The 57,671-nt window shown below is 54.6% G+C and carries 27 protein-coding genes (1 of these 27 only partly in view); 19 read left to right on the forward strand and 8 right to left on the reverse strand.

Features of this window, described 5'->3' with window-relative positions; genetic code table 11:
- On the forward strand, nt 1-9,225 hold the 3' end of the coding sequence (locus FHS27_RS00400) for a pentapeptide repeat-containing protein (protein ID WP_246418947.1). It extends 18,948 nt beyond the left edge of the window; only the last 9,225 of its 28,173 coding nucleotides appear in the window; its start codon lies off the left edge, out of view; the stop codon is at nt 9,223-9,225.
- A 239-nt stretch (nt 9,226-9,464) separates the two neighbouring features.
- Nucleotides 9,465-9,608 carry a hypothetical protein gene (locus FHS27_RS00405; RefSeq protein ID WP_184300236.1) on the forward strand — a complete coding sequence of 48 codons (144 nt, stop codon included), beginning with the start codon at nt 9,465-9,467 and terminating at the stop codon, nt 9,606-9,608.
- Between the two features lie 163 nt (nt 9,609-9,771).
- On the opposite strand, the gene FHS27_RS30705 is transcribed toward FHS27_RS00405, so the two are convergent.
- The 5 genes from FHS27_RS30705 to FHS27_RS00435 form a co-directional block, all read right to left on the reverse strand.
- Entirely contained in the window at nt 9,772-11,688 is a 1,917-nt protein-coding gene (locus FHS27_RS30705; RefSeq protein WP_221224784.1) for a family 43 glycosylhydrolase, read from the reverse strand.
- A 286-nt stretch (nt 11,689-11,974) separates the two neighbouring features.
- Nucleotides 11,975-13,699 carry a GH39 family glycosyl hydrolase gene (locus FHS27_RS00420; protein ID WP_221224785.1) on the reverse strand — a complete coding sequence of 575 codons (1,725 nt, stop codon included), beginning with the start codon at nt 13,697-13,699 and terminating at the stop codon, nt 11,975-11,977.
- A 20-nt stretch (nt 13,700-13,719) separates the two neighbouring features.
- The gene (locus tag FHS27_RS00425) at nt 13,720-14,799 is read right to left on the reverse strand and encodes an aldose epimerase family protein (protein WP_390852375.1); all 1,080 of its coding nucleotides are present in this window, start codon (nt 14,797-14,799) and stop codon (nt 13,720-13,722) included.
- Nucleotides 14,800-15,180: 381 nt separating this feature from the next.
- Entirely contained in the window at nt 15,181-17,619 is a 2,439-nt protein-coding gene (locus tag FHS27_RS00430) for a DUF4982 domain-containing protein (RefSeq protein WP_184300247.1), read from the reverse strand.
- 907 nt (nt 17,620-18,526) lie between these two features.
- Nucleotides 18,527-19,585, reverse strand: a complete 1,059-nt coding sequence (locus tag FHS27_RS00435; RefSeq protein ID WP_184300250.1) for a sulfatase-like hydrolase/transferase — start codon at nt 19,583-19,585, stop codon at nt 18,527-18,529.
- A gap of 330 nt (nt 19,586-19,915) precedes the next feature.
- Between FHS27_RS00435 and FHS27_RS00440 the strand changes: the two genes are divergently transcribed.
- From FHS27_RS00440 to FHS27_RS00450, 3 genes are read left to right on the forward strand one after another with little or no spacing between them, the layout of a single operon-like run.
- Nucleotides 19,916-21,199: an SGNH/GDSL hydrolase family protein gene (locus FHS27_RS00440; RefSeq protein WP_184300253.1), complete on the forward strand. Its 1,284-nt coding sequence runs from the start codon at nt 19,916-19,918 to the stop codon at nt 21,197-21,199.
- A gap of 13 nt (nt 21,200-21,212) precedes the next feature.
- Nucleotides 21,213-25,109 (forward strand): FlgD immunoglobulin-like domain containing protein, encoded by a 3,897-nt coding sequence (locus tag FHS27_RS00445; protein ID WP_246418948.1) that lies wholly within the window; start codon nt 21,213-21,215, stop codon nt 25,107-25,109.
- A 20-nt stretch (nt 25,110-25,129) separates the two neighbouring features.
- On the forward strand, nt 25,130-29,455 hold the full coding sequence (locus tag FHS27_RS00450) for an NHL repeat-containing protein (RefSeq protein ID WP_184300256.1): 4,326 nt from the start codon (nt 25,130-25,132) through the stop codon (nt 29,453-29,455).
- Between the two features lie 350 nt (nt 29,456-29,805).
- On the opposite strand, the gene FHS27_RS00455 is transcribed toward FHS27_RS00450, so the two are convergent.
- Nucleotides 29,806-30,000: a hypothetical protein gene (locus tag FHS27_RS00455; RefSeq protein WP_184300259.1), complete on the reverse strand. Its 195-nt coding sequence runs from the start codon at nt 29,998-30,000 to the stop codon at nt 29,806-29,808.
- A 419-nt stretch (nt 30,001-30,419) separates the two neighbouring features.
- Between FHS27_RS00455 and FHS27_RS30905 the strand changes: the two genes are divergently transcribed.
- The gene (locus FHS27_RS30905; RefSeq protein ID WP_246418949.1) at nt 30,420-30,590 is read left to right on the forward strand and encodes a hypothetical protein; all 171 of its coding nucleotides are present in this window, start codon (nt 30,420-30,422) and stop codon (nt 30,588-30,590) included.
- A gap of 143 nt (nt 30,591-30,733) precedes the next feature.
- Here the strand turns inward: FHS27_RS30905 and FHS27_RS00465 are convergent, their stop codons facing one another.
- On the reverse strand, nt 30,734-32,260 hold the full coding sequence (locus FHS27_RS00465) for a glycoside hydrolase family 88 protein (protein WP_184301123.1): 1,527 nt from the start codon (nt 32,258-32,260) through the stop codon (nt 30,734-30,736).
- A 337-nt stretch (nt 32,261-32,597) separates the two neighbouring features.
- On the opposite strand from FHS27_RS00465, the gene FHS27_RS00470 reads away from it, so the two are divergent.
- Entirely contained in the window at nt 32,598-35,630 is a 3,033-nt protein-coding gene (locus tag FHS27_RS00470; protein WP_246418950.1) for a CRTAC1 family protein, read from the forward strand.
- 169 nt (nt 35,631-35,799) lie between these two features.
- Here the strand turns inward: FHS27_RS00470 and FHS27_RS00475 are convergent, their stop codons facing one another.
- A complete protein-coding gene (locus FHS27_RS00475) occupies nt 35,800-35,988 on the reverse strand; it encodes a hypothetical protein (protein ID WP_184300265.1) in 189 nt (62 codons plus the stop codon).
- A gap of 338 nt (nt 35,989-36,326) precedes the next feature.
- Between FHS27_RS00475 and FHS27_RS00480 the strand changes: the two genes are divergently transcribed.
- From FHS27_RS00480 to FHS27_RS00535, 12 genes are all read left to right on the forward strand, one after another.
- Nucleotides 36,327-37,574: a DUF1559 domain-containing protein gene (locus tag FHS27_RS00480; protein ID WP_184300268.1), complete on the forward strand. Its 1,248-nt coding sequence runs from the start codon at nt 36,327-36,329 to the stop codon at nt 37,572-37,574.
- A gap of 64 nt (nt 37,575-37,638) precedes the next feature.
- Nucleotides 37,639-40,680, forward strand: coding sequence for an FG-GAP-like repeat-containing protein (locus FHS27_RS00485; RefSeq protein WP_315854447.1), 3,042 nt, complete (start codon nt 37,639-37,641; stop codon nt 40,678-40,680).
- Nucleotides 40,681-40,984: 304 nt separating this feature from the next.
- On the forward strand, nt 40,985-41,515 hold the full coding sequence (locus tag FHS27_RS00490) for a sigma-70 family RNA polymerase sigma factor (protein ID WP_063710222.1): 531 nt from the start codon (nt 40,985-40,987) through the stop codon (nt 41,513-41,515).
- On the forward strand, nt 41,512-43,284 hold the full coding sequence (locus FHS27_RS00495) for a LamG domain-containing protein (protein WP_184300271.1): 1,773 nt from the start codon (nt 41,512-41,514) through the stop codon (nt 43,282-43,284). The genes FHS27_RS00490 and FHS27_RS00495 overlap by 4 nt, the downstream gene beginning before the upstream one ends.
- Nucleotides 43,285-43,412: 128 nt before the next feature.
- Nucleotides 43,413-44,756 carry a DUF1501 domain-containing protein gene (locus tag FHS27_RS00500; RefSeq protein WP_184300274.1) on the forward strand — a complete coding sequence of 448 codons (1,344 nt, stop codon included), beginning with the start codon at nt 43,413-43,415 and terminating at the stop codon, nt 44,754-44,756.
- Nucleotides 44,757-44,837: 81 nt separating this feature from the next.
- Nucleotides 44,838-47,306 (forward strand): serine protease, encoded by a 2,469-nt coding sequence (locus FHS27_RS00505; protein ID WP_184300277.1) that lies wholly within the window; start codon nt 44,838-44,840, stop codon nt 47,304-47,306.
- A gap of 85 nt (nt 47,307-47,391) precedes the next feature.
- Complete coding sequence (locus tag FHS27_RS00510) at nt 47,392-49,683, forward strand: DUF1549 domain-containing protein (RefSeq protein ID WP_246418951.1); 2,292 nt, start codon at nt 47,392-47,394, stop codon at nt 49,681-49,683.
- Nucleotides 49,684-49,767: 84 nt separating this feature from the next.
- Entirely contained in the window at nt 49,768-51,219 is a 1,452-nt protein-coding gene (locus FHS27_RS00515) for a c-type cytochrome domain-containing protein (protein ID WP_246418952.1), read from the forward strand.
- 5 nt (nt 51,220-51,224) lie between these two features.
- Nucleotides 51,225-52,295 carry an amidohydrolase family protein gene (locus tag FHS27_RS00520; protein WP_184300280.1) on the forward strand — a complete coding sequence of 357 codons (1,071 nt, stop codon included), beginning with the start codon at nt 51,225-51,227 and terminating at the stop codon, nt 52,293-52,295.
- Nucleotides 52,296-52,583: 288 nt separating this feature from the next.
- Entirely contained in the window at nt 52,584-53,225 is a 642-nt protein-coding gene (locus tag FHS27_RS00525) for a sigma-70 family RNA polymerase sigma factor (RefSeq protein ID WP_009096082.1), read from the forward strand.
- A 5-nt stretch (nt 53,226-53,230) separates the two neighbouring features.
- Nucleotides 53,231-56,017, forward strand: coding sequence for a serine/threonine-protein kinase (locus FHS27_RS00530; RefSeq protein WP_246419002.1), 2,787 nt, complete (start codon nt 53,231-53,233; stop codon nt 56,015-56,017).
- Between the two features lie 74 nt (nt 56,018-56,091).
- Nucleotides 56,092-57,489 (forward strand): hypothetical protein, encoded by a 1,398-nt coding sequence (locus tag FHS27_RS00535; protein ID WP_184300282.1) that lies wholly within the window; start codon nt 56,092-56,094, stop codon nt 57,487-57,489.
- The last annotated feature ends 182 nt before the right edge of the window (nt 57,490-57,671 follow it).

Raw genomic sequence — 57,671 nt, forward strand, 5'->3', positions numbered from 1 at the left:
TTGATCAATGGCGGACTCGGGGACGATGAGTTGTTTGGTGGCGTTGGCGATGACAACATCAACGGCAACGGTGGAGACGACCTGATTGTCGGTGGTCTTGGTGACGACACGGTTGTTGCGGGGGCTGGCGATGATCGCCTATTTGGAGGCGTGGTTTCCTCGAATACGGTTGGTGCAAGCTTGCCGGCCGAGATCGCCGACGCGACCGCGACAATCAATTCGCAGGTGCCCGGCGATGCGGATTCCGAAACGTATCGATTTGAATTGGCGGCGCCTTTCCAGTCCGACTCGGTTGACACTCGACCTGGCGTCTTGCTTGACGACATCACATCACTTGATGACGACTCAACGGACATCCTCAATGCGCAATCGGCTTTGCTGGTAGGCCACGAGCCGGATAACGTCGTTAACGAAGTTCGATTGGTGGGTGACGTCAATGACGACAACCAAGATGACTTCCTGATTGTGACGGATACCGAGAGCTTGCTCGTGTTCGGTCCAGTCGACATCGAGGGTCTGGCGACGACACGCGATCTCGGCGACGTGATCATTGATCACACCGAAATGGGCAAACCGGCGACCGGGTTTGGGGATGTGACGGGCGATTTCATCGATGACCTGGTCCTTGTCCACTACGCTCAGGGCGTCACGACGATCCGTATCTTCCCAGGCGGGACTTCGGTTTGGAATGAACGAACCCTCGTGACGCGCGGTGATACGCTACAGATTCAACTCAACGACGCGCAAATCAATGGCAGTGGTGTCGCCGTCGGCGTGATCCAAAGCGACGCTGACGCGTACGCGGATCTTTTGATCACTTCAACCACCACCGATGGCACCAGCGTCTCTGATCTTCCTGCAGGTTTATCCGAAGAAAGAGCGTTCAACTCGGAATTTAATGCAGTGATTGATGGAACGCTTTACCTTCAGTCGGACGGCAAGATCCTGCGAACCAATCAGCAAGGTGATTTCGAAGTCTATCTTGATAATGCAACAACAAGATTAAAAGGGCTGGTTGGAGCGAGTGGGCCGTGGCTGATCTTTGATAGTTCCTCTGCATTCAATGTAGAAACAGAAATTCAAATCGAAGGTTCGGTGAATGTTTCAGATACTCCCAATCCGATCTCGCTGGGAGATGCCATCCTTTTCAACGGAAACTTCGGTCGGCCTTATCGGTGGGATACCGGTAGTGAAACTGCGGTGCAGTTGTTAACCGAAGGCGCGATCAAAGAGTCCATCATATTCGGTGACGAAGCAATTCTCGCATTCGATACGGATGCCAACGGGACGGTTCTTTATCGCTGGGACGGAATTGGAGAGCCGACACCATTGGAGGATCTAAGCGGCCCCGGCCCGATCAATCCTCGGGATTTTGCGATCCTCGACGGCCAGCTCTATTTTACGGCTGAAAACAGAACGGGGGCGAATCAAGGACGTGAGCTGTGGCGTTATGACGGACTGACCACAGAGCTCGCCGGTCCCGTCCGACCGGGGCCCGAAGGTGTCAATCCACAGCAAAAGATTGCCTTTGATGGTTCGCTGTATTTCCGGGGCGACTTGGGTGTGGAGGGTTCCGAGCTCTATCGGTTCACGCCTGGTTTGGGAATAGAGCTGGTTGCCGATTTGAATCCAGTCGATGGCCAGTCCGCCAGTCCCAGGGACTTCACCGTGGCCGGAGACTATCTCTACTTCAACGCTGCCATCCCTGTCGACGATTCGGGGCAGACTGGTCAACGTCTGATGCGATTTGACGGCTCAAGCGTGGTTCTCGCCTCAAGTCGCAGTATTGGATTCTCGGGAGCGTTGGTGGGTGTCGATGACTTCATCTTCCACTCCTTTGCCAGCGATGATTTGGGGTTGTCTGAAGGTCAAGCTGGTCGCATCAGCCTTAACCACACCGCTGGTTTCATTCTGCCGGGCGATCGAGTTGCAGATTTCCAACTTGATGCATTTCAGCGTGCCGACGGAACTATCGATGACACTGAATTGACTCGTATTACGTTCACCGAACCGTGGGCAAACCCCGACGATCAATCGTTGATCAAGGCGGTCGGTGACGTAAATGGTGATGGTTTGACTGACTTGACCGTGCAGGTCGCCCAAACTTTGCCTGCAGTCATTCAAAATGCAACGTTCTCCGGTACGATTGACTTTCCGATCGAAGAACGTGTTCTCGTTGAGATTGAATCCTCGGGGCAAACCGAAGCGTTTAATCTTGAGGCATCGAATTTGGACCAACTGCAAGTAGCAGTTCAAACCGCAATCGGACTATCGCCCATCGCTGGCGAAATCGAGCTTCGGCAACAGGCTGGCGAACTTGTCTTTGCTAATAGTTTTGCAGGCGACAGCCTCGATGCGGCCGGGCGGTTTGAAGTTCGACAGGCCGACACCGCAACCGCACCGATCCTGAGCAACCCACACTCGCTTCATTTTGATGGCAGTGACGTGGTCGAAGCAGAACCGATTGCTGAGATCAACGTAGAAAGCTCAGAAATATTTACGACAGTTGAAGCTTGGGTGCGAGCGGAGTTCGACGACGACTCGCCGAGAACGATTTTTGCGACCGGTTCGTCAGCGAACAGCGATGACTTGGCCCGTGGCTTCGAATTGCAAGCGGGCGGTAATTGGCAGGTTAAGATCGCCAAAAGCGGCAACGACTTTGAAGTGGTTCAAGGCCCCGATGTGATCCCAGGTCGTTGGACCCACATCGCCGTAACCATTTTTTGGGGATCTGGTCCCACCGCCCCGTCGGTGAAATTGTATATCGATGGCGAGGAAGTGCAAAGTTTTACGTACCCCTTCAACGTAAGTGCGTTTCGTCCCAAAGCCCCGGCCGACTCGATGAGCGGTGTGGTCACCTCTATCGGCAGCGGATCCATCACCGGCGCGGCACCCTGGTTGGGTGGGATTGATGAAGTTCGAGTTTGGTCACGTGGCGGGACAGCGCATTCAGGTAATGCTGTTGCTCGATCAGCGGAACAAATTCGGGAGAACTATCTAAAAAGTGTCGCCCATGACGATACCGGCTTAGTCGCCTACTGGAAGTTCGACGATGGCAACGGTAACGGCGCGGACGATTCAGCGGGTAACCACAATGCCGCGATCCTCGGAGCGGACTGGAACACAAGGCAATTTCGAGTTGTCGGTGGAACCGATGTCGAAGTCCAGCGTGGCCTCCTTTACGGCAATCACTTTGATGGCGGACGTGTCACTGTCGACTTAGGCAGTTCCGCTGGTAACATTGAAGACATCGTTTCCTTAGGCGATGTCAACGGTGATGGACGAGACGACGTGGGCATCATCGGGGACTTTGGTGTTAAAGTTCACTTCGGTAGCCAATCCGCCGTAGACTTTCTTGCGGATGCCGATTTGCAGTCGCAGAGCGATACGGTGGACTCGATCGCTTCAGGCGATTTCAATGGTGACGATCAAATGGATCTCGCTTTGGGTGATTCGACCACTTCGCAGTTGATGCTGTATTACTCCGTCAGCTCATCGTCCACCTTGCTTGATCCCGCTCAAGCCGATCGTACACATCGGATTGGCGATCTTCCTCCTGCATCGCTGATCCTCACCTCTGGTGTCAGTTTGGATGGTGATCACCGTGACGACTTGATCGTTCAGACGACGCCAGTTGATTCGGTCAATGGGACGGTCCGGCAGCAATCACTGATACTGCAAGGAAGCAATCGTGGTGGCGTGGTCGATTCCGAGCTTGTGCTCGAGAACCGAAGTGTCCCGGGAAGTGGTTCATTCGTGGTGGATCGTGGCACGGGTCGACCGGAGGTCTTTGGTGATGGCTCGGAGCCGTTTGTGCTTCCGGAAATCTCTCTGGAACAGTTCTTCCGATTCACAACGTTGGGCGACGGCAGCGAAGGTGATTTCATTGGTCTAATAGCCGATGACTCAACTTTACGGTTGCAATTGTTCGATTCGGTCCTGGCCCCGATCAGTCCCCGGGTTGGTTCAGTGGATCTTCGTGGAGTGGATGTTGGAACCTATTTTGTGCGTGTTGACGGGGCGATTCCCGCGTCCTTCCGTTTGGAGATGCAAGCTCCCATTGCGGGCCAAGTTTCCAGTGCCTCGACGTTGCAAGACCGTGACGTGCTCCGTGGCGGAGAGGGCAGCGATTTCATTGCCGGCAACACACAAATTGACCGAATCTATGGTGGTAGCGGCAGCGATCAAGTTGAGGCGGAGTCCATCGAGGTTCGCGACTTCAATTCTTTGGTCGACGTGTTCGCGAGCGTTCCAATCGAGCAGCAAATTGGTCAGAACATTCCCGGCGAAATCGATCCGGTCGTTGAGATCGCAGATGCTGGAATCCGCAGTGCGATCGCCGAGCAGCTTGGAATAGCAATCACCATCGGTTTCGACGGCAATCCTCGTCTGGCAGAAGTGTTGCGTGAGTCCCGCCTGTCTTCGATTTCAAGTCTGGATGCGAGTGGGCGATCGATTAGTGATATCACTGACCTGGCCAAGCTGGCCAATCTGGTCAGTCTCGACCTGTCAGACAATCCCGCGATCGGCAATTTCGATGCGCTCGCGTCAATTCCGCGATTGAAGCACCTTGATTTGGAACAAACGTTTGGGCCAGCAGGAAGATTGTCCTTCGATTGGCGAGAACTATCACATCTCGATTTGCTTCGCATGTCGTCTCTTCTTGCGACGCTGCCTCCGAACCTCGTGATCGATGAAGGATCGACGCTTACTTTTGAGATGACGGGTGCCAGTTTCCAGATTGTCGACCAGTCAGGAACGATTATCGACGAGTGTCTATCGTGTACATCCTTCGTGTTTTCACCATCGAATGATGGCGTGTTTTACTTGGAGCAAAAACGTAGCGATCAACAGGCTTTTATTGATCCTCCGGTTGCTCCGATCATCGTTCGTAATGTTGCTCCATCCATCGCGGGCTTGCCGTCTGAAATTCGACTCAATGAAGGTGAATCGCGATCCGTCGCTGAGCTGTTGACGGGCGTTACTTTCACTGATCCCGTCGATGTGGTGACTCGCCAAGTGACGGTGACGGATTCGGCCGGCCGTGTCACGGATCTCACCAGCGGTTCGCTGGAATTCAGTGATGACATTGTTGCTTTGGATGGATCCATCATTGATGGGGCAACGGATTTGACGACCGCATTCTGGTTGAAGACGACCAAGACCGGACAGCAGGCAATCATCAGCGGTGCTTTGACGGATGATCGGGACAACGAATACCTGGTGTTCTTTTCCAACGACCAGACGTTGCAATTCTTCAATGGCCCGTCGGTCAGTTTTACCGGGCTTGCATCGATCGCCGATGGCACTTGGCATCATGTTGCGCTGGTCGCCAATGCTGCTGCTGACACGGTCGAACTTTACATGGACGGGGTGTCACAGGGTACACAGAGCATTGCGTTGGATGGTTTTGAAGTTGCCGACGGTGGACTGTTCTTGGGGCAAGAGCAAGATGATCTGGCGGATGGATTCAATCCCGCTCAAGCGTTGGATGGGAACCTGAGCGAGTTGGGGATTTGGCGACGAGCGTTGACCGCGGATCAGGTTCGCGAAGTCTTCAATACAGGCGTTGCGTCGTTGCCAGCTGACCTGGCTGCACACTACCCACTCAGCGACGTCAGCGGCACGGTCGCCAAGGATCACAGTTTGTTCGGTCGAGACGGAGTGGTAGCCAAACGTTCCGGAGCGTTCCTGCCCGGCGACGGTGCGAAACCTGGCTGGACCCCGGACAGCCCGCTTGCGGAACCTCGTTTTGATGCAATCAATGAAGGACGCTACACGCTCGAAGTGACGGCTCACGACGGCGATGGAGGCGTCACCAAGGCTCGCTCGACGATCGTCGTTTCGAACTTAGCACCCACAGCCATGTTTGATGCGAGTGCTGACTTCTCTTCCGCTGGCCAACCCGTCTTCTTTGACGCGTCCGGTTCGACCGATCCAGGTCCCTTGGACCAAGCCAATTTGAGCTATCGATGGGAGATCACGTCGCCCGGTTTGTTCTCACCGCTCGTGTTCGATACGCAAGCGATTGAGTTCACCCCCGAATTCGCTGGAATCTACAACGTCACCTTGACCGTTACCGACTCGGGATTGCTGTCGGATCAGACAACGCAAACCCTAGAGGTTGTTCCGCAAGCCAATCTTGGTGTCCTTTCCGGTGCAATTGACAGTCTCGTCTTTCCCGAAGGCGGCGAGGTCACTCTGGACAGTCGAGGATCGTCACCGCTGGCTCCGTTTGGTAATTCGTCACGTCGCTATGAATGGCGAGTGTTTGATACGGACTCTGGCACGTTACTTCCCGAGGGCGACTCGTCCTCCACTTCATTCACGGCCGGGTCGCGGGGTCTGTTGACGGTCGGCTTGTCAGTGGTCGATACCGTGGCGGGTGTTGAATACAAAAGCGCGTCCGTCACCCAGTTTTTGACCATCGAAAACGTGGCACCGATCATCGATCTCGGTGACGACATCGTCACGACCGAGGGAACCTCCTTCACGATCGACCCGAGCATCTTTGACCCTGGTCAGGATGAAGAGTTTTTCCTGGACTGGATTGTCCCGGATGGCATCGTCCAGCAAAGCTTCGAAGCGCCGTATGAGTTCGTTGCGTTGGACAACGGTGTTTACGAAATTGGATTGTTGGTTTCCGATGGAAGTGTGTTCCTAAACAACTTTGGAAATTTCCTGACCAGCGAATTGGCAACGCTAACGGTTCAAGTGAGTAACTTGGCTCCCGTCGTAACCGGCATCTCGGTCGCCGACAATCTGATCGAATCGGACAGCGGAAACGTGGTCTCTCTAACGGCGCTATTCGACGATCCCGCTAACGTCGCGGGGGGAGACGACGCAATCGAGCGGAATAGCGGTGATCGATCCTTCGATTTCGTTTGGACGTTTGGCGACGGTTCGGAGCCATTGCTGACGACATCGCCCAGCGTCAGCCACCGGTTCCCCGATAGCGGCGAGTATGACGTTCGTGTCACAGTGACCGACAAGGACGGAGACACGGGCGAGATCACTCGCAGTGTCGTCATCAACAATGCGGCTCCCCGTGAACTGACGCTTAGTGTCCCGTCAGTGGTGCTGGAAGATGAGTTCGTCACCGTCTCTGGCAGTTTCCGCGATCTCGATGGCCGGCAAACGGAAACCGATGCCGAACCTGTGACGGCGGACATCGATTTTGGTGACGGGACTAAGAAGACGGTTGCCCTGACGAGCGTCGTCGATAACGGCGTCCGTTCTTACACGTTTACTTCCAGTCATACCTATCGTCGCGGTGGAACCTACTCGATTCTGCTGACCGCACGCGATGACGACGGTGGCGAGTCCACTTTGACAGCGTCGTTGTCGGTGACCGAGGTCAATGACAACCCCTCGGCGAAGACGGATCGCTTCAGCGTTCTTTCCGGAACGGTTGACTTTGCCATCGATGTTTTGGCGAATGATTCGTTCGCTCCCGATCCTGCGGAAACACTGACCGTCACTTCGGTGACGCAGAGTGTTCACGGTGGCACGACGTCGATCGACGTCGATACTGGTCGCGTTCTCTACACACCACGTCCGGACTTCGTGGGAAGCGATCGATTCACCTACACCATCAGTGACGGCAATGGAGGAACCGCGGAAGGCAGCGTGGTTGTGAATGTAACTCCCACGAACAGTGCCCTATTGAGATTGGATACTTCGTCGCGTGACACCGCGGCCTACCGATTGCGGCTTTCCGGTTCGCTAGTCGAAATTCGCGATGCGGATTCGGGCGAATTGCTCGAAACACGAAACATTTTGGCGCTGCAACGGATTGAGATCGTTGGTCGTGACGACCTGGATCAAACCTTTGATTTGATTTTCGACAGCAGTGTCGGATTGGATTTGTCTGGTGGGATGCAGATCGTCGCGGGGGCATCATCCAATGATCAACTTTCGATTTCCGGCTCGGCGGGCTTGACGATCGAAATCGAGACGCCTGATTCAACCTCGGACACTCGGCGGATCACGCTGGGCGATGGCAATGCGATTCTCAGCATCGATACCACGGGAATCGAAAACATCGTCACTTCCTTTCCACCTCGTCGTTTGTTGAACAACGAATTGCGGGTCGGCACGGATACGCTTCGCCTGACTCAGCCAATGATTCTCGGATCCTTTGAAACGTTGACGATCGGTGATGCGACCGGCGACGGGACGGTCGATTTTGGCGGTGGTCTCGAAATTGATTTTGGCAGCTCCGTTTCAGGACGCGGAACCCTCTCGGGAACGATCGTCAATCAAGGCATGATCGTTGGACCGCCGGTTGGTAGCGGCCAGCAACTCGTGATCGATGGCGAGGTCTCCGGAGCGGGATCATTCGTTGGGAATGTCGTCGTCACAGGCGTCTTCCGTCCCGGCAACAGTCCGGCTGAAGTCGCAATCGATGGAAATCTCACGTTCCTTCCGACGAGCCGCTTGGAAGTGGAAGTGGAAGTGGAAGAAGAAGGCGTGCCTTCGAATGACCGTCTGACAATCAGCGGGGAATTTTTCGCGTCGGGGACTTTAGATATTCGCAACAACACCGCTACCGGAAGTCTGCAGCGTTTCGAACGCCGCACCATCATCACTGCGGACTCCATTCAGGGGCAGTTCGATACGATCTTGGGAAGCGAAAACACTTTTGCAGACGACCGACTCTATTTGGACGTGTACCAATCGCCGAGTGGAATTGAATTGGTCGTCATGCCCACTACTTATCACAACACGGAAAACCCTTTTGATGTCAATCAAGACGGCAATGTCACGGCACTCGATGCATTGCTAATCATCAACGAACTCAATCGAAATGGGCCTGGTCAACGCTCGCGTCCAAGAGCCACGGAAGAAACGCGAATCGACCTGTTTGATTCCTCTGATGACGGATTGATCACTTCGTTGGATGCACTGCAAGTCATTAACGAACTCAATCGAGCATCAACCGAAGTGGATGGCGAAGCATTGCCGTCGTATGTATCTCCGGTCGAGGATTCTCCAGTCGCAGGACTGTTGAATTCCTCTCTCAATGTGCAACGTTACTATATTGAAGGCGAGCACTCGCCGTTCGCTCTAACCGATTTCGTTCCATCTGAGCGAATTGATCATACGATCGATTTATTGGCTCAGGATTCCAATCGTAAGGAGCGTGTATCGAATGACGATTTGAACGAAAATACGGTAATTGAAACAGAACACCTAGCTTCGAGCATTAAGTTTTTTGAGTGATGACCATATTGGGCAGGTCTGCCGCTGTGGCAGCGAGGTTGTGACACGCGGGGCAGTCTTGGGGGCTTGGTAAGGCTCTTTGTAAGACGTTGTTCGAGAAACAACAGAGCGTACGTCTTTTACTGGGGTCATCGCATGGGACGTTCTGCCAGTTCACGGAGCATCTCGACAAAGTCACGTACCCGCTCTCGTTGGCGTGGTCTCAATGCGATCGGGATGTCCATCAACAATACGACCCGATGAAAGGTCGAATCAGCATGCACAGCCGGACCGTGCTGATCTTTTTCAAGCAGGAGAAGCCTGCCAAATGTGAAGTCAAGAACGAGCAACTCAAATCTGGTCGTGGCGATGACTACTTAGCAAAAGTCGTGTTCGCAGCATGACTTGCGGCGCAAACGCACTGCCTGCTCTTGGCTGATCAGAGCTGACTATTGTGGCGTTGCGGCCGACGGAAGCGGCCGGAAAAGCTTCGCGAAGCGGTCACGCATGAATGGATGCCAGTTGCATCGGTATGAGTCTGTGACTGATGTTTTACGGGCTTGTTATCTATTGCGCCGAAACACCTTCGGTGGTTTGAATGACACGTTTCATCGTGCCGTCATCATTGTAATGGAGTAGATCCAGACAAACCGTGCGGCGGTAACTTCCGCCGACGTTGGGGTGCTGGTTCATACCGCTGTGATAAAAGAGGTAGTCGTTTCCCTGGAACGTGATAATCGCTTGGTGGATCGTATTACTGTTCTGTGCGCCCTCAGCGAGTCGCCCGCGCGGTGTCCACGGTCCGGTGATTTTGTCCGCCGTTGAATACGACAGTTTTTCTGGGAATCCGGTTGCGTAACTGAGGTAGTACGTCGCACCGCGTTTATGAATCCATGGCGCTTCTGTGAATTCCCGGACCTGATCATCGGCAATCACGTGAATCTCACCATCGAGTTCGGTCATGCTACGTTTCAGTTTCGCCCAATAGCACTTTTGGTTTCCCCAGAACAGGTACGCTTGGCCATCGTCATCGATCCACACGGTCGGATCAATGTCGTCCCATCCGATGTCCGTGGCCTTGGTCATATCGTTGGAAACAAGTGCTGAACCGCGTGCGTCTTTGAACGGACCGATAGGGCTGTCTGACACGGCGACGCCAATCGCTTTGCCTCGTTCGGAATGCTCGACGGATACATACCAATAGAATTTTCCGTCTCGCTGGATCACTTGGCTGGCCCACGCATCCGCCTTCGCCCAAGAGAAGTCCTTTACTGATAAGGGGGATCCGTGCTCTTCCCAGTCAACCATGTTGGTCGAGGAGAAGCATAGCCAGTCATGCATGCGGTAGCTGGAGTCGTTGTCTGGGGCAACGTCGTGGCCAGTGTAAAGATAGACACGTTCATTATGAACTAACGCCGCGGGGTCTGCCGTGAAATGACTGGTAATAATGGGATTGCCTCCGGTCCTGTGAATGCGGTTGCGATCATCAGGAACAGGTGCTCCGAGGTTCGGCGTGCCGTCATCGTTCCAATGCAGTACCTGCGCCCGTGTGGCTCGGTCGGGATTGTTGAGGGGATCGCCAGCAAGATGCTCGTAGTTGCGTGTGTGGTAGACAAGGATGTCGGTTTTGCCATCGGGCGACGTCGTGAAGCAATTATGTCCCGGGCCAAACTGGCTGGTTTCCCGATGAGACTTCATTACTGGTTGAGGAGACTTCTGCCAGGATTTGGGATCCAGCAAGTTGGCGTTCTCGTCGGCAGTGAGCATCCCGAGACAATAGTTCGCGTCGGTAGCGCTAGCCGAATATGTCATGAACAATCGACCGTTCCGATGAATGAAGGCGGGTGCTTCGTTGACGTTGTGCCCAATTCGTTCCCATGGTAAATCCGGCTTTGTGATGGCGACCTGTGCACCAGTAATGGACCAGGGTGTGTCCATTTCGGCGATAAAGATTCGCGTTCCTCGTTCTTCAGGAACACTTTGCGCCCAGGACAAGAACCGCGTACCACGATGTTTGAATGTCGTGGCGTCTAGCGTGAAGGACTCCCAGTTCATCTTGATTTTTCCCTTCTCGATCCAATCGCCCTCAAGTGGATTGGCAGCATCACATTGGAGCACGTATTGTCGGATATCCCAAATTGCCTCGGCGCGACCGGCGGCGAAATAGATGTACCACTTCCCGTCAATAAAATGGATTTCTGGTGCCCAAATATGATGGCTCATCGGGCCGCTCGCATGCTTCCTCCAAATTACTTCGGCCTCGGCAGTCGACAGCCCGTCGATGGTTTGGGACCGTCGAAGTTCAATGCGATCGTATTCCGGAACAGTGGCGGTGAAGTAATACCAGCCATCGGTATGCAAGGTCACGTGCGGGTCAGCACGTTGCCAAAGAATTGGGTTGGTCCATTGAGACGTTTTTTCTTCAGCACAAATCAGTGGTGCTAGCAGGGCAACGGCCAGTAGTGAACAAGCAATCGTACGCATCGTTAATCGATTTTGTGATGAGGAAAGATGAGGAAAGATGAGTGCGTGGAAAAACTATTTGTAGGATTCCGGCAGTCATGGAGCAATGATTTATCTGGCGTATTCTGTACGTCGAATCGTTTTCCGAATCGTTCGAGCTCGTTATCCATCTGAGCGTGAGGGCAAACGAACCATTCCATCGAGCGGGAAATGGCCATTGGTGCATAGTGCAACCGGCATCAAGTACCGTTTGAGACCACTGAGTGACTCTCAGCTATTCTGCTGTATTTTCAATGACGAGCCCAAGTCATTTCCATTGTAATGTTGCTAGCGAAACACCTTGCCGTGGCAGCGTGAATTTGATCTTTGCTGAACCATGGTCAACCGCGATAGAGTCTGCTGAGTCAGTGAGTATGGCCAGTTCGGATGATTGTTGCAGTTGTCGATACTGGCGGTTGCTCGGCGCAACGGGCGAACCCATCTTTATCCACGTCGCGTAAGCGTTGCTGTGCTGATCGTCGACTCGATGATGTGTCAGCTCGGCAGTCGAAATGTCATTAGGAAGATTGGTGAAAGCAAGATCGATGACAGCACTCGGGCCAACGAGGTCATCGTCATGGTAATGCCAGACCATTACGGTGATACGTTTTTCGGATTGATCGACGCTGGCTAAGGCACCGACATCGGCGCTCTGCCTGACCCCGCTGCGCAGGATATCATCGAGTGATACGGTATGATCGCTTTCTGCTGCAATTCGGTCGATTCCCATGCGGCCAAACATGCGGATGACGTTCAATACCGGCAGAGCAATTCCGTTGCTAGCGAGCTGGCGAAATCCGGCAAAGTACGGTTGGTCTTCGAATGTGAATGACCACGATAGAGCGCCTGCCAAATTTAGGTCGTGGCGTTCCGCCAGGTCGTGCTTTCGTGCGAAGCTGGCCGCTGTGTAGCTGGAGTACATCGTTCCGTTGCGGTACGAAAATCGAGGCCCCTGACACGCCGCGCAGCCTTCCGGATCGGATTCGCCGATGACAATCGGAGTCGATTTCAGCTCTGGAAAAGACGCGACGATACGAAAGCCTTCGTCGATTGTGCGTAACTGATTGGCGATTCCCATGCGAACATGGTCATCAACATATTCGGGTGAACCCTTGGCGTGAAACGAAACAAAATCAAGTGGCGATCCGATTTCACCTGTTGCGTAGTTCGTGCCATGCAGGCAATGCTCGAAGAAGTTTCGTGACCAGTTGCCACCGCTGCCTGCCGAATCGGGGCCACCAACCCGAGCGGTCGGTAGTGCGCGGCGAACCCCTGCGATTGCGTAGTCGTGCAATCGATGAAACTCATCTTCGCTTCCCGTAAAATAGCCAGGACGGTTTGTCCCGCCGATATTAGCCTCGTTCCATGTCTGCCAGTACCACGTTTCGACTTCTTCTTGGCCATAGCGATCGACACAATGTTTTACCCATTGATAGACGAGTTCGCTCCATTTGTCATAGTCCTTCGGCGGGTAGGTCCAACCGGTAAAGACGTCTTCATAGGGCATGCCGGGCCGCCAGTTGTGCCGATACGGTTCGGGGTGCGTCGACAGCAATTGCGGCATAAATCCGATCTGAGCGTAGGGGCGAACACCGCGTTGTAGGAGTGAGTCAAAGATGCCGTCGACGATCTTCCAGTTGTAAATCGGATTCCCATTCTTATCTTCGCTGTAGACGTCCGTGGATCCCCATTTTAATGCGGGCGTACCATCGCCAGAGGTGAGCAGATTATGGGTGCGAAAAAAGACTTCGTTTGGTCGTAGCGACCCGAGATCACTTAGTAGCTTCTGGCCGTCCTTCATCGTGGTGTAATTCGGTTCGTCAGCTCCAAAGAACCGCCAAATCGGTTTCAATTGCCCCAAGTTTTTGCTGGCATCGATTCGTATCGTTACAGGAAAAGAATCATCTGCAACAACAGGAAGCTGGGCAATCAGAACTGCCAGAACTGCCCAAGCAAGACGATGAAGAGCAGAAAACTCTATTGAGAAAAACATTGGCGTATCCTGCTGACTGGTCATTTGACGCCGAACCGATAGACGGTGGTGGTGTTGTACTTCTCACCTGGACGCAACACAGTGCTGGGCCATTCCGGGCGATTTGGGCTATCAGGCGAATGCTGCGTCTCCAGGCACAGTCCGCTGCGGTGTTGGTACGCTTTGCCGGACTTGCCAACCAATCGTCCGTCCAAGAAGTTTCCGCCGTAGAACTGAAGTGCTGGCTCGGTCGTTAACACTTCTAGCACGCGACCGCTGTTGGGCTCGTATAGCATTGCTGCTAACTCGACTGCATCATCTATTCGGTCGAGTACCCAATTATGATCGTACCCTAGTCCGTACTTGAGCTGAGTATCGTGTGCGTCCAAATCGCGACCGATTTCTTTCGGTGTGCGAAAGTCGAACGGTGTTTCGGCAACGTCGCGGAGTTCGCCTGTGGGAATTAGTCCCGCATCGACCGGCGTAAATTTGGATGCATTGATGTGGAGAACGTGATCATTGATCGTCGTCGCCCCCTCGCCGGAAAGGTTAAAGTAGGTGTGGTTGGTGACATTTACTACTGTCGGTTTGTCAGTGGTGGCTTCATAGTGCATGACGATTTCGTTGTCGTCGGTCAACGAATACGTCACGCTTAAAGCAAGATTACCGGGGTAACCTTCCTCGCCATCGCGGGCGAGATAGCTGAACTTGACGCTATCTTCCAATACCTCGGCTTTCCATACCACTTTGTCAAAGCCCATTTTGCCACCATGTAGATGATTTTGGCCGTCATTGGTCGCTAGCGTGTATTTGTTGTTGTCAAGTATGAAACTGCCCTTGGCAATTCGGTTCCCGTAGCGACCGACCACACTGCCAAAGTAAGGACGGTCGATCGCATTGATATAGCTTTCGACGCTACGGTAGCCCAAGGCAACGTCCGCAATGTTGCCAGCTCGATCGGGTACCCGAATTGAGGTGATGGTCGCACCATAGTTGGTGATGTCGACCACCATCTCGTTTTGGTTCTTCAACGTGTAAAGCTTGATCGAGTCGAAGTCGGAAACCTCAACGCCCACCGCCGTATTGCACGTGAGCAACGCACATGTAACGAGTGAAAGGATACGATGATCCACGGAATTTCCCCTGCCTGAAGTCATGCCAGGCGTTAAAGTGTGGTTGCATGAGCAGTGCTCTACCCAAAAGAACAAGGATACCCGCGAATTTTGCTTGAAGCATCAAAACTCTGCGCAAACAACTGTTGAAAATGCGCAAGCATAGACGCCACGCAAACTAGCGGTCGCCACGCTCTCGGACGCAGTTGCAATTTCCCAAAAGGGGATCACTGGGCGGTCAACACACCGACGGTGGAATCCCTTTCGCGTAACACGCCGATGGGCTCTAAGGCAATTCGGTGCTTGTAAAAAACACTTTGTCCATGTATCTGGGCAACGCCACAAAACCGAAACACGATTGCCATCGTTTTGCAGTTGGTTAGGCGGCTGTTATTTTGAGCTGAGTTCGAGCACGCCGTCAGCCAGTTGCTCGGCGGAAACCGTCAATTGAATCGGGCCAGGCTCGGAAGTGGACTGGACCAGAACGACGAGTTTTCCACTGAAGAGTTTCATGGTTGGGAGATGGAACATCTCTAACGAAGTGGCATCGCCGTTGCAGGCGGCTCGGTAGGTTCCCTGGCCCTGCACGTCAAACGACAGTTGGTTAGTGGCTGTCGGACAAGGGATACCATTGTCGTCTACAACCGAGACGGTGACAAAAGCCAGGTCTTCACCATTGGCCTGGAGAACGGTGCGGTCCGCAGTTAACACCAACCGAGCGGGCTCGCCTGAAGTGCGGATTTCTGCGTTGGCAGCGGGTCTTCCATCGGAATCAAAGGCGACGACTTTGAGGGTGCCGGGCTCGTACTTGACGTCATTCCATCTCAACCGATAGCGATTGAGAATTGTCGAGGAATTCTTTGTCCTCACGCCCATGCTCTTGCCGTTTACGAATAGTTCCGCGCTATCGTAGCTGGTGTAGACGAAGACCGGCGTGTTTTTTCCTTCGCGACCTGCCCAGTTCCAATGTGGGAGTATGTGAAGCGTGTCATCCTGCTTATTCCATCGACTTCGATAGAGGTAGTAGCGATCCTTCGGCAGGCCGGCTAGGTCACAGATGCCAAAGTACGAACTGCGTGAAGGCCAGGCTGTATCGTAGGGTGTGGGCTCACCGAGATAATCGAATCCAGTCCAGACGAACTCTCCGATGACCCAACGCTTGTCATCTTGAAGGACGAAGTCTTCTTCGGGAATGTTCGACCAGCTACACGCTTCGAGATCGTAAGACGAGCATTGCAAATCCTCGTATGTTTTCATCTTAGCGAGGTTCGCAGGGAATTTGTAAATGCCACGTGAGCTAACTGTCGACGCGGTTTCCGACCCGAGCAGGAGTCCCTGAGGGAAGGCTCGGAAGGCTTGTTCATAGAGATGGGTTCGGTAATTCAAGCCGGGTATGTCCATGACCGCGCCGAAACCACTTTTCATGACGGCTGTCACTTGGTCCATGCCGACGGTAACCGGTCGAGTAGGGTCCTCGCGGTGGAATAGATCCTGCAACCGCTGTGCCCTCTCAACGCCTTGCTTGCCGTGCTGGTCGGGCACTTCATTTCCGGAGCTCCACATCACAATGCACGGATGATTACGCGTGGCGCGAACGAGGTTGACGATATCCTTTTCTGCGTCGGATTCGAAAAAACGATGATATCCGTTCCTGACCTTTGCTTTGGCCCATTCATCAAAACTCTCGGCAAGAAACATGAAACCCATTTCATCGCAGAGTTCGAGTTGCTCGATCGACGGCATGTTGTGAGAACTACGAATTGCATCGCAGCCGAGATCCTTGAGGATCCGAAGTTGTCGTCGCAAGGCGGCAACATTGATCGCCGCGCCGATCGGCCCGAGATCGTGGTGCAGACAGACGCCTTTGAACTTACGCACGTTGCCATTGAGAAGGAATCCCTTCTCAGGCTCATACTGGATGGTTCGGATGCCAAAAACGGTGGTCAACTCATCCTGCAGGACGTCACCGGCGTACAGCTTCGAAATCGCCGTGTAGAGCGAAGGGGTTTCCGGACTCCAAAGGGCCGGCGCGGAAACGGTGAGGTCTTGAGAGAGAACCGTGTCGGTGGCAACAACACTGTCGTCGGTTGCTGAGGCAACCATGTTCCCTTTGGGGTCGACAACGGTGGTCACCAGGGTCAGGTTATTGCCGCTGATCGTCGTACGAATCCTTACTTTTGCCTCAGTTGCGGTGACCTCGGGGGTGGTGATTTGCGTTCCCCACTGCCGGATGCATTGAGGGTTTTTGACGATCACTCGGACCTTTCGATAGAGCCCCGCGCCGGGATACCAGCGAGATGATTGTTCACGGTTGGTCAGATGGACGGCGAGCACGTTCTCGTGGTCGGGGAGAAATTGGTCCGTGACATCAAAGTAGAAGTAGTTGTATCCGTAGTTCCATTGGCCGACTTTTTCGCCGTTGAGATAAACATGAGGTTCACTCATCGCACCTTCGAAGAGCAGTAGCACTCTCTGGCCAGGTTGGTAGTGTGGCAGCCGGAAGCTGTTCCGATACCATGCCTGTCCAATATGCGGTAACGCACCAGTTCGGCCCGTTTTCTCAGTCGCCTGGGCTTCCTGGTTCTGAACAATCTGGGCAATCTGAATGTCGTGCTTCTTGTCAAACGGGCCTTTGATCGCCCAATCGTGAGGAACAGTGACACGCTGCCAGCCCGAATCATCGAATTCCGGTGAGATGGATTCTGGATGGTCGCCCAAGTTGAATGTCCATCCGTCACTTAGCACCGTGACCGTTCGTGCATGAGCGGTGACTACGGAAGTGAGAACAAGGAGCGAGTATCCGATCAGACAGGTGAGTCGAAATTTCATTGAATTACCTCTTAGTTACTCTGCAGTTGGAATGACACGGATGCTTGGGGGCTTCGCAAAGACTCTCTGAGTCCTGGGCTCGGGCAGGATGTTGACAAGAGCTGGCAAAGGCTGGCAATTGCCAGGGGAAACAAAGAAATTAGCAGCGGTGGAGAAGAAACAGATACAGATGTTGCCTGCACCACAATGTTCTAAATGCTGGACATGAAAAAACTCTCTGGTATTGTTTAGCAAACGCGATCAGGGAGGGCTTTGCCGCAGGATCATCGTTGTGCCGGGGTAAAACTTAAGGAGTGGAGAAGTCTGCCGATAGCCACCTGCTGCGCGGATCTGGCTTTCGTAAAAGACGACAGTGCCAATTGGGAGCCGCATCTGCCGAAATATTCGGCTTCGAAAACGGTTGGCGATTTGGATGATGTTTGTGGCATGCGGCAATCGTCGATGGTGCATCAAATTATGTTTGTAAACCGTCGTGCGAATCTTCAGCAAAGCTCTGGTTCATGAAACGATTGACGCCAATATAACCGTGAACTGGGAGTTTCTGCAGTTGCTTCGAAAAGGAGCAGAGGTCAGATCAGAGATCCAAACTCGGTTATGCCTCACGATCTCGTACAGGTCAGTGCGAAAGCAGAGTTGAGGCATCAACCACATCGGATTGGCATGGAGTCCATGACGCAGACGCTTTCAAGTTTCCATTGGTCCAGGTGCGGTGCACTACTCATTTTATCGTAGCACCAAGGTCCGTAAGGCCGACGTCGTAAATTGCGAGCGTGAATGATGTTGGGAACGCCTGCCGCGGTGGCGACGGATTCAATGGCCAATGCAACCTTTCAATATTCCTTGGAACCCTGAGTCGGGTTCGAGACCTGAGTTAGGGACTTATCGCGGGATCGTTGGTTGATTTTGCTTACTCTCTGAGCACGCTGAGCAGTCTGGTTCGTTGATCGCGATGCTGAGCAAACGATGCCAGATTTTGCATCTCATCTGGGTCAGACTTGAGATCGTAACGCTCACTTGTTGGAACTTTGCCGCCTAGGTTTTGTGGATCCATCTTGGCCAAGATTTGATACTGCATTGGATCTTCCTCTTTGAGCCGAATCGTTTCGGAGTAAGTTTGGTTTCCCCAGATTCTGAATTCGCGACTATCGGCATTCACTTGTCGCCAAGCTGTATCGACTTTCTCGCGGTAGACCAGTTTCCAACGACCGTGAAAGACACTTCGCTCTTGCATTCCGTCGTTAGGCAGCGGTCCGCGGTTTGAAATTTCGGCAAAGAGGTAGTCATGGCCCTTCGCGGATTCATCGCTTGCGAGCAGAACCGCAAGCGACTTGCCGTGAAGTGGATAGTCAAAGGTTTGATCGATCTGACACAGATTTAGAATCGTCGGCAGTAGATCCATTTCACTCACGAGTTCGGGGCACCTCTCGCCACTTATGATTCCCGGACCACGAATGATGAGTGGCATGCGTAGACCGAGGTCGTACAGAGTCATCTTGCCATGCTGAAAGGTAGGCCCGTGATCACTCATGAAGATCACGATGGTGTTGTCACTTTGGCCTGATTGTTCGAGCACATCGAGAGCTTCGCCGGTTAATGCGTCCGCCTGTTCGATTTCGGCTAGGTACTCGGCCCAGTCTTTGTGAACCTCAGGTGAGTCCGCAAGGTATGGCGGTAGCTGGACTTCGTTTGGACTGACGCGGATCGTCGTCTTGTCACTGTTTGGATAGGGGCGATGTGAGTTGGGAATACTCACCATTAGTAAGGAGGGCCGCTCGCGTTCGGTAGCGTTTTTGATGAAACTCGCAATCTCGGTACGACCGCCGTGCAGGAATTCGTGATGCGGGAACTTCTCGTTCGGTAACACATGCAGTTTGTGGGTGACACCTTGGTAGTAGCCGTTGGTTTTCAGAATCTCTGTTAACGTTCGATATTTGTCTCGAACGCGGTTAGTCTTGGCGAGTCGCAATTCTCACTGTGCCTTGCTGACTTGGTCGGCCGGCATGTGGAAGTTGTGCGTGTTGTTCAGGATGCCGTTCGTGTGGCTGTGTAGGCCCGTGTAGATCGCAGCTTTGGACGCTGAACACACAGGATAGGCGACGAAAGCGTTGCTGAAATAGATTCCTGATTTTCAAGCGAATCCATGTGAGGCGTTTGGAGCCCCGGCGTGCCGATCAGGCTCAGATGCACGCCCTGATCTGGAAAAGGTTGCGAATCGGCCGCTATTTTGCGTGTAATCACGCTGAGTCGCGCCATATGCCCGTTGGACAAATCAACCCGGCACGGCAGACTCGGTTGCATGCACACTCACTTAATCATTCCTGTACTTTTACTCGTCCTCGCGTTTCCGCTCAGGGCGATGGGGATGACCTCGCCCTCGTTTGTTGAGTTCGATCAACGGGCGAAGGCGGGCGAACGGCTAAGCGTTGTTTTCTTTGGTGCCTCACTGACCTGGGGTGCGAATGCGACGGATCCACAATTGACGTCGTATCGTGCGTTTATCGCTCAGCGGTTGGAAGCGGCGTATCCACGGGCACATTTCACGTTTCACGATGCAGCCATCGGCGGTACCAACTCGCAGCTCGGCGTGTTTCGGATGGATCGCGATGTGTTGCGTCACAAGCCCGATCTCGTGTTCTTGGATTTCTCTGCGAATGACGGCATCAACGAAGCCTCCCCTGAAACGCTGGCCTCGTATGAGTCGTTGATACGGCGCATCATCGTCGAAGCCCGTTCGCCGGTGGTGCAGGTGATCTTCCCGTTTGGTTGGGACGTGAAGGCGGCGGATTTCGACAAGATGAAGCGTCGCACTGCGCACCTAGCTCTCTCGGACGCGTACAGAACGACTGTCGGAGACGCGATCTCGCTGGCGGTGGAACGAGTGAAGGCGGGAGTGATCACTGTCGAGCAAATCTGGCCCGTCGATCTCGTGCATCCCTGCGATGCCGGTTACCAGCTTTTTGCGGACGCCGCATGGGCTGCGTTTCAAGACGGTGTGCAACGGCAAGTCGTCTGTGCAGCTCCGCAGCAGATGGTCCACGCCGAGACCTACATGAACCAAGTTCGTGTTCGTCTCTCTACGCTCGGCAAGCTACCCATGGGATGGCGGAAAGGCTCGCCCCATCTCACTTCTGCGTACTACGACATGCTGATGTCGCGATGGCTCGATGACGAAGTGGTTGCGTCAAGCCACATTGAAAGGAAGAGCGTAGTGGACAAAACGCATTCTTCACAGCAAGTCGCTCGGCTGATGATCACGTTTCGCGGCACGATAGTTTTGCTGTTCGGCGAGGGAACGATTAAGTCCGCCAAATACCGCGTTTATATCGACGGAAAGCTCGTTGAGCGGGTGCTGCCCAACGCACAGGAACCGCTGTGTGAGTTTGATGCCGCGAGTCTTTCAGCCAGAGCGAACGGCAACACGCACCATGTGGCCGTTGTTGCTGAAAACCTCGCCGCTGACTGCGATCACACGATTGAGATCGAGCCGGTCTTTTCCGATGAAATCGAACAAGAATTGCGTCTCGAGAGCCTCTGTGTTGCGGGCGGCGACGCCAAAGTGTTTCCCTTTGTATCCCACTAAAGTCTTTTGTTTGATGAACAATAATTGCAAGCTTTTTTTGTGTTGTCTCTCTGTCGTTTGGTCAGGCTTCGTTTCTTCCGCGTCCGCGACGCAGACCGACAACCGTGGTCTGCATGCAGTGCCGGTTCCGGATGACGTCGTCATTGATGGTAACCTCGCGGATTGGGATCTCTCGGGTCAGACATTGATGTGTTATGACTTGGAATCGCTTCAAGACGTGTATTCCGCCAAAGTCGCGGTGATGTACGACGCGGCGAATCTCTACATCTCCGTTCACTTCGCAGACACGACGCCGATGGGCAACCGGCATGACCCGCGTTATCAAGCTCACAAGGCTTGGGCAGGTGACAGTGTGCAAGTACGTTTTAAGACTGAGCGGATTAGCCACATCACGGCATGGTATTTTGCCGGCGAGAAGAAGCCGGGGTTTTATCTCGACCGTGGCAAGGATTTGAACACGCCTTTCGGCGGTGGTGCTGAGACGTTGTTTCACCAGGACGGTTGGAAGTTAGAACGTGGCGTCGAGACCGCGTATCGGAAGGACTCCGGCGAGCAGGGTTACGTGCAGGAGATGAAACTGCCGTGGTCGCTCGTGACGGACAGGAAGTATGAGGCTGGTGATCAGTTTCAAATGGGCTTCGAGCTTTTCTGGGGGCAAGGCGACTGGCCGTCTCATCGCTATGCGGACAACCTTAGTGAAGGGGCGAACGGTCGTGAGTTCTTCTTCACCAATCACAAAGGTTGGGGCGATCTTATTCTGGAAGCCGAAGGCAACTTGAACCTGCCTGAGCCCGCGTGGATGAAGAGACAAATCGAAGGACAGCCGACGGGGCCGGTGGAGATTGAGTATGAGCTTTTAAAAGACGGCAAGGTCACGCTGGCGATCGATGATTCTGATGGCCGGCGGGTGCGCAATCTCATTGCCGCACAATCTCGTACGGCCGGGAAGAACATCGAGAAGTGGGATGGTCTCGATGATGCGGGCAAGCCCGTGCTGCCGGGCGACTATCGGTTCCATGTCTTGACCCACGACGGTATTCATCTCAAGTACGCGCTCTCATTCGCCAATCCGGGAAACCCGACGTGGGCGACTGACGATGGGCGGGGAGCTTTTTACGGCGACCACACGGCACCGCAAGCGGCCGCGGCGGCTGGCGAGTTCGTTGCTCTCGCCACACCGATGGGCGAGGCAGGCAAACATCTCATCGCCACGGATCTGGACGGCCAGCGTTTGTGGGGACTCAGCAATCGGGTCGCTTTTGATGGCGGACACATTTCACTCGCCACTGACGGCACGACATTGTGGGTGGGTACCGAGGGCAAGCGATCGCTCATCTATCGAGTCACGCTCGCTGATGGAAGTTACGCGCCATGGGGTATCGTGCAGGAAGATAATGATGGGCGTGAGTTTAATCCTGTCGACCTTGTCGTTTCTGAGTTGCCGGGATTGGCCGCCGCGAAAGCCGAGGCAAACCTTCGGTCCATCGCTTGTCATCACGATGTTCTTGCTGCTGCTTTTGCACGCGAAAATGAGGTGCGTCTGTATCATGCCGTGACCGGTGAGTTGCTCTCTCGCATCCCGATCGATGAGCCGAAGTCAGTCGCGTACACATCGCAGAGCGAGTTGCTCGTTCTCTCGAAAGGCCGTATTCTCATCGTAGATGACAAGGCGGGGATCCGTCCGTTTACCACGCAAACGCACGCCGATGCCTGGGGATTGGCGGCGGGAGCGGATGGCCGCGTTTATCTTTCGGTGCGTGGCACTGATCAGAATGTGAAAGTCTTCTCAGCCGATGGGAAACCGCTGAGAGAGATTGGCAAACGCGGTGGGCGCCCGCACCATGGTCAGTTCAGTGCCGGAGCCATGCGGCAGCCGGCGGGCATCGCCATCGACAGTCGCAATCATCTCTGGGTGACCGAAGAAACCGAGAACCCCAAACGAACCAGCGTGTGGAATGTTGACAGCGGTGGGTTGCTCAAAGACCTCAGCGGCACTACCAGTTACGCGGGTGCCGGTACGGTGAACCCCTACGATCCCTCGATGGGATTTGCCGACGACACCGTCTATCGCTTGGATTGGGAGACCGGAACGTCCGAGCCAATCTACTCGGTCGGGAAAAGCGAGAATCCCGATGACCTCTTTCCACCATCGGTTCATAAATTGACCAGCCGCGTCGTGCAGAAGAACGGACTGCTTTATGTGTATACGACTGGAGCTGGACGAGGTTCCAGCGACGTGCACTGTACCGTCTTTGATGGTACGCATTGGCGTTCGGTGGCCCACACGGGTGTTGTGGGGCAAGGTCAGGCCAACCAGGGCCGGTTCTCCAAATACGAGCGTCGATTTGCCGGACGTGAAAGGCAACGCTACTCGTGGGCCGACGAGAACGGGGATGGTCTGGTGCAAGATTCGGAGTTGCAATTCGCGAGTATCGAGATCGACGACGAACCGGTCGACCTGCGTAGTTTCTACTGGGGCCAATTACCTGATACCGATGGCACCATCACCTACGCGGTCAAAAACCGTCAAGAATTGGTTCAATTCCCTGTTGCCGGCTACACCAAAGCCGGTGCACCGATCTACGACATCACGAATCCACATATCGTTCGCCCTGACCTCGAAATCATCGGCGGTGGTAATGGTGAGGGGCAAATCATTGGCGGTTCAAATGGTCGTATCTACATCAACCAAGATCCGCTGATCATGGTCGAGCCGAGCGGACATGTTGTGGGTGGTTATCCGAATCGGCACCTTTCCGTCCATGGCTCGCATCGCGCCAAAGCGGCGCGTTCAGGTTATCTGATCGGTCCATCTTCGTTCCTGGGAGTGATCCAGGTGGGCGATGAAAGCAAAGACGAGGCAGGCGAGATTTTTTGCCTCAACGGCAACCTGGGTGAGAACTACCTGTTCACCCACGATGGGCTCTTCGTTCAGTCGCTCTTTAGGGACACACGCGGTTATTCAGAGAAACCCGCACGTGCTGAACGGGGCATGTCGCTCGACGCTACTACCGCGGGTGGCGAAAGCTTTGGCGGAAACTTTATCCGAACCGTTGAGGGCAAGACTTACCTCACCAATGGTGGCACCGATGCGAGGGTTATTGAAGTCACCGGCCTCGAATCGATTCGACGCATCAGCGGTATGTTTACATACACGCATGCGGAGTTCGCCGAGGCACAGACGTTGCTGTCGCAGAAACTGGCCGAGACGTCCGAACCGAAAGCCTTCACCGTCCCACGCGGTACCGCGAACGTGGATGGCGAGGCGACCGAGTGGCCGGCTCTCATGGATGACGAGCAGCTTGCGATGAACGTTCAAGAAAACACCCGGCAACGTTACGCTCGCGTCCTGGCCCGTTATGACGACCAGAATCTCTACCTCGCCTACCGTGTTTTCGCTCCGCGTTCCGCGATGAAAAATGTTGGTCAGGACGATCGTTTGTTGTTCAAGACCGGCGACGCCGTGGACCTCATGATTGGTCCCGATGGAGCGAAAGACGACGCAGGGAATTTGCGTCTGTTGATGACTTTCAAAGACCGCAAGACACCGATCGCGGTTTTGAACGTGAAGAAGGCTCCCGGTGCCGCGGCGTCGGAAAAGTTTGATTTCAGTTCACCGTGGCGGACGATCTCATTCGAGCGCGTTGTCGTTACTCGCGGCGTGACTCTCGCATCTGCGGGCACGCAAGGCGGCTTCATCGTGGAAGGGGCCATCCCGTGGAACGAAATTGGCATCACTCCCGAGTCCGGTCTCAAGCTCAAAGCTGACGTTGGCGTTTTGTTCAGTGATGGTGGCACTCAAACGGTTTCCCGCCAATATTGGAGCAACAAAGCCACCGGTCTTGTCAACGACATCCCCGGCGAAGCGGACCTTGTTCCCGCAGCCTGGGGAACATTCACACTCGAGTAATCCATCAGGACCCCACCAACATGCGACTCAAACGCAATCTCTTCAACTCGCCGCTCGCGGGTGTGTTGCTGGCGATCTTCTTCGCCAGTGGAGATCAATTCGTTTTGGCACACGCTCGCGTCGCTGAGGCATTTTCAGCTTTCGATGCGACGTTGCTCGATCGTGCGACGTTTGCCGAACGCGTAGGCAACGCACCCGAGTCGTTGATTCAAGGTGACAATGAAGCGGCTCGACTCGGGCCCAAGGCGGTCGTGTGGTGCACGCAATCGACTCCGCATTGGAAAGGTATGACCTACGGTGCGGGACGAGAGGCGGGAACGAGGCATTTGCGCATCGGTTTTACGCAGTCCGTTGAGGTGGGCAGCGTGTTGGTCGGTGGTGGCGGTTCGCTAAGTGTGTTGAAGGCGGGCGCGGCGTATCCGGGCGATCTTTCGAATGAATCGCATTGGATTCCGGCGCAGAGGTTGGTAGACGGAGATGAGGCGAATGCGGAGGTGGAGGGCGGTGACTACGGTCTGTGGGTATTGCCTCCGGGTACCTCGACACGGGCACTGCGTTTCAGCCATACGCCTGCGGCCGGAGATCCCGAGATGGCGGGGCAACTCGCAGCGGTTTGGCTGTTACCAAATCGTTTAGCGAATGTGGCCCCGCAGGCGTTGGTGCAGTCGCGGGCACGCGATGATGTTTCGATGAAGATCGTTGATGAGTCGCACAACCGCACTTGGCAGACTTGGGAAAACGCTGAAAACGGCGCGGCGTTTCCGGTATCCGCCGAGCATCCCGAAATCGTCACGCTGACGTGGCCGAAGGCGGTGAAGATCAGCGGCCTCTGTCTGTTGTGGGCCGGTTTTGCCGAGTGCGAAATCGATGCCTTCACGGGTGCTGACGACACGAACGTGCGAGAGGCTCCCGAAGCATCATGGGTTCGTGTCGGCAGCGGACGTGACCTGCGATCGTGGTATCCGAGTCAACTCGGGCCGAACTGGATTGCCTTGGATCACGAGGTGAGCACTCGGGCATTGCGCGTCCGTATGACTGCGCCATCTAACGAGCGGCATTCGCATGTGACCAGCAAGAAAAAAGACGGCCGCCGTGTTTGGCTCGGCGAACTGATGACGCTATCGCCCGTGCGAGAAACAACGTTGGCGAGTCTGGTGGTGCCCAAGCAAGGCGAGGAACCGCCGCCGATTCCGGTGAGGTTCACGCTGCCCGAAGCGGGACTTGTGACGCTGGTTATCGACGACAAAGACGGGCGGCGCGTGCGCAATCTCGTGAGCGAAACGCCTTTCCCCGCAGGCGAGAACATCGCATGGTGGGATGGCAGTGACGATTTGCTGCGTGATCCGCAGGCGGCGGCTCACGGTGTCTATCACATCCCTTCTCGCCCCGTCGCGCCAGGCGAATACACGGTCCGCGGTCTGTGGCGAAAACCGCTGAGTTTGCATTACGAGTTCAGTATCTACAACGCCGGCAAACCGGCTTGGAAGACCGCCGACAACACCGGTTGCTGGCTCACGACGCACACACCTCCCACCAGCATGGCGTTTGTGCCGGGCAGTCGTACTGCGGATGGGAAACCACTCATCTTCATGGGCTGCTATGTCGCCGAGGGTGGACATGGTTTGCAATGGTTGCGTGAAGATGGCACCAAAATTGGTGGTCAGCACTGGGTCGGCGGCCATTGGACCGGTGCCCCGACACTGGCTGTCGATTCGGGGCCAAACGCCGACGCGGATCATCTGTGCTACGTCGGCTCTGTTTGGGAAGGCGAACTACGCCTCACTGCGAAAACCAAAACGCTCGGCGACCAGCCCGTCTTTCAAACTCAACTCGGAGACGATCCGCGGCCGAGGAAACCCACGGATCCAAGGCCACCGCTCATCGAAGGCTTCGAAGGCGGTGATCGCAAGTTCGTATTGAGTGGACTCGCGGTGCATGACGGCATCTTGGTCTGTGCGATGCTGCGGCAAAATGAATTGCTCTTCGTTGATGGGAAGTCCGGTGAGCTCGCAGGCCAGTTGCCTATTAACAGCCCCCGCGGTGTCACCTTTGATGCCCAAGGACGCATGTTGGTGCTCAGTGGTAATCAACTAATCGCTTACCCTTCGATTGAGGCGACGCAGGCCGAGACGATCATTGCGGAGGGGCTCGAGGATCCGAGACATATCGCGATCGATAAAAATGGCCAGTATTTCATCAGCGACCGCGGTTCCTCGCATCAGATCAAAGTTTTCACGTCAGCGGGGAAGTTCATCAAAGCGATCGGCAAAGCGGGAGCACCCACAGTCGGTGTTTATGACCCGCAACACATGAACAATCCCAACGGTCTCGCGCTCGATTCGCAAGGTCGCGTTTGGGTTGCCGAAAACGACAACTATCCGCGTCGCGTTTCCGTTTGGTCGGTTGACGGCGAGCTCGTAAGTACGTTCTACGGACCCACCGAATACGGCGGTGGCGGTGTGCTTGATTCGCGTGATGCGAACGTGTTTTTCTACAAGGGACTTGAGTTTGCGCTCGATTGGAAAAACGGTACGGATTCGTTGAAACGTGTCTTTGCTCGCCCCGATCCGCTGCTCGAGGCGCACTACGGTCACTTCTCGCCCGATTGGCCGTTGTATCCGTCGAACGCGAAAGGCCGGCGTTACTTCACGAGTTGTTACACGCATACACCGACGGGCGGTGACAATGCCGCGTTTCTTTGGCTCGACACCGTCAAGGAAGCTCGACTCGTCGCCGCGTTTGGCGATGCGCATTCGTGGAATTTGCTCAAACAACCCGAGTTTATCGCCGCGTGGCCAGTCGATTCGAAGCCTGAGGAATCCAACCCACGGCCAGACAAACGTATCTCGTTTCTGTGGATGGACTTGAACGCCGACGGTAAACCGCAAATCGCGGAACTACAGATGAAGAAAGGCATGGCACGCGGCGTCACTGTGACGAGTGATCTCGAATTCATTGTCACGCAACTGGGAGAAGACACCGCGATGTTCCGACCCATGAGCATCGATGCCGAGGGCGTGCCGCATTACGAATTCGAGTCCATTCGTCTTGGACCTGCGGGCGGTAAGCCACCGTCGAGTGGCGGAAACCAGACGTTGCACCGCGATGAGTGGACGGTTTCCACAAATGCCACCACGCCGTTTTCGCCGCATGGCCTTGGCGGCATGTATCGGGGTGAGCCGCGTTGGAGCTATCCGAGCCCGTGGCCTGGTCTCCATGCCAGCCACGAAGCGGCCGTACCAGATCGCCCCGGTATGGTCGTCGGTCACACACGTTTGCTCGGCGATTTCATCGATGGCCCGGCCGGCCCGATGTTCGGTGTCAACGGAAACATGGGGAACATGTATCTTTTCACGGCGGACGGATTGTTCGTGAGCACTTTGTTCCACGACATCCGACTACGACCGAACTGGGCGGCACCTGTCGCGACGCGCAATATGGACGTCACTGACGTCTCGCTGCACGACGAGAATTTTTGGCCCAGCATGACCCAGACACCCGACGGCAAGGTCTTCGTTGTTGACGGCGGTCGGACCAGCCTCGTACGAGTCGATGGACTCGACAGTCTAAAACGCCTGCCCGATCAAAAGCTCACCGTCACCAGCGGCGATCTTGAGAAGGCCCGTGATTGGTTCGCCCGTTCCGAACTCTCGCGGCAGAAGGCCCACGGAACTGGCGTCCTCGCCGTGCCGATTCGCACGGAACCGCCGACTGTCGATGGCAAACTCAACGACTGGCCCGCTACCGCCGAGTGGGCGATGATTGACCGACGCGGCACCAAGGCCAACTTCAACAGCAACTCACGCCCGTATGAAGTGAACGCCTCGATCTGCATCGCCAACGACCGGCTCTTTGCGGCTTGGCGAACAACCGAAAAAGACTTGCTCATCAACAGTGGCGAGACGCCCAATGCACTCTTCAAGACCGGCGGCTGTCTCGATCTGATGTTGCAAACCGACACCGACCAACGGTTGTTGGTCACGCTGGTGAACGGCCAACCGCGAGCCATGCTTTATCGTGCGAATGTCCCCGGTACGAAAGATCCGGTCGCCTTCAGTAGCCCTTGGCGGACGATCAACATCGACGTCGTTAAGGACGTTACCTCGCAAGTGAACTTCGCCACCGACAAAGCCGGCAACTATGAAATCAGCGTTCCCCTGGCGACGTTGCATTGGACTCCCGAATCCGATGACATCGTGCACGCCGACATCGGAGTCCTTCGTGGTTCCGGTGGCCAGACGACACAACGTGTCTACTGGAGCAACAAAGCCACCGCGATCACTGCCGACGTTCCCAGCGAAGCCGAGCTGACCCCGAAACTTTGGGGCCAATGGAAAGTCCGATGATCAGTGCGGGGGCAAGCCAGGCGAACACTGTTGTGAACGAGATCTACACTCGACTTGGCTGCGTAGGCCGTTGCTCTATTCTGCTTGTACCCTTCGCATCATCAATACGAGAGCATCGGGAGCTAGCAATTTGCGGTACCAAGGCGATACCTTTTGTCCGGCTGCAACATGGACGACTGTTTGAGGGCTAGCGACTCGTGTTCGTATTTCGGGCGAGTTAAGGCGTTTGCCACCCATCTCGAAAAGCGAGAAAGTACCGGTGCAATTCGAGTTTGCTTGACTTTCGGGGCTGAAACGAAATGTGTTCTCGTTTCCTCTACAAATTCGGTCACGGAGATTGAGTCGCCGTTCTATTCGACTTGTTTGTTGATCGGCACCATGACGGTGTAAGTTTCCTCGACATGTTCAGTCGCTGTGTTCGTGAGAACTGTCTCGCCGGTGTCGAATTGCAGGGCACCGCAGAACTCGATTGGTGTGGAAGGGAAGTTGTTTTTTTGCTGTTCGGCAATCGCTTCTACCCGTCCAAGACGTGCGTCGGACGGCATGGAGAACGAGTGTCGTGTTGTTCAATAGCGGCAAATGGCGGGGGGCGAGTTGTTGATTATCTTCAAGCCAAACGGAGGTTCTTCCTTCTTTTAGAATGCGTGCCAGTTCATTCCCGTTGAGTAGACGGCCATCGCTGCGATACGCTTCGACGCAAATCTTGGTTGTCGTTTGTACTTCGCCGTTGACGATGACTTGTTCGGTATAAGGAACCTGAACTCCGTAAAGGAGTTCTTTGGATTGCCAAACCAATCGCTCGACTGTGAGAGTGGCTGGGTCTTTTAAGCGTGCCAAGCAAATGTCGGGTTGTTGCGTTGGAGCCCTGGTATAGTCAGTCACGATGCTCAAATGCATATTTAATGGGGTTGGTCTGCATGGTTGAGGAACGGACGGTTGAGAAGTCGTGGGTTGGCTGGGGCTCATGAAGTTGCATAACTCGTTGCTGCCCCTTTGGGTGAGCGGGGTTTCTGATTCGTTTGCGACGATCGTCCGTTTTAGTTGGTCGACGGGCATGCGGGGCACGTTGGCTGAGATGATCGTGGCCGCGGGTTTTGGCGTTTTGTATAGCTTCTTCACGCAGTCGCGGTTTTGACATCGTTCGGTTTGTACCTCGTTTTGGCTACGCCCACGTCGGCACTGACATCTGCTGATTCTCGATCGGGACAGCGTCCATCGGCGGCCGCGTGATTCGCGGGTAGATACACACCCACTTTGATTATTAGTTAATTTCTTTTGTTATTTCTTTTCCAACGCCGCGATGAGCTGTGCGGTGAGTCCCATTCCGACTGGGAAGATCACGCGGCGGTTGCTTTGGGCTTCGGGAGAACGATTGCTCGGGGTCCCGTGAGCGAGCAGGCCGTCGGGTGTGAGGAAGTTGGTCAAACCGTTTTTGGTTTTTAACGCCGCAGTGCGTGCACGTTCGGGAAGGATGCCTTCGCTGGCGCCGATGGCGAGTGCGGCGGCGATTCCTGCGGAGCCGGAGGTGTCGACGGTTTGCGACGGGAGATCGAAAAGGTTCCGCCAGAGACCGTTGTCTTGTTGATGTTGCAGTACCCAGTCCATGGTGCGAATCGCTTCGGCCCGCAGGTCGTTCGTGTCGGTACCCTCAGGGGCTTCCGCGATACCACGAACGAGGCCGAGAAAGTACCATGTCACGCCCCGGGCCCAGTTCTTCATGTGGCGTCGGCCGTTGGAGTTCCTCAGCCAAAGGTCTCCCTCTTCGACGAGCAATGTTTTGCGAATACGAAATTGGTCGAGGGCCATCTCGACGAGTTGAGGATCGTTGCGAAGTCGGCCGATGAGCATGAGTGGATAACCCACCGTGTAGGAACCTTCGGCGCTACACAAGCCACCGTCCTGGATGCAACCCTCGGCATAGCCGGATGAGCGGCGTTTGTCTTTCCAAAAATCGATCGCGAGCTCGATGGTGGGATGATCGGGACGTGTGCGAGCGATCACGGCGAAAGGGAGCGAATCTTCGATCCCGAAAACTCGGTTGTCGCATGGAACACTCTTGGGGTCTTCATAAATAAGCTGGTCGCCATGCAAGTAAAGATTGATGCGTTCTGAGAGAGCGTGATCGAGTTGTTCGTTATCGGAGACTTTGGCTAATTCAAAGACGCCATCCAGGATCGCACCCTCCATCCAACCGAACGGCTGAACTGTGTCAACGCCTTCGAGTCGTTTCATGTATTCCGCCCAGCGATCGGTTTCGCCCGCCACCATGAGATGCGGTTGGAGCATAGCGGGAATGTCAGGGATGTCTGATGTTGAAGAACTCGCGGAGGGCCCGAAGAGGTGGAACGGTGCGTTGCCCACGGTTCGGGTGATGAGGATCCCTTCGGCAAGGACGCGGGATGCCTGAACTCGAGTGAGTGTTAGCTCGCCGATTTGGAAGACCGGCGAGAAATTGAGTTTGATGTTGCCGAGTGGTTCGGGATCACTCGGAACACGAATTTCCAGCAATAACGGTTCATGGGAATCGAGTGCGGTGGCAACCCGAAGCTGAACACTGTCCCCGGGCGGTAGTTCTTGACCGGACCACTGAACGAACGTTGCTGTTTCTTCGTCGGCGGGTGCAATGGCGATGGAAGGCCAACCGAAAGGGACCCGTTTATCGCTCGGAACAGAAAACGCGGGTGATTTTTCGGAGGTTGCTGGAATATGCACTGCGTCGGCGTAACTCACTTCGTTCAAAACGGTGGAGTTCGCTAACAGGCCCACAAACAATCCGGTGGTGAAAATCATCTTACGAATCGACATGCGGTAAATCTTTGATCGGAATGTGATAGAAGACATCGGTATCACGATGATGGGTAAGTAGGTCGAATGTATCGGTAGTCTGTCTGCCTTGTTACACGTGAACAGATACACTGACTCATCCAACGCACACGTGAATGAACTGAGCTATTGTGAGTCGATGTTCTCAAGAAGATCGTGTTCGTTTCACAAAATTGAAACTCGCGAGTGACTACGGTAGGCTCGCTCGCTCATTACAACTACCGTTCACGCCGCTGTGTATCCACCGTCAGAATGTGGCGATGCAAAATCATTCCCGGTCGTTCAAAATTTCTTTCCACATCGCGTTGATTTCGCAACCATGATTCGACTATTCGCAGAGATGACACGATGTCCGGCAACGAAATCTCACGTTTCGATTTCCATCGTGTTGTTCATGATCGCAACGTTTTCCGGATGTGCCGGGGAAACGTCGCTCAGCGACTTTGGCGACAAATCGGAAGGTGTGGATGTTTCGCCTCTGAGCGCGATGCAAGCGGCGATCAATTCGGGTAATTGGCGTGCTGCCGATGAATACTCCGATGCGGTGTTAATCGCTCACTCGCACGATCCCAAGGTGATTGCGCAGGTTGCTCGCGTTGCACATGAAAACCAACGACCTGAGGCTGCTGTGGGGCTGTTGGTGGATGCCGCGCATGCGGGATCGCTGGCGGACGAACGTGCCGTTTATCAAGCCGTGATGGGGTTGATCTCGATAGGGCGAATCTTCGAGGGCATTGATCTGCTTTCCGAAGCCGTGACGCAACATCCCGATCAAGACGAAACACGGCGTTGGTTGTTTGATTTTCTGGTTATCTTTGAACGTCACACCGAGGCGATTCCGCACGGACGGACACTCGTGCGGAACCGAAAATTCGACGTCGAGTTACTGATGGAGGTGAGCAATACCGAGAAGCGGGACTTGGAGAACGATTCCCTTGATCAAATGGTCGAGCGAAATCCGAGCGACAAGCGACCGTTGATCGGCAAGGCAAAAAACTTGTTTGATCAAGGCAAAATGACGGAAACGGAATCTGTTCTGCTCGAGATTTTGGAGGCATCTCCGAAGTTTCTGCCCGCTCAATTACTGCTCGGACGGACGCTCGCGGATTTGGGGCGGTATGAGGACTTGCCGGCGTGGTTTGAGGCAACTTCTGTTATGAACGGCTGCGAAACAGAATGGACTTACTGGGCCGTGTTGGGCGATTGGGCACGTCACGAAGGTGAGTTATTGGAGGCGGCTCGAGCGTATTGGGAGGCGACTCAGCGGAACGCGGATGTGGGTTTGGTGTGGGCGAAACTTGCCTCCACGCTTCGGCAGTTGCCGGAGTTTGCCTTGAAGAAGTTGCCGGTTGAAGATGCAGTGCAGGCCATCGAAGCGGCGCAGCAGCGTGCGAATCAATTGAGCCAAGCAACTCAGGCGAAGAAACGTTTTGATCGCGCGGGAAGGGACTCAAGAGTCGAAGCCGCCAACGTGGCGACGACACTGAGTCGGCTGGGACGGCCCTGGGAAGCGGAGGCGTGGGCGGCCATCGCGATGGGATTTCCAGTCTCGCCTGACGAACCCGATGTTGACGTGGAGGCGGTGCGGCAGGAAATCGTCAAGTCGCTGCGTCGTGATACGCCGTGGCAGGTAACAAAGCAGCACCCGGAGTTGATTTGCGACCTCGGTCACCTGCCCAAACCGAAGCGACGATCGGATGATTCGCAATCGCGAGTCGCGTCAGCGCCACCAATCGCGGTCGCATCGATCGCCCCAACGCTGGTCAACGAGGCGGCCGAACGAGGTTTGCAGTTTTTCGGACGAACACGCGATGATTTGGACCAACCTGGCATCCCGATTTATGCCGAACTCGGGTGTGGCGGTGGCGCCATCGATTTTGATCTCGATGGTTGGTGTGACTTGTATTTGTCGGCCGCTGGTGGTACACCGCCGCATCGCGATTCGGCTCCCAACGCGATGTGGCGAAACCAAGACGGACGATTTGTAGACGTGGGCATTCAGACTCGGACGAACGATACCGGTTTCGGGCAAGGGGTGGCCGTAGGCGATCTCAATGAAGACGGTTTTCCCGATTTGTTGGTGTTGAATTACGGCGAAAACACGGTCTACATCAACAACGGTGACGGCACGTTTTCCGACGCCACCGCGAAAGTCTTTCCCGATCGTCTTTCGCGATGGTCATCCAGCGGTGCGATCGCGGACATCGACGGCGATGGGCTCTCCGACGTGGTCGTCCTGAACTACTGCGCGGGTCTCGATCCGGTGACGGACTCGTGTGTGGATGAAGAAAAGGGCATTCACAAATCTTGTGCGCCGATCTATTTCGCCGCCGAAGCGGACAGTCTTTTTCATAACCGAGGCGATGGAACGTTTGTCGATGTGACGCAGGATTGGGGCTTTGAGCCGACAATGTTGGGGCGTGGTCTGGGCGTTGTGGTTTCGTCTTTGGATCGCCAACCGGGGCTAGATATCTTTGTTGCCAATGACATGAGCAATAATCATTACTACAGCCACGCGTCGGCGGGATTGCCGCGGTTGATGGAGTCAGCGATCTCGCGTGGTTTGGCTACGGATGATCGTTCTAACCCACAGGCCTCGATGGGAATTGCCACCGCGGACATGGATCGGGATGGCGATCTGGATATCTACATCACCAATTTCGAAGACGAATACAACACGTTTCATCAGCAAAACGGGAACGGTTTTTGGCTCGACCGAACGCTGCAGCAAAACCTTTCCGAAGCGGCATTTCCGATGGTGGGTTTCGGAACCGAAGCCGTCGATTTTGATAATGACGGATTGCTAGAGTTGGTGGTGGCCAACGGGCACGTTGACTTCCCTGTGTCTGAAAGTGAATCGGAATATCTGCAGCCGATGCAAGTCTATTACCAAACGACTGGCGAACGGTTTGCCCTCTTTCGGACTCATGATGCAGGCGGGTATTTGTCGGGAAAACACTCTGGGCGAGCGTTATGGACGGTCGATGCCGATCGAAATGGGAAGACAGATCTCGTTGTCACGCACCAGACCGAACCGGTCGCGCTATTGATCAACCAAACGCAGACCGATCACCACCAAATTACTTTCCGCTTGATCGGTCGCTCCGTAGCTCGCGATGCAATCGGGGCCATCGTCGAGATCGAGCAAGATGGCCATCAACGCATTGGCGTGGTATCGGCAGGTGACGGGTACCTATGCAGCAATGAACGTTTGGTGCGTTTCGGGCTCGGAAAAAACAAGATGCCTGTCACCGCAAAAATCACATGGCCTGACGGAAGCGAGCAGGCGATCGACACAATCAAAGTGGATCGCGAGTGGACAGTGGTTCAGGGGCAGGGGCCGTTTTTCTGATGCCACTGACCGTTCCCCGTGACAGCAAGCGTGTCACAGGGAACGGAATCAATTTCTTGCATGGACGATGTGATGACGAGTAATGATTTAATTCACGGCCGAAACGCCGGAACCCATTGGTTGGCAGGGGGACGCGTGTTCATTGCGTGGTGCCTGCGATCTTGCTTGCCTATTCCGCCATCACTTCTTTTTCAACGTCCTTCATGTCACGCTGAGTCATTTGTTGTTCAGCAATGATGGCTTCGTAGTTGGCGATTCCGTCGGGATCATCCTGGCCGATAACGGCTGGTTCGCCTGATCCACAACCGGTCAGGGCAAGGCTGCTGGCGAAGAAACATGTGAGGGCGAGCATTTTCATCGAAGAATCCTTCAAATGAGGTTGGAGACAAAAAGGAACACAGATACTGCACCTGCTTCCATTACAGCTAATGCCGCAAGGCGATGGGTCGTTCCGAACAAAATTGCGGCTTTTCGTTGAGTCGTTGGCATTGTTGCCCGCACGAATTTTTCTCGGAAATTTCATTCATTGCGCGTGACGTGTTCGGGGGGGGCGCCATCTGGATAAGCACGCGGGTTTACCCTTATGGCTGTGTTACGCGGCACAGGGGCACCTTCGGTGAGTCCAGCTCGATGGGAGACAATAGGCCCGCTTGCCTTGTTCCGGAGTTTTTTACCCCTCTGTATTGGTTTGGTGACATGTTAAGAAAATTTGGTTCGAAGTCGCGAGGCTTTACGCTCGTTGAGCTTCTGGTAGTGATTGCGATTATTGGAGTCCTTGTTGGGCTGCTCTTGCCTGCAGTTCAAGCGGCTCGCGAGGCGGCTCGGCGGATGAGTTGCAGTAACAATTTCAAGCAAATTGGGCTTGCTCTGCACAACTATCACAGTGCGTATGACCAGTTGCCGACGCAAGGAACTGGCACGATGTCAGCGACAGATCACTGGTTCTGGGGCGACAAAGATGACGGTAACTTGCATCGCCTAAGTTTCCTGGTCGGATGCACGCCATTTATTGAGCAGCAGGCTCTTTGGGAGCAGATTAGCAATCCGATGATCGGCCGTGTCGATGGCGCGGCTAGCGACCCTGGTGGGACGACCCCATGGCCTGCCTTTGGTCCGACTCCTGAAGAAATTCAGTACATTCCATGGTCGACGGAACTGCCTGCGTACCGCTGTCCAAGTGATCCGGGCACTGGATTGCCTGCCCTCGGACGAACCAATTACGCGGCTTGCATAGGTGACTCGATTGCGTGGTCCGCTCGTGGTGCGATCGACATTCGCGGAGAGCGTCACCCGAGGTATCAAACGGGAGATTATTACGGTGTGCGGACGCGTGCGTCATTGCGTGGAGCTTTCGTGACGCTGCAGTCAACCAAGTTTCGTGATTTTCTCGATGGGCTTGCCAATACTATCGCGGCCGGAGAAATCACGACAGACTTGGGTGACAACGATGTGCGGACGAGTCTGCCGAAGGCCGCAGGGTCGGTGACTGCAGAGAATACGATCCTGCTGAATCCTTCGGCGTGTCAGGATGATACGACTCCGTTGATCGACCCAACGCGTCCGCGTTTTTGGCATCCAGATACCGTGATGGGATCGGTCGCTGCGATGCGAGGGTTCCATTGGGCGGACGCGCTGGCGACTTATTCAGGTTGCTTCACGATTCTGCCCCCGAACCGAGAAAGCTGCACTTGGAATAAGGATCAGCCGTCGTGGCATAGTGGAGTTCTCGGCATGTCGAGTCGCCACCAAGGCGGTGCCCATGTGTTGATGGCCGATGGTGCAGTGAAGTTTATTACCGATTCAATCGAAGCGGGCGACTCTCGGGCGGCGATGGTCGAATACGGGAAGACTGGTACGCGGGCACCGGGTGCCAAGAGCCCTTATGGTTTATGGGGGGCTCTCGGAACGCGTGCGTCTAGCGAAGTTATCGACGGGGAATTTTGATGAACCACCGATTCGTTGATCGATTTCCCGCTCGACGAATGACATCTTTGGGACATTGAGAATCGTGTATCTCGAGAAATGCCGCCAGACGTTTTCACGCGTCTGGCGGTATCTGTTGGTGGGCGCTTTGTTGTTGGGATGCAGTCGTGCTCCCGATGCGGTGCAACCATCGCAAGTGCCCAGCAAGATGGAGGATTCCTCCGTGGTACCGCGGTCGATCGTCAGTGAGACGGAAGAGTCTACGTGGGACAGCATTAGCGAGTCGTCCGTCCAGGATCGCGAAACCGCGATTGCAACTGCGGAGCGACTTGCCACGCAAAATGACTTCGCCGGTGCATCTGAATTGCTTCAGAAATGGTTGCTGGTCAGTCCTGATGATGTTGAGGTGTTGTTTCGTTTGGCGAATGTTCGTGCGGCCAGCGGTCGGTTGGACCAAGCGATCGAACTGCTCGACGAGATCCCCGAAGAACACCCCGAAGCCGGTTTGCCTGCGTTGGGGCAATCGGCAGATTGGTGCTTTCAATTGCAGCGGTATGATGAGGCCGAATGTCGATACCGAAAAGTAATCGAGAAGGTACCTGCGGCAGTTCCGCCTCGCCGACAACTCGCCTACTTGCTCAACCGCCAAGGGCGTCGGCACGAGGCGGCGATGCAGATTTGCGAACTTTGTCGTCATGGCGATGTTCATCAAGACGAGCTGCATGCGTTGGTGATTTTGACCGATGCAATGTATGACGATCCGTCGCGGCCTGATGAGCTCGAGGAAGGGACGCTGCCCTATTGGCCTATCGGCGAGTGCGGCGAAGCACGTCGACTGTTTGCCGTGCAACAATACGATGACGTGATCTCGACGTTGCATGAAAGAGTTGAAGCTGGTGAAGCGATGCCAGCCGAGATGGCGTTATATGGTCGTGCCGTTGCAGAGACGCAAGATGATGATCGCTTTCGATGGTGGCTGGCGCGAACGACCTCTGAAACTAAAGACTTTGCCGACTATTGGGCAGCGATCGGCGCCTATGAGTCGCGGCATCATCGATTTCCTCAGGCGGTTCGCGCGTTAGGAGAGGCCATTTCCCGCGATCCATCGGATTTCATTTCGATCGGTCGTATTCGGCAACCGCTCATCGCGTTGGGGCATGTCGAGCTCGCGGACCGTTGGAACGTTCGCTGGTCCGCGCTCCGTGATACGATGAAGTTCAACAATCAGATCGCCCAATCGAACGAACCGAACGTTGATGCGATTGCGGCGTTGGCGGCGACGTTGTTCAAATTGGACCGACGTCTTGAAGCCGTACTTTGGAAAATACTCGAGAGCGGGTATCGAGGTCTGGCGATATCCGAAATTAAACGACTCAGTGTTGAGCGTCGCCGAATCGTCGCGACAGGAGAGGCGTTTCCTAGTGAACAGGAACGTTTGTGTGGTTTGGATTTGAATCGGTATCCGGTGCCGAAATTCGATGTGCTTCCATCGGAGCGATTGGGATTTCACGCGGCAAATCGTACCGATGAAAATACCGTCCACGCCTGTTTCACAAACGTGGCATCCAAATCGGGGTTGCATCACACCTATCGGGTGTCGAGCACTGACGCTTCGCAGCAGTATTCGATTCATCAGACCCTGGGCGGTGGTGTTGCGGTGATTGATTTTGATTTGGACGGTGCGGCTGATTTGGCGTTCGCTCAAGGTGGATCCGATCCGCCTTCTTTTCGAGGCGACGTTTCCAATCAGCTTTATCGCAATGCGGACTCGGTATTTGTGGACGTAACGAATGCCAGTGGAACGACTGAATTGCAATACAGTTTGGGGCTAACGAGTGGTGATTGGAATCAAGATGGCTTTCCTGATCTTGTCGTTTCCAACATTGGGACGGGGGTGTTGTTGATCAACAACGGTGATGGCACTTTTTCACGCCGCACGTTGTCGAATTCGGATAACCGTGAGCGAGTTCCCTCCTCGATCGCGATGGGAGACCTGGACGGAGATCACCTGCCGGACATTTTTCAGTGCGTCTATGTCGACGATCCTGATATCAACCGAAAGCCACCTTTGGATGCATTGGGACGGGTTGTACGAGCGGTTTCGCCGGGAGAATACCGGGTGGGTGCGGATGAGATAATGATCAATGACGGTGAAGGAGATGTTCGGTCCACTTCTTTTCGAGATCGTGATCACAGTTACGCACTGGGCGTCGTCGTGACTGATCTTGATGGGAATCCAGGTAACGAGTTGTTTGTCGGAAACGACCTGCTCCCGAATCAACTCTGGACTCGCGATCGTGTCGAACAGGATTGGAACGATGTCGCCACGCTGAAGGGATGTGCGTTTGACGATAGCGGTGTGGCGACGGGTTCGATGGGAATCGCGATCGGCGACTTCGACTCAAGTGGAACACTCGATATTCACGTTTCAAACTATGAAAATCAGAATTCGACTCTCTTTTTGGCTGACAAGGACGCCTATCAAGATCGCAGTGTTCCGTTTCGCCTTGCCGGCCCGACCCGCAGTATGGTCGGATTTGGCAGCCAAGCAATCGATTTTGACAACGACAGCAATCTCGATCTGATGATTACGAACGGTCATCTCGATGATTCGATGGAGAACCATTCGAGTTTCCGTCAACCACCGCAATTGTTATCGAATTCGGGAAGCGACTTTCGATTGGTCGAAGTCTCGGATCCGTCGGGCTATTGGGCGTCCAACTATTTGGGACGCGGAATGGCTCGGTTGGACTTTAACCGCGATGGTAAAAATGACGTGGTTATCACCCACATCGGCCAACCTTCCGCACTGCTGTTGAACGAGACTTCGACGAACCATCATTGGATGCAAGTTCAATTGATCGGAACGGAAAGTGAACGTGATGCGATCGGCGCACGCGTTCACGCCCGTTGGAGCAAGCGAGAGGCGGTCGAGTGGTCCGCAGCAGGCGACGGTTACCTGAGTCGCAACGAGCATGTGATCTCATTCGGGCTCGGTCCGGCGTCGACTCCCGTCGAGATTGAGGTTCGTTGGCCGAGTGGGAAACGCCAGGTGCATCGCGATATCAAAGTCGATCAACGCGTTTTGATTGTGGAGGGACAGGCAGAACATTATGGGGTGTTTTAGACGTTGGTTGGCTCTGCGAATCTGATTGCAATCTGACCGCGTGACACCGGAAATTCACCATCGGGTTCGTATGCGCGGTATCCGTGGTAGCGAGTAACCTTTTGAGCTTCTCGTTCGCATCGGAAGGGTACGAACGTCCAGTGGGATGGGCCGAGTAATATCGGTTTCTGTTTAAAAGCACTGTGCCATTACTGTGTTGTCCCATTATCTTCTGATTAGGCGTGACATCGCGCCTCTGTGCGCCATGTACTTTTGGAGCGAAACCGCAGTTCCCCACCTATTGCGAGATTGCTGGAGACGACTAATGGAAGACAACACCACTGACAATCGAGCACCTGATGAATTTGTTCGGGAACTCACTCGAACGCAAAATCGGCTGTACGGTTTTGTGCGATGTTTGCTGTTTGACCCCAAGGATATCGATGACGTGTTGCAGGACGTAAATGTTGTTTTATTGCGTAAGCACGATGAGTTTGAAATGGGAACCAATTTTTGGGCTTGGGCATCCACCATCGCGAGATTTCAGGTTTTAACGTACTGCAAACGGCTCGGGCGTGACCGGCTTGTTTTTGACGATTCACTGCTGGAATTGATTGCCTTGGACGTGCGAGAAATGGGGAGTGAAATCGACGACCGGATGGAGGTGTTGCAGGGTTGTATGGAAAAACTGCCGACGCCCCAACGACAGCTCTTGAGCATGCGTTACGAGCCCGACTCTTCGTTGAGGTTGATCGCCGAGTCGTTGGACCGAACGGTCGGGTCGGTTCGTCAAGCACTTTTTCGAATCCGAGAATCGTTGCTGGGTTGCGTTCAACAAAAATTGAAGGCGTCATGATGGATGAACAAAACGAACCTTCGCGTTCTTCTTTGCAAGCGTTGCGTCGAGACCGTGAATACATCGAACTGCTGTCCCTGGCGATTGATGGAACGCCCAGTGAGAAGGATTTTACGAACCTGCAAGAGCGTCTGAAGACGGATTCGGAAGCGAGGAAACACTACATCCGTCATCGGCTTTTGGAAGCAGGCATTGCCCGTGAGGTATCGGTCGATGCGGTTGGTGGGATGGTGGACCAGATTGGATATGCGGCGGACGTGAAGCCGGTAGATTCAGAGGCGGAAGTCCGTTCGCTCGAAGCCCTTTCACGATCCATCGAAACCGCTAGTTCATACAGGGGTGTCACGCAACGTCAATCGCGATGGAGTATGTGGATCGGTCAGCACGCGGCAGTGATCATTCCTTGGGTCATGTTGGTTGGTGGGTGTGTTGCGGTGCTCATCGGTCAGCGTCCAAACTTTTGGTTTGAAGGCGAGTCGGTTGTTCTGCCTTCACCGGTGGCGGTTGCCCAGGTCGATCATACCGACGCTCAAGTGACGGCGATGTTGGTCGATGAGGCGGGGGCTAAGTTTGCTGACAATCGATCGACCGATGACGTCATCTTTTCGCCGGGCGATTACGAATTGTTGGAAGGCACCGTTCACTTGCGGTTTGCCAGTGGAGTGGATCTGGTGATGAAGGCACCCGCGAAATTGGCGATCGACGATTTGCTGCACGCCCGTTTGGCGTTTGGTGCGGTGCGAGCGATTGTTCCGCCGTCGGCTGTCGGATTCACGATTGCGACTACGGACGTGAATTTCGAAGACGTGGGCACCGAGTTCGGTTTGAATGTTTCGAAGAAGACTGGTGAAAGCACCATGCAGGTGTTTGATGGTCAAGTGAACGTGCGCGAGTCCGCAACCAACGGTTTGATGAAGAGTGTGTACGAAGGTGATTGGGTGCGGTATGCCAACGGGAAAGCCAAGCAAGGTGGCGAGCCGGACGGACAGCAGTTTCCGTCGCCGGGCGAGATTGGTTATTTGCGTTGGAAAACCATTGGCCAGCATCACACCGATGACCCGAGTTTGATTGGCTGGTTCCCGTTCATTAAGAAAGAAGATTCGGAGACGCTCTTCAACTCGGCATCGAACTCTGTCGTCACGTCCGGTCGTATTCATGGACCGCGTTGGGTTTCGGGGCGATGGGCGGGGAAAGAGGCGTTGTTGTTTGATCGAGACACGGATTTTGTTGAGTTTGAAATTCCAGGGGAATATCAAGAAATCACGGTTGCTGTTTGGCTGCAGGTGGATCGACTCGATCGAGAAATGATTGCGATCTGTAATTCAAATCATGGTGACGACGGTGATTTGCACTTTCAAATGAACCGCTATGGGTTGCCTCGCGGCGGCATCATGGGGGCGCCACGCGAAGAACTTCGATGGGTTGGTGATCCCGTTCCTATTGGTAAGTGGGTGCACGTCGTTTCGGTTACCTCGATTCCTGATTGTCGAAGCGATATCTACGTCAATGGAAAAATAGTGACGCAGAGCACTCTCGTTCAAAGCGATTTCAAGATCAGTCCGGGTGTGTGTCGGTTAGGAAATTGGGTCTCGTATGCGCAGTTTTCGGAACGGCCGCCACGCTCCCTTCGCGGACGAATGGATGAAGTCGCGATCTGGAAGCGTGCGTTAACTGATGAAGAGATTTCAACGCTCGTCGATGAAGGCCGACCGAGTCTGGTCTGGTCGCGTGACAATCCACCGCTCGAACATCCGTTGCCCAAACCATAGCCGCTGCCCTTCTTTTCCTCCCACCGCACATCCCGCCTTCCTCCTCCCGCCTAAGGAAATTGAATATGTCGAACTTAAATCGGTCTAGCGATGCGCCTAATCGGCACGGTTGCACGGGTTTTCGCTCGATGATGAATCGCCGTGCCGCGATCCAAGCCGGAGTGTGTGGTGGATTGGGGCTCTCGCTCGGTGACATGTTTCGATTGCAATCGCAAGGCGGTGATGCGTTCAGCATGACTCAGGGGAAAACGCTGAAAGATCCCAAAGCACTCAGCGTGATTCAGTTGCACCTGGGCGGTGGTGTTCCTCAGCACGAATCGTTTGATCCGAAGCCGGAATCACCGGTGGAATATCGCGGGGCATTCGGGGTTACCAAGACAAACACCGGAGAAATCTTTAGCGAAAACTTTCCTGCGACCGCGGCGGTCGCTGACAAGTTGACCGTGATCCGCAGCATGGTGGGGAAAATTCCGGACCACGCGACTGCCACGTATCACCTTTTCACGGGATACACGCCAACAGCGGTGATCGATTTCCCGCAGATGGGGGCAATTGTTTCTCACGAGTTGGGCAAACGTGGCGAGTTGCCGCCGTACGTTGCGATTCCCAACAACCACAGCTTTGCGGGAGGCACTGGGTTTCTCAGCAGCACTCACGGTCCGTTCGAACTCAACGCTGACCCTGCCGAGCGAAACTACAAAGTCAAAGACTTTTCGATTCCTGAGCGTGTCTCGATGCAGCGATTTGATCGTCGCAAAACTGCGCGTGAAATCGTTGAGCAAAAGATCAGAAGTCTCGAAGCGGATCCTACGACCTTGGATACGATGGATGACTTCTATCAACAAGCCTACACGCTGTTGACGTCGCAGGAGTCGCAAGCGGCGTTCGCTCTCGATGGTGAGACCGAAGAAACCTTCGAATTGTACGGACGCGATGTCGTTGGGCTTAAAGGGCCTGACAACCGCTTTCATCCCAAGGGACTCGCCGAGAAGATGATTGTGGCTCGAAGGTTGGTCGAATCCGGTGTTCGCTTCGTCACCGTGACCTATGGCAGTTGGGATTCTCACGTCGATGTCCAAAGAGACTGCCTGGACCAAATGCCGGCGTTAGATCACGCGATTTCGGGACTGATCACTGACTTGGATCGCCGTGGACTACTCGACACGACAATCTTTTGGGTGACGTCGGAATTTGGTCGAACACCGAAAATCAATAACACCAGCGGACGAGACCATTGGGCGCGAAACTATTCGATGTTGGTGGCGGGAGGCGGTTTCTCGCCCGGGCTCATTTATGGAGCGAGTGATTCGATCGGCGGTGAACCTGCACGTGACGCGGTGCCGTTGGAAAACTTGATGCACACGATCTATCACCAACTCGGAATCGATGCAAACAAAGAGTTGTTGGCGTTCGGGACCCGCCCGATCGAGATCATCAAGGATGGAAAGTTGCTCAAAGGATTGCTGAGCTAAATTCTGCGACTCACCATGCCGGGTCTAGTCCAAAAATAGTCACTCTCTTATCCCTCCCCGCTTGCCCCACCTGAACTCATTATGCACGTGCGAATTTCCGCCATCGTGTTCTCGTTGTTTTGTTTGACCAATGTTTGCATTGGCGCGATGACCAAGGCAATCGAGTCCGTCCATCCCCGAATCGCTCAACGAGGATCGACCGTTGAGGTGACGATCAGTGGAGTGTCGTTGGATGATCCGAAAGAGATCATTTTCTATCGACCGGGAATTCGTGCAACCGGACTAAAGGTGTCTGAAACGCCACCGAGGAGACGTCATGTCATGCATGGTGGCTATATCGCTGAATCGATCGTGTGCCAGTTCGAAATTTCGCCGGATTGCCCCGCCGGGGAACACGCGTTTCGTCTGCGAACGTCCGACGAGTTAACCTGCATTGCTACTTTCCATGTCACCCCGTTCCCGGTCGTGGATGAGAACGAGCAGGAACGCAACAGCAACGACGGGATGGATACCGCAGTCGAAGTGACGCCAAATGTCAGTGTTCGCGGACGATTGAACAATGGTGCTCGCGGGGATGTGGACATGTACAAGATGCCTGTTAAGTCGGGCCAGCGTTTGGCCGTCGAGGTAGCCTGTGCCCGCATCGCGGATACTCACTATGGGGATTCGGAATTCGATACTGCCGTTCGAGTATTGGACGAAAGTGGACGCGAGTTGGCGGCGAACGATGACAATTCGTTGTTGATTCAGGACCCGATCGTGTCACTCAAGGTGCCACGGGACGGGTATGTTTTTGTGGAAGTCGCACGTTCCATTTTTGTGCCTTCGGACCGTCCCTATTGCGTGCACATTAGTGATACGCCACGGCCTCTAGCAGCGTTTCCGCCAGGCGGTCAATCCGGTCAGGTCGAGAAGATTCGGTTGATCGGCGACGCGTTGGGGGATGTTGAAAAACAGATTCACATTCGCGACCTCGATGGAACGTTTGACTACTTTAGTGATTCGCCTACGCCGATTCCGTTGCGAAGTAGCCCCTATCCCAATGTGATGGAGAACCCAACGGCACGCGTCACCGATGTTGAGGTACTTCCGATCGCCATCAACGGGATCATCGATACTGGCGAAGAGTCGGACAGCTATCGTGTTCATGTTCGCAAAGGTGATCGTTGGCACGTTCGGGTGTATTCGACGACGTTGGGATCACCGATTGATCCGCGACTCCGAATTCGTCCGATCGATGAGGATGGCGAGCCTGGGAAACCGGAAGTCGATCTTGATGATGTGACGTTGGAGGAACGTGACGTTTACGGAACGAACTATCGTTCACGCAGCGGTTTGCCCGACACATTGGATCCGTCTGTTGTTTGGGAACCCAAACAGGATGGCGATTATCTCATCGAGCTGCACGATTCGAGTGGCAGTGGTGGACCAACGGGCATTTATCGCATCGAAATCGAATCGCCTCGTACACTCTTTCAGACCGTGCTAAAGAGTACGACGTTCGATTGGACCGAATCGATGCGAGTCACCGGGTTGGCTGTTCCACAGGGCAATCGCTGGACCGTGAACGTGAACATGCCGCAGGGGCAATGCGACACAATCCAAGGCGACTTTGAAGTCATCGCTCGAGGGCTTCCTGACGGGATGAAGCTGATTGTTCCGCCGATGCCGAAAGGGAAAATCCCTGGCGTTTGGCCGATGCAGTTGGTTGCCGATGCGGATGCCGAACCGGCCGGAGCGGTGATTACGCTCGACGCGATCCCTTCGGATCCGAACGAGATTGTCGAAAGCCGGTCAGTGCAACAGGTGCCTTTCATTAACCATTCGGGCGGGGACGCATGGAACACCGTTCGTGTGGACTCCTATATCACGGCCGTGGTTGATCCGGCACCGTTTTCGATCGAGTTATTCAAACCGTCGGTGCCGTTGGTTCGCGGAGGCGAGTTGGCATTGCCCGTCAAAATTCATCGCCAACCGGGCTTCGAGGGCGCGATCGAATTCGGGGCCGTTTGGTCACCTCCTGGGTTGGCGATTCAGCCACCTCAAACGATCCAACCCGGTGAAACGGAAGGCTTCTTACGAGTTTCGGCAACCAATGGGGCGCAGTTGACAACATGGCCGCTGGTCGCGATCGCGAGCACAGTTCGTGATGACATTGATCCCTATTTGGGTGTTGGGCACACACGGGTTTCGTCTGAGTTCATCGGATTGACGGTTGCTGATCGCTACGTCGAATTGGCCGCGAGTCCAGAGAGTGTCCGCCGAGGCGAACGGAAGTCCTTTGTCTGGAATGTCAAGCACAAGAACACGTTTGATGGCGAGGCACGTGTCCGGTTGCTCGGATTGCCCAAGGGAGTGAACGTCATCGATCCCATGCCGACATTGAACAAACAGTCCAAAGAGGTGCGGTTCCAAATCGAAGCGACCGACGAAGCTCTGTTGGGATCAGCCACGGGTTTGGCGTGCGAAGTCATCCTGGAGGCGGAGGGGCAAGAAATCGTCCAGCGGACCGGCAATGGCGTGCTGAGAATTGACCCCGGACAGGGTTAACGCCATGACCACCGAAGCCTCACCGCACTCCCATCGAATCGTTCTTTGCCCGGCATGTACCGCCACGGCCTCGAGGAATAACACCATGAATCTCTCACACCATTCGCCTTTCGTTATGCCGACTGCATCCAATCGATCAATGAAGTTTCGAGGTTTTTGGATGCGCAGTCTGCTGATCGGTATGACCGGTTGGTTGATTGCTGCTGCGGCGGTCACCGCCAGTGACCAGGTCGCCGAGGCCGACACGCCTAGTTTTCGTCGAGACGTGATGCCGGTGTTCTTTCGAGCCGGTTGCAACGCCGGTTCGTGTCACGGTGCTGCCAGCGGGAAAGACGGATTCATGTTGTCGTTGTTTGGGTACGATCCGAAAGGAGACTATCACCGCACGGTCAACGAAATGGTGGGACGCCGAGTGAACACGGCGATTCCGGAACAGAGTCTGTTGTTGTTGAAGTCTACTGGTGATGTCACCCACACCGGTGGGAAACTGTTTGATGAAGACAGCGAGTACTATCAAACGCTCTATCGATGGATCGCGGCGGGGGCACCGGATGATTCAGATTCGGTTCCCGAAACCGTGGAGGTCATCCTTTCCAAACAACGCTTCCTGTTTGAAGAAAAAGGAGCCAAGGACCGACTGCGAGTTGGCGCGGTCGCGAATGACGGTTCCAAACGATTGGTCACTTCGCTCGCTCGATTTCACAGTAACAACGAAAGCGTGGCGACGATTGACGACAACGGCAACGTCACTGCAGTTGGACCGGGAGACACGTATGTGTTCGCTCGCTATAGCCGGTTTACGATTGGTGCAGAGGTCATTGTGTTGCCGCCTGCCGAGGGGTTTCAGTGGCCCGATCCGCCTGCGACGAACTACATCGATGAATTGGTGTTTGATCGTTTGCAAAAGCTGCGAATCACACCGTCAGAACTTTGCGATGATGAAACGTTTTTGCGACGCGTGACCTTGGATTTGGCGGGACGCACGCCGACGGTGGAGGAATACGAGGCGTTTGTTAACGGTGATCGGGATCGCACCGCGAAGATTGATGAACTATTGGCCGATGACGAGTTTGCCGATTTGTGGACCGCGTTGTGGGCCGAGCAATTGCGAATTGTGGGCGGCAACTATGCTCCTGCGGCCACTCACGTCAAAGCGGCCATGTCGTTCTATGAGTGGATTCGAAAGCAGATGCGTTCGGGACGTCCGCTGAATGAGTTCGTCGAAGAAATGGTTGTGGCTTCGGGAAGTAATCTCACCAACGGTCCGGCGAACCTCTACACGATGATGGTTCACGGGCCACGTTTTGAACCGAAGGCGTTTGCGGCCGATTTTTCTCAAGTGTTCCTTGGCGTGCAAATTCAGTGTGCCGAATGTCACAACCATCCGTTCGACCGTTGGACACAAGACGACTACTACAGTTTTGTCAGTTTCTTTGCCGGGATGAAACGCAAACCCGGTGTCGAGCCGCGGGAGCGACGGATCTTCTACGACACATCGACACCGCCGATGAAGCACGTCGTGGACCAACGACCGATGCCTGCCCGCGTGCTCGGTGGTATTGAACCGGTCTCCAGCGATGGAGATCCACGAAAAGAACTCGCGCGTTGGTTGACGTCGCCGGACAACGAGATGTTTAGCCGGAATATTGCCAACCGGATTTGGGCCCAGTTGCTCGGTACCGGAATTGTTGAACCGGTCGACGATATCCGAGTCAGCAATCCACCCGTTAACGGACCACTGTTGGATGCTCTTTCGAAACGTCTCGTGGAGTCCGGTTTTGATTTGAGGACATTGGTTCGTGATATTTGCAATTCGCGTGTTTACCAATTGAGCATTCAACCCAATGCGTCCAACTATGGGGACACACGACAATTTTCGCATGCTCATTTACGTCGCCTGCGGGCCGACGTGCTGTTGGACTCCGTTGCCACGGCAACAGGGATGAATGCGTCGTTTCCCGGTTTCGCGAATGGGACGCGTGCGATCAACTATTTCCCTATTGTCGGTGGTGATACGGGAGGGCCGAATTATGGCACTCCGTTTTTCAAGACGTTCGGTCGTTCCAGTCGTGCAACCGTTTGTGCGTGCGAAACCAACACGCAGCCCACGTTGTCTCAAACATTGCACCTAGCCGTCGGCGAGACCGTTCAGAAACGTTTGTGGGCGGGTGGGGAAATCAAGAAATTGGTTGCGTCCAAAGACACGCCCGAGCAGATTCTTGACGAACTCTTTGTAAGGGCACTTAGTCGGCAACCGACACAGGACGAAATCGCCGCTTTGGTCGAAGCCGTCGGTGAATCGAAAAACGACCCGAGCGTCTATGAAGACATCTTCTGGGGATTGTTCAATTCAACAGAATTTTCGTTTAACCATTGATGTCGCGGAGTCTGTTTTGAGACCGATTGGCCTCGGTTGTCTGCCTTTTTGATTCGACGTGATGTTCCTTCTTCAGATAATTCAATGAACTCATTTTCCGTACAAAGACGCTTGTCGCTGTTGATCCTTTCTGTGCTCGTCGCGGTGCTTATTTGGCTGGCTCCATCGGATATGGATGCAGCCGAGATGACCGGCGAGAGTGACCATGACATGCCGGTCACCTATGACGATCACGTCGCTGCGATCTTGAAACGTCACTGCTGGCAGTGTCACGGAGAATCGAAACAAGAGGCGGGCATCAATCTGGCCAGCTACGCGGACGTCGCCGGCAGCGATGAACTCGTGGTTGCGGGGAGATCCAGTGCGAGTCGGTTGCTAGAAATCATTCTGGCTGAAGACCCCGTCGAGCGAATGCCACCCGAAAATGATCCTTTGCCGAAAGAACAGATTGCACTGATTAAGGCGTGGATCGATTCGGGATTGCGAGAAAATTCAGGCAGCAAGGTCGAAAAGAATCGGGGCATCGAATTTCGGCCGACCGCGATGACGGATCTTGAAGATGGTCCACTGCCGATGCCCGAAGGATTGTCACCGGTGGCTCCACGAGAAACGTTGCGACCATTCCCTGTCATCGCGTTGGCGTCGAGCCCTCGGGCACCACTGGTAGCGATTGGTTCGTACGAACGTGTTGAACTGATCCATACCGAAACTCAAGAAACGATCGGTTTGCTCGCGTTCCCCGAAGGTGAGCCGCATGTGTTGCAGTTCAGTCGATCAGGCCGATTGTTGATGGTGGCGGGTGGACGTCCGGTTCAAAACGGCGTTAGCGTGTTGTTCGACGTCCAGACGGGTAAACGACTCGCCGAGATGGGAGATGAAACGGACGTGGTTATCGCCGCGGACATCTCGCCGGACGAACGTCGAATCGCGATCGGCGGGTCGGGACGTGTCGTGAAAATTTTGTCGACCGAGACAGGAGCGGTGCTGCATACGTTGGTCAAACACACCGATTGGGTGACCGCGGTTGCGTTCAGCCCGGATGGAAGCTTGTTAGCGTCGGCGGATCGTGTCGGCAATATACATCTTTGGGATGGTGAGAACGGCGGTGTCATTCGCCCGCTGGCTGAGCACAAGGCGTCGGTGACGGCGCTCGCGTGGCGTTCGGACTCGAAATTGCTGGCCTCCAGTGGTGAAGACGGCTTGATCGTTTGGTGGGACGTCGCGAAAGGCTGGCCACTTTTCTCGAAACCAAAAGCGCACCCACCCAAACGACCCGCTGGTGTTTATGGCGAGATTCCCAATGGCGTGTTGGATCTGCGGTTTGGACCTGCCGGGGAATTGGTCAGTTGCGGACGTGATCAAAAGGTTCGTGTTTGGGCGAGCGATGCAAAAGAGACTAAGGTTGTGCGGATCGAGAACGATGAGTCGAACGCCAATATTCAAATTCTTCCGCTACAATCGGTGTTGACCTTCGATGGTGCCACCGCAATCACAGGCGACTCGGCAGGCATCCTTCATTCCCACGCCGTTAAATAGCAGTAATGTTAAAACGAAATCGTCGAGCATGGATCGCGAGTGCATTGGCTGTTGCCGCGAGTCTGACTCTGATGATCCTGCCCTTCGATGTTCGTGCGGACGAACCGCGTGATCACGATGCGTCCGGTGGAAGTTCGTCCATCGAAGATGGCGAAACGCGATTGAGTGAGTTTCTTGATGGGCTCGATATCATTGATTGCCATACGCATTTCTATGATCCGAGTCGACCGGAGGGCGTTCCCTGGCCTGCGAAAAATTCATCGTTGTATCGAACCGTGCTGCCCGAAAATTTGCGTCGTCTAAAACAGTTTCGGCCGGTAACGGGAACTGTGGTTGTGGAAGCAAGTTCATGGGTGGACGACAATGCGTGGTTGTTGAAGTTGGCCGAAGCGGACCCGTTTATCGTGGGCATCGTGGGACGGCTGCATCCAGGTGACGATGAATTCGCGGAGCAGTTGAATCGCTTTGCGGCGAATCCTTTGTTTCGCGGTATTCGCATCTCAGTGCGTTTGCTCGATCAGCTTCTAGAGGAGAATAGCGAGAACCCGGCGTCACTGGACGACTTGGTTCTGCTTGCCGAGCGTGATTTGTCTCTCGATGTCAATGGAGGCACTGAGACTCCCGCGATCGTGGCGAGGCTTGCGGAGAAGATTCCGAATCTGCGTATCGTTGTGAACCACGTCGGCAACGTTGCGGTGACTTCGGACCCGCCACCGTCGGCGTGGCGGGCAGGCATCGAGGCTGCTGCGGAACATCCGAATGTGTTTTGTAAAATCTCAGCCTTGGTTGAAAAGGCATCGCGTGAGGGTGGAACTTCGGCACCGGATGATCTGGAGTTCTATCGCCCTTATTTAGATATCGTGTGGAACGCGTTTGGCGACGACCGGGTGATTTATGCTAGCAATTGGCCCGTCTCGGAACGGGGAGCGAGCTATGAAACGTTGCAGCGAATCGCGTTTGAGTACGCAGTCGAACATGGAGCGGAGGCGACGAGGAAGTTCGCATCGTTGAACGCGAAGCGGGCGTATCAATGGATCGAACGTCCCGGTCGCCGTCGCGAAACGGGCAGCGAGTAACACGTGTTGTCTCCGACATGGTTCTTGTCAGGAAGGCGTGACTTATCCGTGGTGGAAGGTGTCCGTGGACTCTGGAGTTCGTTACTAAATGTTGGACTCTGGCGTGGGATCCTGTTTTGGGGCAAACTGACGTTCGGTGATCGTGATGTCCGCCGAGTTTGGCGCGGCCTAGAGTATCGCGAAACACCAGTTGGCATGCTCGAATGTTTCGTCGCCATGAAGTTTTCGGCTCGATTGCGGTTGAGAGTTTGCTGACGCTTACGTTCCCGATGGATCGAGACGACGGTAATGAGCAACGCAGACACGCCGGATGACGCGCAATCGCCTGTCCCAGAATTGCTGAAAAAGGCTCGGGATGAAGGAACGCAATCGCTGGGCGAGTTGTTGCAGTTGTATCGTAATTATTTGACGGTCTTGGCGACGACTCAGTTGGACGGACGGTTGCGTCGGCGGATGAACCCGTCCGATTTGGTTCAGGAAACCATGTTGGGTGCCCACCGCGATTTTGAAGCGTTTCGTGGAGGCAGCGAGCAAGAGTTATTAGCGTGGCTGCGCCAGATTTTGGTGAACTGTTTGCGAACCGCGATCGACGTGCATTTCAATGCACAGAAGCGAGACATGCGTCGTGAAATTTCGATCGAGCATGTCAGTGACGCGTTAGACAACAGCGCTGCCAATTTCGCCAACGTGCTGGCCGATCGAGGTCCGTCGCCGAGCGAACCGATGCGGCGTCGTGAACGGGCCGTCGAGTTAGCAGACCAGCTCGCGAAGTTGCGTCCGCAGTACCGTGACGTGATCGTGTTGCGAAATCTGCAAGGGTTGTCTTTTGAAGAGATCGCACAACGACTCGACCGCAAACCGGGCACCGTGCGGATGCTTTGGTTGCGCGCGATGGACAAATTCAAAGAGTCCTACGAGGCGAATTCGTGAGCGACATGGACTTCTCCTCGATCTCGGATTTGAGTCTCGAGCCGGCGATGACGCGAGGACTGAGTTTGCAGCAAAAGCAACGCCTCACTGTCTTGCTGGACCGCTATTTGATCGCGTTGGAGGAAGGTGCTCCGCCGTCGATCGAAGATCTCGCTGACGATGATCCGGAGCTCGTCGAACCACTGCGATCTTACGTGTCGGGGTTGGAAGATCTGCACCACATTGCCGCGGGCTTTGTTCCCCAAAGCGATTCGGATGAAACCGAACGAGAGGAAACGCCGGAGAAAGTGCTCGGCGATTTTCGATTGCTCGAAGAGATTGGTCGTGGAGGCATGGGGGTTGTTTACCGTGCCAAACAGATCTCGCTTGATCGGACCGTCGCGATCAAGTTGTTACCGTTTGCGGCCGTGCTCGATTCTCGGCAGATTGCTCGTTTCAACAACGAGGCTCAAGCTGCTGCACAATTGCATCATCCGAATATTGTGCCCGTTTATACCGTTGGGGCCGTTCGAGGAGTTCACTACTATGCCATGCAGTTCATTGACGGACAGTCGTTTGACGAGGTCATCACGGACCAGAGCAACAACGGCATGTTGCCCGCGATTAATGACATTGTCCGAATTGGGATTCAGATTGCCGATGCGTTGCATGCGGCACATGAATTTGGTGTGATCCATCGCGATATTAAGCCGTCCAACGTGATGGTGGATCGTGGTGGAAAAGTGTGGGTGACGGACTTTGGTTTGGCGCGTTGTCAAACCGACGCGACGCTGACGAAGACAGGAGACATTGTCGGCACGATGCGGTACATGAGCCCCGAGCAAGCAAGGGGAGAATCCGCGATTGTTGACGGACGAACGGACGTGTATTCGCTCGGGGCGACGTTGTATGAAATGCTGTGTTTGCAACCGGCGTTTGATGGTGGGGATGCTCCTGCGGTACTGCGTCATATCGATGAACGCAACCCGCCGCCGCTGCGCACGATTCGCCCCGACGTGCCTCAGGATTTAGAAACGGTGATCGCCAAAGCGATGGCCAAAACGCGAGACGGTCGCTATGACACGGCAGCCGATTTGGCGATCGATTTACGGCATGTGTTGGCAGGCGAACCAACGATCGCGCGTCCTCCCACGTTGGTGGACCGTTTGTCACATTGGGCCGTTCGACACCGTGGAATCGTCACTGTATCGCTCGTCCTCGTCGTGCTCGCGTTGGTGGGACTCTCGGTGAGTACGGCGCTGATTTCGACGGCGAAACAGGAGTCGGACATGAATGCCGCTCGCGCCGCCGATAGCGATCGGTTGTCACGTGCGGCGGTAGATCGATTGGGGGCACAGATGGCCGAACTGTTGGCGGATGTTCCGGGAGCGGATGCGGTGCGTCGCCAATTGTTGCAAGAGACGCTGTCCTACTATGAGGACTTCGCAGCGAGGGCTGACGACGATCCCGGATTGATGCATGACTTAGCGATCACGTATGGGAAGATCGGTTCGATTCAAAGTGAGGTTGGTGCGACGGACGAAGCGGTCGCTTCGCTGGAAAAGTCGTTGGGATTGTTCGCGGCGCGCTCGAAGGCGGAACCATCCAATCGTGAGCGACAACAAGAGCTCGCAACTGGTGAAAACAATTTGGCGTTGGCGCTCGAACAGGCCGGGCGATACGAAACGGCAATGAAACGATATCTGTCGGCGATCGAACGGCAAGAACGGTTGTTGAATGACGAACCAAGTGATGTCGATGCCAAGGCCGGTCTATCGCTCTCGCTCAGCAATTTGGGGTTGTTATTAAGCAAGACCAAGCAGTTCGAGCAAGCGGAAACTTCATATCGTCGCAGCATTGAGTTGGTGGAGTCGATCGCGGAAGAGAGTCGGATGCCGTCGTTAGAAAGGCAGTTGGCGTCGACGTATCAAAACCTCTCCGGTTTGTTGACGAAGAGTGATCCCACGCGAGCGGTGCAGTACGCTCGCACGGCGCTTCAAAACCAGATGGACGAGTTGAAAGCCGAGCCAGGGAATCCCAAAACGGCCAATCGCGTTGCGTTGACATTGAACAGTCTCGGGGCCGCGCAGTCGGAGGCGGGGGACGTTGAGTCATCGTTGGATTCGTACCGGCAAGCGATCGACATTCAAACACAATTGCTCGAGCGTTGGCCGGAACAATTGACCTATCAACGCGATATTGCGGTGACACAAAACAATTACGGTTTGGCGTTGGCAGGGCAGAAGCGGTACGACGAAGCCAGTCTCGCGTTTGAGAACGCGTTGACGTTCCAGATCCCGCTAGCGGAATTGTTTGTCGGCGACGTGGATCTGCAGAGCACGCTCGGTGGTGTGTACAACAATTTGGGGTTCGTTCAGGAGCGACTCGGCGAGACCGAAAAAGCGATTGAGGCCTACCGATTGGCGGTCAAACATCAGTCTCTCGCGCATCGTGCGGCACCCGAGGTTCCTCAGTACCGTGAGTTTTTGAGTAAACATTATTTCAATCACGCAACGTTGCTAACGGAATCGGGGCGAATCAGTGACGCGGTGGAGGCGGCTCGCAAACGTCGCGATCTGTGGGAGGGTGACGGTGTGCGGCTCGCGGGTGTTGCCGAAGAGTTTTTGAGGATCGCCGAAAACGCACATCCCGCGGGTGATCTCTCCGATGACCGTTCATTGTCAAAATCTGACTGTGTCGAATGTGCCGTCGAAACCATGCGAATGGCGATCGAGGCGGGGTTTGATCCGCCAGATGGGTTGCTCAATCGTCCGGAATACCGATCCTTGCAAATACCGATTCGGCTGGACTGAATTCGGTGGATTAAACTAGTATCAATGGCAACGTTTTCTTGAAGACTTTCTAGTTCCCTCGTCGGTTGCTGATTTTGAATAAACGAGATCAACGTATCGGGAATTCGCCCAAGCTTAAACGCACCTTGCGTCTCGAACCGTTGGAGTCTCGTGCCCTCATGGCGGCGGATTTCTTCGGTGCGGCTGAATTCGGGCCTTCGCAGAGCGGCGATCGATTGCTCGTCGAACGGGGGCACGCCGACCGTTTCGCAGAGGTGGCCAAGCAAGAGCTTCGGATGCGAGTGTCTGATGGATTGCAGCGAGAGGCTGCGACGACGCTTGAGCACGCCTCGATCGATCGGCATAACGTGTTGGTGTTCAGGCCGTTGCCTGACGCGAGGCATAACATTTCAAGTCCAGTCGTCGGCCCACCGGCACGTGACCACTTCACGTCGATCCGTGTGAAGGAGTTTGACGGGATCGACCGGCCAGACACAATCAAGTGGATCTCGTTGGGTCGAAACACACCGGATCGATTGTCTGCCGATCGGATTGTTCGAGAAGTCAATCCGTTGACGGATCACGTGCTCGTTTTCTCAAAGGTCGAGCTCATCTCAGTGCGACCGATTCAGGCACCCGATATTGTGATCACGATTGCGAATGTTCCGCAGCGAGAATCCGATGGTCGAGCCCCGGTCGGTCGTGGTGACAATCGACCGGAAGGCGTCATCGCGGAGTCGAATTCAAACGAGAACGCCGATGTTGATGCGGTCGCGGACGATGACCTGCTCGACCGAGTGATCAGCACGATTGCGAAGGACCGCACCCAAAATCAAAGTACCGCTTCGGCCGTGACAACGACGTCAACGCCGGGGCAATCCTTCGCCATGAACCTTTCTTCTCATGTCCAGGATGCAGTGAGCGCGCGTCCTCTTGTGTCACCCCTGTCGAATCATGGTGGAATGATCGAGATTGATTCGTTGGAGTCGTCGGACACACCATCTGACTTACCGGATGAATCCGATGCCGAACCGTGGCAGATCGAACGGTCGACACTCGAGCAAATCGCTGAGACGGCACACGATGAATCGGAATCGGAGCCGTCTGGACCACCGACTGATCTAGCCGTGGATGAGTCGGGCAACGGTGGATTGATTGCGATCGCTCATGCTGACCTACCGACATCCGTGATCATGCCAAATTATCATCCGATTGAGATTCAATTGGATCCGAGTATGGGGCACTTCCGCAGTTTTCAATTGGCAGCGGTGCCTGTACACGATCGGGAGTCGAGTGATCCGGCCGATCTGTTGACTCGATTGCAAAACGGTTTCGATCAAGAAAACGTGACCGAATCGACTGCGTACCCGCCAAACATCTCGTCGGTTGCTTACGCGGGGATGATCTTCGTCGGTGGGATCGTGCTGACGGTTGAGTTGCGAGGTCGCAAAACAGACCTGATCGACGATTCAGAAGAGACGGGGCTCTCGTGACCCTTGGTGGACGCAGCGTTGGTGAACGACCAGGGCGGCGACAAAGCTAAGGAAACACGTCGAGGCCGTCTTGAATGTCATCAAGACATTTTTCAATCGACGCGCCCTGCTGATACTCTTGAAAAATCTTGCTGCGGTTGAAAGCAGCGACGAATCAAACGAGTACTTTCTAAGAAGCGGTA

This window comes from Aporhodopirellula rubra, assembly GCF_014192335.1.
Taxonomy (GTDB): Bacteria; Planctomycetota; Planctomycetia; order Pirellulales; family Pirellulaceae; genus Rhodopirellula; species Rhodopirellula rubra.

Bases quoted from the DNA above. Each gene is read 5' to 3' on its own strand.
- FHS27_RS00405 (WP_184300236.1), top strand. From the start codon at position 9,465: ATGAAAGGTCGAATCAGCATGCACAGCCGGACCGTGCTGATCTTTTTC.
- FHS27_RS30705 (WP_221224784.1), bottom strand. From the start codon at position 11,688: ATGCGTACGATTGCTTGTTCACTACTGGCCGTTGCCCTGCTAGCACCA.
- FHS27_RS00420 (WP_221224785.1), bottom strand. From the start codon at position 13,699: ATGTTTTTCTCAATAGAGTTTTCTGCTCTTCATCGTCTTGCTTGGGCA.
- FHS27_RS00430 (WP_184300247.1), bottom strand. From the start codon at position 17,619: ATGAAATTTCGACTCACCTGTCTGATCGGATACTCGCTCCTTGTTCTC.
- FHS27_RS00440 (WP_184300253.1), top strand. From the start codon at position 19,916: ATGCACACTCACTTAATCATTCCTGTACTTTTACTCGTCCTCGCGTTT.
- FHS27_RS00445 (WP_246418948.1), top strand. From the start codon at position 21,213: ATGAACAATAATTGCAAGCTTTTTTTGTGTTGTCTCTCTGTCGTTTGG.
- FHS27_RS00450 (WP_184300256.1), top strand. From the start codon at position 25,130: ATGCGACTCAAACGCAATCTCTTCAACTCGCCGCTCGCGGGTGTGTTG.
- FHS27_RS00455 (WP_184300259.1), bottom strand. From the start codon at position 30,000: ATGCCGTCCGACGCACGTCTTGGACGGGTAGAAGCGATTGCCGAACAG.
- FHS27_RS30905 (WP_246418949.1), top strand. From the start codon at position 30,420: ATGAAGTTGCATAACTCGTTGCTGCCCCTTTGGGTGAGCGGGGTTTCT.
- FHS27_RS00465 (WP_184301123.1), bottom strand. From the start codon at position 32,260: ATGTCGATTCGTAAGATGATTTTCACCACCGGATTGTTTGTGGGCCTG.
- FHS27_RS00470 (WP_246418950.1), top strand. From the start codon at position 32,598: ATGATTCGACTATTCGCAGAGATGACACGATGTCCGGCAACGAAATCT.
- FHS27_RS00475 (WP_184300265.1), bottom strand. From the start codon at position 35,988: ATGAAAATGCTCGCCCTCACATGTTTCTTCGCCAGCAGCCTTGCCCTG.
- FHS27_RS00480 (WP_184300268.1), top strand. From the start codon at position 36,327: ATGTTAAGAAAATTTGGTTCGAAGTCGCGAGGCTTTACGCTCGTTGAG.
- FHS27_RS00490 (WP_063710222.1), top strand. From the start codon at position 40,985: ATGGAAGACAACACCACTGACAATCGAGCACCTGATGAATTTGTTCGG.
- FHS27_RS00495 (WP_184300271.1), top strand. From the start codon at position 41,512: ATGATGGATGAACAAAACGAACCTTCGCGTTCTTCTTTGCAAGCGTTG.
- FHS27_RS00500 (WP_184300274.1), top strand. From the start codon at position 43,413: ATGATGAATCGCCGTGCCGCGATCCAAGCCGGAGTGTGTGGTGGATTG.
- FHS27_RS00505 (WP_184300277.1), top strand. From the start codon at position 44,838: ATGCACGTGCGAATTTCCGCCATCGTGTTCTCGTTGTTTTGTTTGACC.
- FHS27_RS00510 (WP_246418951.1), top strand. From the start codon at position 47,392: ATGAATCTCTCACACCATTCGCCTTTCGTTATGCCGACTGCATCCAAT.
- FHS27_RS00515 (WP_246418952.1), top strand. From the start codon at position 49,768: ATGAACTCATTTTCCGTACAAAGACGCTTGTCGCTGTTGATCCTTTCT.
- FHS27_RS00520 (WP_184300280.1), top strand. From the start codon at position 51,225: ATGTTAAAACGAAATCGTCGAGCATGGATCGCGAGTGCATTGGCTGTT.
- FHS27_RS00525 (WP_009096082.1), top strand. From the start codon at position 52,584: ATGAGCAACGCAGACACGCCGGATGACGCGCAATCGCCTGTCCCAGAA.
- FHS27_RS00530 (WP_246419002.1), top strand. From the start codon at position 53,231: ATGGACTTCTCCTCGATCTCGGATTTGAGTCTCGAGCCGGCGATGACG.